The 57,671-nt window shown below is 71.4% G+C and carries 42 protein-coding genes and 7 pseudogenes (1 of these 49 running past the window's edge); 30 read left to right on the top strand and 19 right to left on the bottom strand.

Annotated features, from left to right (window positions below):
• Positions 1 to 31, top strand: partial view of a Gfo/Idh/MocA family protein gene (locus ACZ5FU_RS24605; protein ID WP_468642107.1) — the final stretch only. It extends 917 nt beyond the left edge of the window; 31 of the gene's 948 nt are visible here — the last part of the coding sequence; its start codon lies off the left edge, out of view; its stop codon occupies positions 29 to 31.
• Here ACZ5FU_RS24605 and ACZ5FU_RS24600 read toward each other — a convergent pair.
• Entirely contained in the window at positions 13 to 1,110 is a 1,098-nt protein-coding gene (locus ACZ5FU_RS24600; RefSeq protein ID WP_451525781.1) for a radical SAM protein, read from the bottom strand. The two genes, ACZ5FU_RS24605 and ACZ5FU_RS24600, sit on opposite strands and share 19 nt — an antisense overlap.
• Positions 1,111 to 1,414: 304 nt before the next feature.
• Between ACZ5FU_RS24600 and ACZ5FU_RS24595 the strand changes: the two genes are divergently transcribed.
• From ACZ5FU_RS24595 to ACZ5FU_RS24520, 16 genes are all read left to right on the top strand, one after another.
• Positions 1,415 to 2,503, top strand: a complete 1,089-nt coding sequence (locus ACZ5FU_RS24595; protein WP_451779327.1) for a 3-dehydroquinate synthase family protein — start codon at positions 1,415 to 1,417, stop codon at positions 2,501 to 2,503.
• A gap of 8 nt (positions 2,504 to 2,511) precedes the next feature.
• On the top strand, positions 2,512 to 3,363 hold the full coding sequence (locus ACZ5FU_RS24590) for a shikimate dehydrogenase family protein (protein WP_451779325.1): 852 nt from the start codon (positions 2,512 to 2,514) through the stop codon (positions 3,361 to 3,363).
• Positions 3,360 to 4,511 (top strand): aromatic ring-hydroxylating oxygenase subunit alpha, encoded by a 1,152-nt coding sequence (locus ACZ5FU_RS24585; RefSeq protein WP_451779322.1) that lies wholly within the window; start codon positions 3,360 to 3,362, stop codon positions 4,509 to 4,511. The genes ACZ5FU_RS24590 and ACZ5FU_RS24585 overlap by 4 nt, the downstream gene beginning before the upstream one ends.
• Before the next feature lie 94 nt (positions 4,512 to 4,605).
• Complete coding sequence (locus ACZ5FU_RS24580) at positions 4,606 to 4,857, top strand: phosphopantetheine-binding protein (protein WP_020129798.1); 252 nt, start codon at positions 4,606 to 4,608, stop codon at positions 4,855 to 4,857.
• Positions 4,858 to 4,876: 19 nt separating this feature from the next.
• Positions 4,877 to 5,623 carry an FkbM family methyltransferase gene (locus tag ACZ5FU_RS24575; RefSeq protein WP_451525785.1) on the top strand — a complete coding sequence of 249 codons (747 nt, stop codon included), beginning with the start codon at positions 4,877 to 4,879 and terminating at the stop codon, positions 5,621 to 5,623.
• 38 nt (positions 5,624 to 5,661) lie between these two features.
• Positions 5,662 to 7,389 carry a carbamoyltransferase family protein gene (locus tag ACZ5FU_RS24570; protein WP_469046626.1) on the top strand — a complete coding sequence of 576 codons (1,728 nt, stop codon included), beginning with the start codon at positions 5,662 to 5,664 and terminating at the stop codon, positions 7,387 to 7,389.
• A gap of 30 nt (positions 7,390 to 7,419) precedes the next feature.
• The gene (locus ACZ5FU_RS24565; protein ID WP_468835063.1) at positions 7,420 to 8,631 is read left to right on the top strand and encodes a DegT/DnrJ/EryC1/StrS family aminotransferase; all 1,212 of its coding nucleotides are present in this window, start codon (positions 7,420 to 7,422) and stop codon (positions 8,629 to 8,631) included.
• The gene (locus ACZ5FU_RS24560; protein WP_451525788.1) at positions 8,628 to 9,698 is read left to right on the top strand and encodes a Gfo/Idh/MocA family protein; all 1,071 of its coding nucleotides are present in this window, start codon (positions 8,628 to 8,630) and stop codon (positions 9,696 to 9,698) included. Before ACZ5FU_RS24565 ends, ACZ5FU_RS24560 begins: the two co-directional genes overlap by 4 nt.
• Positions 9,695 to 10,912, top strand: a complete 1,218-nt coding sequence (locus tag ACZ5FU_RS24555; protein ID WP_451525789.1) for a DegT/DnrJ/EryC1/StrS family aminotransferase — start codon at positions 9,695 to 9,697, stop codon at positions 10,910 to 10,912. The genes ACZ5FU_RS24560 and ACZ5FU_RS24555 overlap by 4 nt, the downstream gene beginning before the upstream one ends.
• Entirely contained in the window at positions 10,905 to 11,564 is a 660-nt protein-coding gene (locus ACZ5FU_RS24550) for an HAD-IA family hydrolase (RefSeq protein ID WP_451779314.1), read from the top strand. Before ACZ5FU_RS24555 ends, ACZ5FU_RS24550 begins: the two co-directional genes overlap by 8 nt.
• Complete coding sequence (locus tag ACZ5FU_RS24545) at positions 11,561 to 12,031, top strand: type II 3-dehydroquinate dehydratase (RefSeq protein WP_451525791.1); 471 nt, start codon at positions 11,561 to 11,563, stop codon at positions 12,029 to 12,031. The genes ACZ5FU_RS24550 and ACZ5FU_RS24545 overlap by 4 nt, the downstream gene beginning before the upstream one ends.
• Positions 12,028 to 14,187, top strand: coding sequence for a class I adenylate-forming enzyme family protein (locus tag ACZ5FU_RS24540; protein WP_468642115.1), 2,160 nt, complete (start codon positions 12,028 to 12,030; stop codon positions 14,185 to 14,187). Before ACZ5FU_RS24545 ends, ACZ5FU_RS24540 begins: the two co-directional genes overlap by 4 nt.
• Positions 14,184 to 15,149: an ROK family protein gene (locus tag ACZ5FU_RS24535; RefSeq protein WP_451525793.1), complete on the top strand. Its 966-nt coding sequence runs from the start codon at positions 14,184 to 14,186 to the stop codon at positions 15,147 to 15,149. The genes ACZ5FU_RS24540 and ACZ5FU_RS24535 overlap by 4 nt, the downstream gene beginning before the upstream one ends.
• Positions 15,146 to 16,018 carry a glycosyltransferase family 2 protein gene (locus tag ACZ5FU_RS24530; protein WP_451525794.1) on the top strand — a complete coding sequence of 291 codons (873 nt, stop codon included), beginning with the start codon at positions 15,146 to 15,148 and terminating at the stop codon, positions 16,016 to 16,018. Before ACZ5FU_RS24535 ends, ACZ5FU_RS24530 begins: the two co-directional genes overlap by 4 nt.
• On the top strand, positions 16,015 to 17,421 hold the full coding sequence (locus tag ACZ5FU_RS24525) for a condensation domain-containing protein (RefSeq protein WP_451525795.1): 1,407 nt from the start codon (positions 16,015 to 16,017) through the stop codon (positions 17,419 to 17,421). Before ACZ5FU_RS24530 ends, ACZ5FU_RS24525 begins: the two co-directional genes overlap by 4 nt.
• 321 nt (positions 17,422 to 17,742) lie before the next feature.
• Complete coding sequence (locus tag ACZ5FU_RS24520) at positions 17,743 to 19,071, top strand: condensation domain-containing protein (protein WP_451525796.1); 1,329 nt, start codon at positions 17,743 to 17,745, stop codon at positions 19,069 to 19,071.
• A 42-nt stretch (positions 19,072 to 19,113) separates the two neighbouring features.
• Here the strand turns inward: ACZ5FU_RS24520 and ACZ5FU_RS24515 are convergent, their stop codons facing one another.
• Complete coding sequence (locus tag ACZ5FU_RS24515; protein ID WP_451525797.1) at positions 19,114 to 19,419, bottom strand: phosphopantetheine-binding protein; 306 nt, start codon at positions 19,417 to 19,419, stop codon at positions 19,114 to 19,116.
• 134 nt (positions 19,420 to 19,553) lie between these two features.
• Here ACZ5FU_RS24515 and ACZ5FU_RS24510 point away from each other — a divergent pair, with 134 nt between their 5' ends.
• From ACZ5FU_RS24510 to ACZ5FU_RS24500, 3 genes are all read left to right on the top strand, one after another.
• Positions 19,554 to 20,966: a condensation domain-containing protein gene (locus tag ACZ5FU_RS24510; RefSeq protein ID WP_451779299.1), complete on the top strand. Its 1,413-nt coding sequence runs from the start codon at positions 19,554 to 19,556 to the stop codon at positions 20,964 to 20,966.
• Positions 20,967 to 21,264: 298 nt separating this feature from the next.
• On the top strand, positions 21,265 to 22,557 hold the full coding sequence (locus tag ACZ5FU_RS24505; protein ID WP_451525799.1) for an MFS transporter: 1,293 nt from the start codon (positions 21,265 to 21,267) through the stop codon (positions 22,555 to 22,557).
• 188 nt (positions 22,558 to 22,745) lie between these two features.
• Positions 22,746 to 25,844, top strand: coding sequence for an AMP-binding protein (locus tag ACZ5FU_RS24500; protein WP_469046624.1), 3,099 nt, complete (start codon positions 22,746 to 22,748; stop codon positions 25,842 to 25,844).
• A gap of 165 nt (positions 25,845 to 26,009) precedes the next feature.
• On the opposite strand, the gene ACZ5FU_RS24495 is transcribed toward ACZ5FU_RS24500, so the two are convergent.
• Positions 26,010 to 26,294 (bottom strand): SHOCT domain-containing protein, encoded by a 285-nt coding sequence (locus ACZ5FU_RS24495; protein ID WP_451525801.1) that lies wholly within the window; start codon positions 26,292 to 26,294, stop codon positions 26,010 to 26,012.
• A gap of 77 nt (positions 26,295 to 26,371) precedes the next feature.
• Positions 26,372 to 26,794: a DUF6325 family protein gene (locus tag ACZ5FU_RS24490; RefSeq protein WP_451525893.1), complete on the bottom strand. Its 423-nt coding sequence runs from the start codon at positions 26,792 to 26,794 to the stop codon at positions 26,372 to 26,374.
• A gap of 181 nt (positions 26,795 to 26,975) precedes the next feature.
• On the opposite strand from ACZ5FU_RS24490, the gene ACZ5FU_RS24485 reads away from it, so the two are divergent.
• The 3 genes from ACZ5FU_RS24485 (at position 26,976) to ACZ5FU_RS24475 (ending at position 31,124) form a co-directional block, all read left to right on the top strand.
• Positions 26,976 to 28,316 (top strand): hypothetical protein, encoded by a 1,341-nt coding sequence (locus tag ACZ5FU_RS24485; protein ID WP_451525802.1) that lies wholly within the window; start codon positions 26,976 to 26,978, stop codon positions 28,314 to 28,316.
• A gap of 215 nt (positions 28,317 to 28,531) precedes the next feature.
• Positions 28,532 to 29,950 carry a DUF2252 domain-containing protein gene (locus ACZ5FU_RS24480; protein WP_451525803.1) on the top strand — a complete coding sequence of 473 codons (1,419 nt, stop codon included), beginning with the start codon at positions 28,532 to 28,534 and terminating at the stop codon, positions 29,948 to 29,950.
• A gap of 235 nt (positions 29,951 to 30,185) precedes the next feature.
• A complete protein-coding gene (locus ACZ5FU_RS24475) occupies positions 30,186 to 31,124 on the top strand; it encodes a hypothetical protein (RefSeq protein WP_468642126.1) in 939 nt (312 codons plus the stop codon).
• Between the two features lie 203 nt (positions 31,125 to 31,327).
• On the opposite strand, the gene ACZ5FU_RS24470 is transcribed toward ACZ5FU_RS24475, so the two are convergent.
• The 3 genes from ACZ5FU_RS24470 to ACZ5FU_RS24460 all read right to left on the bottom strand — a co-directional run bounded on the left by ACZ5FU_RS24470 (position 31,328) and on the right by ACZ5FU_RS24460 (position 36,478).
• The gene (locus ACZ5FU_RS24470; protein ID WP_451525805.1) at positions 31,328 to 32,557 is read right to left on the bottom strand and encodes a hypothetical protein; all 1,230 of its coding nucleotides are present in this window, start codon (positions 32,555 to 32,557) and stop codon (positions 31,328 to 31,330) included.
• Positions 32,558 to 32,926: 369 nt separating this feature from the next.
• Positions 32,927 to 33,412 carry a DUF427 domain-containing protein gene (locus ACZ5FU_RS24465; protein ID WP_451525806.1) on the bottom strand — a complete coding sequence of 162 codons (486 nt, stop codon included), beginning with the start codon at positions 33,410 to 33,412 and terminating at the stop codon, positions 32,927 to 32,929.
• Between the two features lie 348 nt (positions 33,413 to 33,760).
• The gene (locus ACZ5FU_RS24460; protein ID WP_469046622.1) at positions 33,761 to 36,478 is read right to left on the bottom strand and encodes an FAD/NAD(P)-binding protein; all 2,718 of its coding nucleotides are present in this window, start codon (positions 36,476 to 36,478) and stop codon (positions 33,761 to 33,763) included.
• Between the two features lie 313 nt (positions 36,479 to 36,791).
• Here ACZ5FU_RS24460 and ACZ5FU_RS24455 point away from each other — a divergent pair, with 313 nt between their 5' ends.
• Both ACZ5FU_RS24455 and ACZ5FU_RS24450 read left to right on the top strand, forming a co-directional pair.
• Positions 36,792 to 37,256 carry an RrF2 family transcriptional regulator gene (locus ACZ5FU_RS24455; protein ID WP_451525808.1) on the top strand — a complete coding sequence of 155 codons (465 nt, stop codon included), beginning with the start codon at positions 36,792 to 36,794 and terminating at the stop codon, positions 37,254 to 37,256.
• 253 nt (positions 37,257 to 37,509) lie between these two features.
• Entirely contained in the window at positions 37,510 to 37,944 is a 435-nt protein-coding gene (locus ACZ5FU_RS24450) for a VOC family protein (RefSeq protein WP_451779290.1), read from the top strand.
• A 63-nt stretch (positions 37,945 to 38,007) separates the two neighbouring features.
• Here ACZ5FU_RS24450 and ACZ5FU_RS24445 read toward each other — a convergent pair whose 3' ends face one another.
• From ACZ5FU_RS24445 to ACZ5FU_RS24395, 11 genes and pseudogenes are all read right to left on the bottom strand, one after another.
• Positions 38,008 to 38,991, bottom strand: a complete 984-nt coding sequence (locus ACZ5FU_RS24445) for an NmrA family NAD(P)-binding protein (RefSeq protein ID WP_451525810.1) — start codon at positions 38,989 to 38,991, stop codon at positions 38,008 to 38,010.
• Between the two features lie 300 nt (positions 38,992 to 39,291).
• Positions 39,292 to 39,578 (bottom strand): annotated as a pseudogene (locus ACZ5FU_RS24440) (alpha/beta fold hydrolase); the annotation flags it as partial.
• Between the two features lie 30 nt (positions 39,579 to 39,608).
• On the bottom strand, positions 39,609 to 40,310 hold the full coding sequence (locus ACZ5FU_RS24435; protein WP_451525811.1) for an SDR family oxidoreductase: 702 nt from the start codon (positions 40,308 to 40,310) through the stop codon (positions 39,609 to 39,611).
• Positions 40,311 to 40,771: 461 nt separating this feature from the next.
• A complete protein-coding gene (locus tag ACZ5FU_RS24430; protein ID WP_451779377.1) occupies positions 40,772 to 41,428 on the bottom strand; it encodes a CocE/NonD family hydrolase in 657 nt (218 codons plus the stop codon).
• A 3-nt stretch (positions 41,429 to 41,431) separates the two neighbouring features.
• Complete coding sequence (locus ACZ5FU_RS24425) at positions 41,432 to 42,247, bottom strand: oxidoreductase (RefSeq protein WP_468835048.1); 816 nt, start codon at positions 42,245 to 42,247, stop codon at positions 41,432 to 41,434.
• A 472-nt stretch (positions 42,248 to 42,719) separates the two neighbouring features.
• A complete protein-coding gene (locus tag ACZ5FU_RS24420) occupies positions 42,720 to 43,289 on the bottom strand; it encodes a TetR/AcrR family transcriptional regulator (protein ID WP_451525813.1) in 570 nt (189 codons plus the stop codon).
• 724 nt (positions 43,290 to 44,013) lie between these two features.
• On the bottom strand, positions 44,014 to 45,513 hold the full coding sequence (locus tag ACZ5FU_RS24415) for an MFS transporter (RefSeq protein WP_468835043.1): 1,500 nt from the start codon (positions 45,511 to 45,513) through the stop codon (positions 44,014 to 44,016).
• 373 nt (positions 45,514 to 45,886) lie between these two features.
• Positions 45,887 to 46,223 (bottom strand): annotated as a pseudogene (locus ACZ5FU_RS24410) (transposase); the annotation flags it as partial.
• A 119-nt stretch (positions 46,224 to 46,342) separates the two neighbouring features.
• Positions 46,343 to 46,603, bottom strand: a pseudogene (locus tag ACZ5FU_RS24405) (hydroxymethylglutaryl-CoA synthase); the annotation flags it as partial.
• 322 nt (positions 46,604 to 46,925) lie between these two features.
• A pseudogene (locus tag ACZ5FU_RS24400) lies at positions 46,926 to 47,084 on the bottom strand (IS5/IS1182 family transposase); the annotation flags it as partial.
• Between the two features lie 99 nt (positions 47,085 to 47,183).
• On the bottom strand, positions 47,184 to 49,829 hold the full coding sequence (locus ACZ5FU_RS24395) for a LuxR C-terminal-related transcriptional regulator (protein WP_468835039.1): 2,646 nt from the start codon (positions 49,827 to 49,829) through the stop codon (positions 47,184 to 47,186).
• Positions 49,830 to 50,132: 303 nt separating this feature from the next.
• On the opposite strand from ACZ5FU_RS24395, the pseudogene ACZ5FU_RS24390 reads away from it, so the two are divergent.
• Positions 50,133 to 51,216, top strand: a pseudogene (locus tag ACZ5FU_RS24390) (IS701 family transposase); the annotation flags it as partial.
• A 375-nt stretch (positions 51,217 to 51,591) separates the two neighbouring features.
• Positions 51,592 to 54,252: a helix-turn-helix transcriptional regulator gene (locus tag ACZ5FU_RS24385; RefSeq protein ID WP_451525818.1), complete on the top strand. Its 2,661-nt coding sequence runs from the start codon at positions 51,592 to 51,594 to the stop codon at positions 54,250 to 54,252.
• Positions 54,253 to 54,622: 370 nt separating this feature from the next.
• Here the strand turns inward: ACZ5FU_RS24385 and ACZ5FU_RS24380 are convergent.
• Positions 54,623 to 55,203, bottom strand: a pseudogene (locus tag ACZ5FU_RS24380) (transposase family protein); the annotation flags it as partial.
• Positions 55,204 to 55,436: 233 nt separating this feature from the next.
• Here ACZ5FU_RS24380 and ACZ5FU_RS24375 point away from each other — a divergent pair.
• From ACZ5FU_RS24375 to ACZ5FU_RS24365, 3 genes and pseudogenes are all read left to right on the top strand, one after another.
• Entirely contained in the window at positions 55,437 to 55,955 is a 519-nt protein-coding gene (locus ACZ5FU_RS24375) for a hypothetical protein (protein ID WP_468835033.1), read from the top strand.
• 125 nt (positions 55,956 to 56,080) lie between these two features.
• A pseudogene (locus ACZ5FU_RS24370) lies at positions 56,081 to 56,397 on the top strand (helix-turn-helix domain-containing protein); the annotation flags it as partial.
• A 312-nt stretch (positions 56,398 to 56,709) separates the two neighbouring features.
• Positions 56,710 to 57,474, top strand: coding sequence for a GNAT family N-acetyltransferase (locus ACZ5FU_RS24365; RefSeq protein ID WP_469046717.1), 765 nt, complete (start codon positions 56,710 to 56,712; stop codon positions 57,472 to 57,474).
• The last annotated feature ends 197 nt before the right edge of the window (positions 57,475 to 57,671 follow it).

Here is a 57,671-nt window from a genome sequence, read left to right as displayed (position 1 = left end):
CGCCGAGTGCGATCAGGAGCTGACGCTCTGAGCGACGTCCTGCCCGGTTGCGGGAGCGGGGGAGACGACCGGCCGGAACGTCTCCTTCAGCTCCCTCAGCCGGGCGCGTGAACGCTCCCCCGAGTACAGGTGCGTCGCGCCGATCTCCTCCTCCGTGATCCGGTCCAGGAAGAAGAGGTTGATGACGTCCGACGGCGTGGCGCAGGTCTTGCAGAAGCCGAACCGCGGCCGGTCGTGCATGAACAGGTCGTAGTGCTGGTGCGAGCCGTACTGGTCGAGCAGCAGCTTCCGGTCCTGCGCCAGGTTGCCCATCGGCTTGACCCAGGCGTGCGGGCACGCGGAGACGTCGCCCTGGCCGAAGAGCTGGGCCATCGTCGCCGTGACGAAACAGCCCAGGGTGCGCACGTTCGTCTGGAGCTGCTCGGCCATGTGCTCGACGTAGGCGCGCGGCGGCAGCACGTCCGCGAACTCGTCGTAGCGCTCCACCAGCGGCATCAGGTGCTTTCCGGGCGGCGGTCCCATGCGCTCGGCGGTGTCGCCGCGCACGGGGAAGAAGTACAGGGTGGTGCTGCCCGCCACCTCGTCGCGCAGGTACCGGGCGAACTCCAGCTGGCCCGCGTAGTTGGCGTCGGTGAGCACCGACTGGATGTCGATGCGCAGCCCGGCTTCGGCCGCCGCGTGCAGAGCGCGCATGATGACGTCGTGCAGCTTCGCCTGCTTCGGGGGCAGCCGGTGCCGGTTCAGCTCCAGCGTGTGCCCGTCCAGGGAGATGTTCAGCTGGACGTTGCCCATCGCGGCGAGGGCCTCGATGCGCCGCTCGTTGAGGAACACGCCGTTGGTGATCACCTGGACGGTCTCGTAGCGGCGGCTCGCCTCCTGGACGAACTCGGTGGAGCCCTTCAGCCAGAAGAACTCACCGCCGGAGAGCCGGAGAATGGGCGCGTCCACGTGCTCGTGGTACATGTCCAGTATCTCGTGCCAGTCCTGCCGGCGGTCGGTGGTGAGCCGCAGCCGTGCGTCGGGCACGTTCATGAGGAGGTTGTACTCCTCGGTGAGGCAGTAGGAACAACGCATTTGGCAAAGCTGTTCCTCGATCACCATGTCGTTCATCAGGAACGGGAGTCGACCGCCTTCCGCCGCCGAAGCGGTAAGAGCGGCACGAAACTTTTCCTTAAGGCGCATGAAAGTCCCCGTTGTGCTGTCGGCTTGAGATCGGCGGCCAGGTCGCTCCGGTTGTCAACCCTAACCGCTCGTCAACCGTAGGACCATAGATGCCAGTTGAAACAAGAGGGGCGTAAAACACCCTGAACGGACGGGGAACCGCCGATCCCCACAGGTGAGGGGTGGACCTTGATCCCCACGTTAACTAGCATGCCGTCGGTGAGGGCCGGACAGTCACGGGGGCACTGAGGGCATGGGCGCAATCCGTTCGCAGACGCGGAGCGGGGACACGGAGTTCCGTACCCACCGCATCGACGTCACGCTGAAGGACCACGGCTACGCCGTCCACGTGGGGCCGGGCGTACGCCGGCTGCTCCCCGCCGTCCTGGAGGAACTGGGCGTCGGCCGCGTCGCCGTCGTGAGCGCCGTACCGCAAGAGGAACTCCCCGATCCCGGTGTGCCGTTCACCGTCGTGCCGGTGACCGACGGCGAACGGCACAAGACGCTGGCGTCGGTCGAGTCGTACTGCCGCGCCTTCGTGGACGCGGGGCTGACCCGGTCCGACGCCGTGGTCGCCTGCGGCGGTGGCACGACGACGGACACCGTCGGCCTGGCCGCCGCCCTCTACCACCGCGGCATCAAGGTCGTGCACCTGCCCACCACCCTGCTCGCCCAGGTCGACGCGAGCGTCGGGGGCAAGACCGCGGTGAACCTGCCCGAGGGCAAGAACCTGGTCGGCGCCTACTGGCAGCCCAGCGCCGTGCTGTGCGACACGGACTTCCTCAAGACCCTGCCCGAGCGGGAGATGCTCAGCGGTTACGGGGAGATAGCCCGCTGCGCGTTCATCGGCGCGGGCGATCTGCGCGGACTCGACCTGACCCGGCAGATCGTGGCGAGCGTCACGCTGAAGGCGTCGGTCGTCGCCCGCGACGAACGGGACCAGGGACCGCGCCACGTCCTCAACTACGGCCACACGCTCGGGCACGCCATCGAGCAGGCCACCGGATACGCCTGGCGGCACGGCGAGGCGGTCGCGGTCGGCACCGTGTTCGCGGGCCTGCTCGCGGGCCGGCTGGGCCGCATCGACCGGGACCGGGTCGCCGAGCACAGGGAGATGGTGGAGAGCTTCGGACTGCCCACCTGGCTGCCGTCCGGCGTGTCCGCGGCGACCCTGGTGGAGCTGATGCGGCGTGACAAGAAGAAGGGGCAGGACCCCGACGCCGGACTGACGTTCGTGCTGGACGGCCCGCGGGGAGTCGAGCTGGTGACCGGGGTCGACGAACGCCTGGTCTCCTCCGTCCTGGCGGACCTGCCCTCGGGCCCCGCCCCCACCGCGGCCTGAGGAGCGCCATGCCCGACGCCCCGCCCGGCCCGAGCGCCATATCGGGCACGACCCGGCTCTACGTGGTGCTGGGCGACCCGGTCGCCCAGGTGCGCGCCCCCGGCCTGCTGAACGACCTGTTCGCGCGCACCGCGCGGGACGCGGTGCTGGTCCCCGTGCACGTCCGCCCCGACGACCTCGGCGAGGTGATGCGCGGACTGCGCCGCACGCGCAACCTCGACGGCATCCTCGTCACCGTGCCGCACAAGATCGCGGTGTGCCGGTACGCCGACCTGCTGGGCCCGGCCGCCGAGGTGGCGGGCAGCGCCAACGCGCTGCGCAGGAACCCCGACGGGACCTGGCTGGCCGACAACTTCGACGGTGCCGGCTTCGTCCACGGCCTGCGCGGGAACGGCCACGACCCCGCCGGCGCGACCGTCGCCCTGGCCGGGGCCGGCGGCGCCGGACGGGCCGTCGCCGCGGCCCTGCTCACCGCCGGCGTCGCCCGGCTGCGGCTGTACGACCCCGACGCGGCCCGCCGGCAGGACCTGCTCGCCCGGCTGGACGCCCGCTGGCCGGGCCGCACCACGGCCGGCGACGGCGCCGACTTCGACGGCGACGGCGTGGACATCGCGGTCAACGCGACTCCGCTGGGGATGCGCCCCGGCGACCCGCTGCCCTTCGACCCCGCGCGGCTGCCGCGGACCTGCACGGTCGCCGACATCATCATGAAGCCGGCCGAGACCGCCCTGCTCGCGGCCGCCCGGGACAGCGGGCGGCCCGTCGTGCCCGGCCGCCACATGCTCGACAGCCAGGTGCTCCTGTACGAGCGGTTCTTCGCACTGCACCCACCGGAACGAAACGGGAGGTTGGAGCCGTGATCGACCACGCCCAGGCCGTGGCCCTCGCGCAGCGGGCCCTGGCGCACCTGGAAGCCGGCACGACGGACCAGGCCGAGGACGTGATGAGGGTCCCCGTCACGGAGTACCTCGACCCCGACAGATGGCGACGGGAGATCGACACCGTCTTCACCAAGGTCCCGCTCGCCCTCGCGCTCTCCGTCGAACTTCCCGGCGCCGGCTCCTACAAGGCCCTGGACGCCCTGGGCACCCCCGTCCTGCTCACCCGTGGACAGGACGGCGCGGTACGGGCGTTCCTGAACGTCTGCCGCCACCGCGGAGCCCAGCTGTGCCCGGCCGGAACCGGCACCCGGCACCGCTTCCGCTGTCCCTACCACGCCTGGGTGTACGACGACCGGGGCGGCCTCGTCGCCGTGCACAAGCCCGGCACCTTCGGTGACGTCGACACCGCCGAACTGGGACTGCGCCCCCTGCCCGTCGTGGAGGGCCTCGGCTTCGTGTGGGTGTGCCTCACCCCGGGTGCCACGATCGACCTGGACGCCTGGCTCGGGGACTACGCGGGCGAGCTGGAACGCCTCGAACTCGACAAGTGGCACCTCTACGAACAGCGCGAACTGGCCGGTCCCGGATGGAAGGTGGCCTTCGACGGCTACCTGGAGAGCTACCACATCCAGGCGCTGCACCGCACGACGTTCGCCCCGACGTCCACCTCCAACCTGATGGTGGTGGACTCCTTCGGGCCGCACCAGCGGATCCTGTACCCGGTCAAGTCGCTCAGGACGCTGCGGGACGTCCCGGTCGAGGACTGGGACCCCGCCCCGCACTGCGGCACCGTCTACACCGTCTTCCCCAACGTGTCGATCGCCGGGTCCTGGGAGGGGCACGGCGTGGTCTCCCAGATCATGCCCGGCCCGGGTGTGGACCGCAGCCGCACCGTGCAGACCGTCCTGACGCGCGTGCCCCCGGTCACGGAGGAGGACCGGCGCTACACGGCGGAGTTCAGCGAACTCGTCGAAAGGGGGGTGGCGGACGAGGACTATCGCACGGGATTCGACGTGCAGGCGGCTTTGTCCTCCGGTGCGAATACACACTTCACGTTCGGCCGCAACGAGTTGGCACTGCAGCATCACCATCGCTGGCTGAACCGCCTGCTTGCAGAGGCCAACTAGACAATTGGGCACATGTTTTGAGGCGGGGTCAGGATGGACACCGTCTGGCCCACCAGCTAGATTGTCACTCGTCCGAACGAATGAAAGGCTGTCTGTGAACCGCGACGAAGTGCTCCAGGAGATCCATCAAATCGCCAAGGAGTTCGCCGCCTCCAGTGGCCGTACGGTGAATGAGAACAGCAGCAACTTTCTCGAAGCCTACGGATTCACCTCGCTGGACGCGCTGGAGTTCCTGCTTCTCCTCGAGGAGCGTTTCGGCGTGACGTTCGAGGACGAGGATCTCACCGAGGACACCCTCACGTCCGAGGACCGCCTGGCCGACTACGTCGTCGAACGCCTCGGCTGAGCGCCGGGGGCCTCGGTACATGACACCCCCCAAGCTGACGGAAGTCGCCGAGGGATTCTCCGTGCACGCCGTCAGCGCCCTGGACGCGCGCTTTCTGTACCGCGAGATGTTCGAAGGCGGGACCTACGCCGGTATCCCCCTTCCCGACGAGCCCTTCGTCATCGACGTCGGAGCCAACATCGGGCTCTTCACGCTCTTCGTGAAGCAGCGGCGGCCCAAGGCGTCCGTCGTGGCCTTCGAACCGCTCCCCGAACTCGTCGCCGCCCTGCGCGCCAACGTGGCGGAGTTCGGGCTCGAGGACGTGTCCGTGCACGAGACGGCCCTGGGGAGCGAGGACGCGACGGACGTGTCCTTCCGCTACTACCCGCTGCTCCCCAGCAGTTCGACGCTGTACCCGCAGGACCAGGGACAACTCAGGGAGATCCTGGGCAGGAGCTTCCCGCCGCGGGTGGTGGAGCGGATGTTCCAGGGCCGCGAGATCACCGTCACCGTCGACCGGCTCTCCCGCCACATCGGTACCGACCGACCCGTCGATCTGCTGAAGATCGACGCGGTCGGCTCCGAACTGGAGATCCTGCGAGGTGTCGACGCGGGTCTGCGCCCCCTGCTGCGCAACGTCGTCATCGACGTCCAGGACGTGCACGGCCGGGTGGCCGAACTGTGCGACCACCTGCGGGAGATGGGCCTTAAGCCCAGTGTCCTCAAGCCGCCCATGGCGGACGCGGAGGACACACTGAACCACCTGATCCACGCCGTGCGGCCGTGACACGGGATCTCGCCGGCTCGAAGAGGGGAAACACGGGGATGCTGACGCTCGGCCTGGGCGGGTCCAACCACGACTTCGCCGCGTGCCTCGTCTCGGACGGCGTCATCGCCGCCGGGATCGAGGAGGAGCGGGTACGCCGGGTCAAGTACTCGGTCGGAGTCAACTCGCTGCTCAACCAGTCGTGGCGGTACTGCCTCGACATGGCGCAGGCGCGCCTCGCGGACGTCGACGTCATCGTCGCCGACGACACGCTGCTGGCGCCCGCCTACTTCCCCTTCCGCAAGCGCATCCACCTGATACGCCATCACATGGCGCACGCGGCCAGCGCCTTCTTCCCCTCGCCCTTCGAACGGGCCGCCATCCTGGTGGTCGACGGGGCCGGCAGCCTGATCGACGACCGCGGCGTGGAGACCCTCACCACCGCCGTCGGCGAGGGCACCACCATCACCGAGCTGTCCAAGGTGCTCGGCACCGACTGGTCCACCGACGGCCTCAGCGCCCTGCGGGTCTACCAGGCCGGTGACAGCGACCACTCCCTCGGCTACATGTACAAGGCCGTCAGCAGGGCCATCGGCTTCGTCCTGTACGAGAACGAGTACCAGGGCCGCCACTGGTACCTGTCCGAGGACGGCAAGACGATGGGCCTGGCGCCCTACGGAACCCCGCGCTACCGCAAGGAGTTCCGCGAGTACCTCACCCTGCTGCCCGACGGCCGCTACGAACTGCACCTCAAGAACGGCGGACTGCTCGACTTCATCGAGCACGCCCTCGACGGCTACGAGGGCGACGAACGCTTCGCCCGCGCCGCCGACCTGGCCTACGCCGCCCAGGACACGCTGGAGGAGACCCTCCTGCACGTGGCCCGGCAACTCCACGCGGACACCGGCCTCACCGACCTGTGCCTGGCCGGCGGTGTCGCGCTGAACTGCGTGGCCAACGGCCGGCTGCTGCGCGAGACCCCCTTCGAGAACGTCTTCGTGCAGCCCGCCGCGGGCGACGGCGGATGCGCGGTCGGCAACGCCTACTACGGCTACCACGTCATCGCCGGACAGCCCCGCCGGGAACCCGCCCGCACCGCCCAGCGCCACGCCTACCTCGGCCGCACCTACGACGACTCCGAGGTGCGGGCCGCGCTCGACGCCTCGGGCCTGCCCTACCGCAAGGTGGACGAGCCGTCGGAGCTCGGGGCCGAACTGCTCGCGCAGGGAAAGCTGCTGGGCTGGTTCACCGGCGGGTCGGAGTTCGGCCCGCGCGCGCTGGGCCACCGCAGCATCCTCGCCGACCCCCGGCGCGCCGAGATGAAGGACATCATCAACGCCCGCGTCAAGCACCGCGAGGCCTTCCGGCCCTTCGCCCCGGCGGTGCTGCGCGAACACGCGGCCGACTACTTCGACCTGGACATCGAGTCGCCGTACATGCTCATCGTGGCCCCGGTCCGGCCCGAGAAGCAGGACGAGGTCCCGGCCGTCGTGCACGTCGACGGCACCGCGCGGGTGCAGACCGTCACGGCCGAGGACAACGGCGCGTACCGCCGGCTGATCGCGCACTTCCACCGGTTGACCGGAGTCCCGGTGGTGCTCAACACGTCGTTCAACGACAACGGTCAGCCGATCGTCGAGACCCCGCAGCAGGCCCTGGAGTTCTACGGCGGCAGCCGGCTGGACTGGATGATCATGGAAGACTACGTGGTGGCACACTCGGCCGAGGACCTGGACGCCCTGGTGTCCTCCCGGTCGCCGGCGACCGGTCTCCCCGTCACCGACTGACACCGACCGAACGACTGAGAGGGACGCACTGTGGCTCTGGCACTCGACGGTGGGAATCCGGTCCGCCGCCACGACTTTCCGGCCTGGCCGTACCACGACGACACCGAGCGCGCGGCACTGATCCGCGCGGTCGACCAGGGTCAGTGGTGGCGAGTCGGCGGTTCCGAGGTCACCTCGTTCGAGGCGGAGTTCGGCGAACACCACGGCGGCACGACGCTCGCCGTCACCAACGGCACGCACGCCCTGGAACTCGGCCTGGAACTGCTGGGCCTGAAGCCGGGCGACGAGGTGATCGTGCCCGCCTTCACCTTCATCTCCACCTCCATCGCCGTGCAGCGCGCGGGCGGCGTCCCGGTCCCGGTCGACGTGGACCCGGTGACGTACTGCCTGGACCCGCGGGCCCTGGAGGCCGTCCGCACCCCGCGCACCCGCGTCGTCATACCCGTCCACATGGCCGGCCACGTCGCCGACATGGACGCCATCGGCGCCTGGGCGGACCGGCACGACGTCGTCGTCTTCCAGGACGCCGCACACGCGCACGGCGCCGTCTGGTCCGGCCGGCGCATCGGCGACTTCGGCACGCTCGCCGCGTTCAGCTTCCAGAACGGCAAGCTCATGACGGCGGGCGAGGGCGGGGCACTGCTCCTGCCGTCGGGGGAGCGGTACGACGAGGCGTTCGCCCGGCACAGCTGCGGCCGGCCCATCGGCGACACGCGCTACGAACACCGCACCCCGTCGTCCAACTACCGCATGACGGAGTTCGCCGGCGCGGTCCTGCGCGCCCAGCTCGGGCGGCTCGACGAGCAGAACGCACGCCGTGAGAGCCGCTGGAAGACGCTCTGCGCGGCGCTGCGCGAGATACCCGGCGTGGTCCCGCAGGGCCGCGACCCGCGCTGCGACCTCAACCCGCACTACATGGCGATGGCCGCGCTCGACCCCGCGGTGCACCCCGGAACCGATCGCGACCTGGTGGTCAGGGCGCTGGTCGCCGAGGGCATCCCCGCCTTCGTCAACTACCCGCCGGTCTACCGGACACAGGCCCACGAGGCGCTGCGCGGCAACGGACTGCCCGACACGGCCGAGCTCGCCGCGCGCAACCCCGTCAGCGAACACCTGGGCGCGCACGGCTTCTGGCTGCACCACCGGGTGCTGCTCGGCACGGACGCCGACTGCGCCGACGTCGCCGAGGCCGTGGCCAAGGTGCTGTCCGAGCTGGCGGGGAAGAAGCGTTCGGCTCGATGAGGGTCGCCGTCGTCGGGCTCGGCTGGGTGGCCCGAGAGGTATGGCTCCCGCGGCTGGTCGAGCACCCGGACTTCGACGTCGTCGCCGTGGTCGAGCCGCGCCCCGAGGCCGTCGGGCGGACCGCCGCCCTGGTGGCCGGGGCGCGGGTGTACGGCAGCCATGAGGAGCTCGGCCCGCACGAGGCCGACCTCGTCTTCGTCCTCACCCCGAACCACACCCACGGCGCCGTCGCGGGCCACTTCCTGCGCCGGGGGCTCGCCGTCTTCCTGGAGAAACCCACCGGGACCGAACACGGCCACCTGCGGCTCCTGGAGGACGCGGCCCGCGACGGCGGGGGGCGGCTGCTGCTGTCCACCGCCGCCCGCCACCGCGCGGACGTGGGCGAGCTGGCCCGCCTCGTCGCCGACGGGGCGCTCGGCGCGCCCCGCCTCGCCGAGCTGAGCTGGATCCGCTCCCGGGGCATTCCCGGCAGCGACTGGTTCGCCCGCCGGGAGACGTCCGGCGGCGGTGTCCTGGTCGACCTGGGCTGGCACGTCGTCGACGTCCTGCACCACCTGTGGGGCGCCTCCGCCGTGCGCCACGCCACCGCCCTCGCCTCCTGCGACTTCCTCACCCGCGAGGGCTGGGGCGCCGACTGGCACGCCGGCCCGGCCGCCCTGAGGAACGCCGACGTCGAGGACCAGCTCACCGCGCTGCTCGCCACCGAGCGGTACGGCCTGCACCTGCGCTTCGCCTGGGCGTCGCACGAGACGGTCGACCGCACCCGGCTGGTGCTGCACGGCACCGCCGGCACCGCCGAGCTGACCACCACGTTCGGCTTCAGCCCCCGCCGCGTGACCGCACCCACGCTCCGGCTCCGCCAGGAGGGCGAAGAGCGCCACGTGCCGCTCCCGCCGGCCGGCGTCGGGGACGAGTACGACCGGCAGCTCGACGCGCTGACCGCCGAACTGGCCCGGGCCGACGCCACGGACCGGGCCCTGCGCGAGGCCCGCGAGGCCCTGGCCGTCGTCGAGGCCTGCTACCGCGCCACGTCCGCCCCCTGGACAGCACCGGAGACGAACTCATGACTGCATCCCCGTCCGCGCCCACGGCGCTGCGCTACGAGCCGCTGCGCGGCCTGGCCCTGTGGGGCGAGGAGGAGAAGGCCGCCGCGCTCGACGTCCTGGAGAGCCGCTCCCTCTTCCGCTACTACGGTCCCGCGCTCCAGCGCCGCGTCGAGCGTTTCGAGGAGCGGTTCGCCGCCCTGCACCAGGCCCCCCACGCCGTCGGCGTCTCCTCCGGCACCGCCGCCCTGACCTGCGCGCTGATCGGCCTGGGCATACCCGAGGGCGGCGAGGTCATCGTGCCGTCGGCCACCTTCATCGGCTGCGTCAACGCCGTCGTGGCCGCGCGCGGCGTCCCCGTCTTCGCCGACATCGACGACTCGCTCACCCTCGACCCCACGGCGTGGGAGCACCTCGTCACCGAGCGGACCTTCGCGGTCATGCCCGTCCACCTCAACAACGCCGCCGCCGACATGGACCCCATCCTGGCCGTCGCCCGCAAGCACGGCGTCCGCGTCCTGGAGGACGCGGCCCAGGCCTGCGGCGTCGGCTACCGGGGCCGTCCGGTGGGGTCGATCGGCGACGCGGGCGCCTTCAGCTTCCAGCTGGAGAAGAACATCACCGCGGGCGAGGGCGGCGCCGTGGTCACCACGGACCCCGACGTCCACGACCGCGTGGTCCGCTACCAGGACCAGGGCGGGCAGTTCACCACCTCGCGCAGCGGCGAGCGCGGCGCCGCCGGCGAGGCCTTCCTCGGCGCCAACCTGCGGATGACCGAGATCGCCGGCGCCCTGCTCTCCGTCCAGCTGGAACGGCTCACGCCGATGCTGCGACGGCTGCGCGACGTCGCCCGGACCGTCCGCGCGGACCTCGCCGACCTCGGCCTCGAATGGCGGCGTCTCCCGGACGAGGAGGGCAGCGGCGGCGACCTCACGGTGCTGCTGGCCGACCGCATGGCCGCACGCCGGTTCGTCACGCAGCTCACCGCGGCGGGCATCCCCGCGGCCACGCTCTACTCGGGCCGGCTGGTCCAGCAGAACCCCTCCGTCCGCGCCGGCCGTACCGCCTGGGGAACCTCCTGGGACGCCACCGCGCGCCTGCGCGCCAGCGAGGCGGTGCTGGGCCGGTCCGTCACCGTCGGACTCGGCGCGACCATGACGGACGACGACGTCGCCCATCTGACGGCGAGCCTGCGGACGGCGGCCGAATCCGTCCGGAAGGGAGCCGGCGGTGAGTGATCTCCGGCCGCGGGCCGTCGTCCTGGACCTGGACGGCGTTCTCATCGACAGCATCCACGTGATGCGCAGGGCCTTCCAGCGCGCGTACGCCCTCGTGGTCGGCGACGGCGAGGCACCCTTCGAGGAGTACCTGACCCACCTCGGGCGGCACATGCCCGACACCCTGGTGATCATGGGCCTGCCCGTCGGGATGTACGAGCCGTTCGTCGTCGAGAGCCGCAAGCTGGTCCACGAGATCGAGCCGTGCCCCGGCGCCGCGGAACTGCTCACCGGACTGCGCACGGCGGGCGTCCCGACCGCCGTGGCCACCGGCAAGACCCATGACCGCGCCGTCGAGGCCCTGGCGGCGACCGGCCTGCTGGACCTGGTGGACGCGGTGTGCGGCAGCGACGAGGTGACCCGCGGCAAACCGGCCCCGGACATCGTCCTGCTCGCCCTGGAGAAGATCGGAGCCGGTACGGAGGGCGCCGTCATGGTCGGCGACTCCGCGCTGGACCTGCGGGCCGGCCGCGCGGCGGGCACCCGTACGGCCGCCTGCCTGTGGGGCCAGGGCGACCGGGAGGAACTGCTCGCCCACCGGCCCGACCTGGTGGCCGCCTCGTGCGCCGAACTGGCCGCCCTGCTGCACCACCGTGAAGGGACCCCCGCGTGACCGTCGACCCGTCCTCCCGTGACCTGCTGCTGCTCAACGGCCCCAACCTGGGCACGCTCGGCACCCGCGAACCCGGCATCTACGGCACCACCACCCTCGCGCAGGTGGAGGAGGCGGTGGCCGCACTGCTGGCCCGCTCCGGGTACGGCCTGCGCAGCGAACAGCACGACGGCGAGGGCGAGATGATCCGCGCGCTGCACAGGCACCGCGACACCGTCGCCGCGATCGTCAATCCCGGCGCGCTGATGATCGCCGGCTGGAGCCTGCGCGACGCCCTCGCCGACTACCCGGCGCCCTGGGCCGAGGTGCACATCTCCAACGTCTGGGCCCGTGAGTCCTTCCGGCACAACTCCGTCGTCTCCCCGCTCGCCGTCGGCGTCGTCGCGGGCTTCGGCACGCACGGGTACGAGCTCGCCGCACAGGCGCTGGTGCGCCGGCTGGAGACGACGGAGGGCACGGCGAGGTGACCGCCGCCGACCTGTGGGAGGCCTTCTCCCGGGCGGACCTGGACCCGGATGCACGCGCGCTGGGCGACCTGACCCGCCGTGCGGCCGTCGTGCGGGTGACCGAGCTGGCCGAGCGGCTGCGCGCCCGGGGTGTACGGCCCGCGGAGACCGTCGGACTGCAGGGACCCAACCGGCCGGAATGGGTGCTGGGCCTGCTCGCGCTCACGGCGGTGGGCGCCCGCCCCCTGCTGCTGCCGGCGGACTCGCCGCCGGCGGAGACCCGCAGACTGCTGAGGACCGCCGGAGCCCGCCGCACACTGGTGACGGACCACGACCAGGCGGAACAAGCCGACCGGGCCGACCGGGTGGTCCTGCGGGCGGAGGACGAGGGGACCGGAGGGAGGCTCGTCCCCGACGGGACCGGTGCCGCCGGCGCGGCCCCCGAAGCCCACGCCCCGGGCACGGTCCTGCTCGTCTCCTCCGGGTCGACCGGTACGCCCAAGGTCGTCGCGCGCTCGCCGCGTTCCGTGCTCGACGAGGGCGTGCGCTACCACCGCGCCGGTCTGGCGGGGCCCGACGACCGCGTCCTGCTGCCGTTGCCGCTGAGCCACGCCTACGCGCTCGGCTGGCTGGCCGGGGCGCTGGTGGCCGGGGCGCACGTGGACCCGGTGCCGCCGAGCGCGGTCGGCGCGGTGCACGCCCGGCTGCGCGAGCGGGCGACGGTCCTGGTCACCGTGCCCGGCCTGGCCCGTGTCCTGGCACGCCGCCGGGCCCTGACCGACGACGCGCCCTTCCCCGCCCTGCGCCGGGTGATGGCCGGCGCCGGATACGTGGACGCCGAACTGGACGCGCTGTGGACCCGCGCCCTGGGCGTGGGCGTCTCGCGCAACTTCGGCTCCAGCGAGACGGGCGCCGTGCTGTGGGGGGAGCCGGGACTGCCGTCGGGAGCCGTCGGCCGTCCGATGCCCGGCGTCCGCGTCGACCTGCTGGACCCCGACGGCACGCCGCTGCCCCCCGACGGCGCGGCGCAGGGAGAACTCGCGGTCGTCCTGGAGGACGGCTCGGCCCACCGCCTGCACGACCTCGCCGAACGCGACGAGGACGGAATCCACCGCATCCTGGGCAGGGCCCGGCGCGGAGTGGTGCGCCGCGGGGCGCGCTGGGTGTCCACGATGGAGGTGGAGTCGGTGCTGCGGGCGGCCCCGGGCGTCGCCGACGTCTCGGTCACGGTGACCGGCCCGGACGACTCGGACGACTCGGGACTCACCGTCGAGTACGTGCCCGCCGACACCGAACTGGCCGACCCGTCACGGGTACGGGCGTACGCCCGGGCCGAACTGGCCGCGTACAAGGTGCCCGACGGCTTCCACCCGCGCTTCCGGCTGCGCCGGTCCGCCGTCGGCAAGGCACAGGCGGCCCCCGTGTACCGCCCCGCCCGCGGCGCCCGCCCCGGGACCGCGGCCGAGCACGTCCTGGCGGCGGCCCTCACCGAACTCGGCCTGCCCGCCCTCCTGGCCGACGGCGCCACCGCCGCCGGCCTGGCCCGCACCGCGGGGCTGCGCGCGGACGTCCTGTCGTCCGTCCTGGACACCGCCTGCGCGCTGGGGCTGCTGGTCACGGACGCCGCTTCGGCGGGTGCGCCGGGGGACTGGGCGGCCGCCCCGGACCTGACGTCCGCCGGCCGGGTGCTGGCGGCCCGGGTGCGCGGCGGGACGCCGGCCGCGGGGACGCCGTCGCCGGCCGCTCCGGCCGGGCCCCCGCCGCCGGGCACGGCCCTGCGCGAGGCCGTCGGGGAGCTGCTCGCCGAGGCCGGCGTCGACGGCGCGGTCCTGGAGATCGGTGACGGCGGTGCCCCGCCGTCACCCGGCACGGAGTACGACGCCTGCGTGGTCCTCGGCGGCATCCACGGCCCGGCCGCCCGGCTCGGCTCGCTCGCCGCGCTGCTGAGGCCGAAGGGACTGCTCGTGGTGGCCGACGCCTTCGTGCCCGACCCCCTCGCCCTCACCGACGCGACGAGCCGTGCGACGGTCACCCGCTGGCTCGTCGACGGACACCTCCACTGGTGGACGACGCAGGAACTGCGGGCGGGCCTGGAGGCGGTGGGGCTGCGGACGGAGTCCGGCGACGGTGCCGGGCCCGCGCCGTACGCGATCCTCACCGCCCGGAAGCCGTCGTGACCGGCACGCCCCCGCGCACGGACTCCGGTACGCCCGGCGGCGTCCTCGCCGTGGACCTCGGAGGCACCAAGCTCGCCCTGCGCGCGGTCGCCTCCGGGGTGAGCGTGTACGAGAAGACGGTGCCGTGGCCCGCCGGTCAGGACGCCGAGGGCGAGCTGGAGCTGCTGGAGGCCGCGGTGGCCGAGGCGGCCGGCGCGCTGGGAGAGGCGCCCGTGCGCACGGGCGTGGCGTCGGCGCCCAACGTGGGCACCGACGGGCGCGTCGTGAGCTGGCCCAATCGGCCCGGCTGGGTGGGGCGTTCCCTGCGCGCGTCCTTCACGGGCACGGGCTCCGAGGTCCTGTTCGGCGACGACGCGACGCTCGCCGCCCTGGCCGAGGCCCGCTCCACCGGCAGTCGTGACCTGGTCTACCTGGGCATCGGCACGGGCGTCGGCGGCGGGCTGGTCAGCGGCGGCCGGCTGCTGACCGGTGCCTGGGGCACGGCGGGCGAACTTGGCCACCTGGTGGTCGACCCGCGGGGCCCGCGCTGCCGGTGCGGTGCGCGCGGCTGCCTCCAGGCCGTGGTCTCGGCCGAGGCACTGGCCGCTCACGCCGCCGCGGGGCGCGGACGTCCCACGACCACCTCCGAGCTGGTGGCGGGCGTGGACCGCGCCGAACCCTGGGCGCAGCGCACCCTCGACCACGCGGCCGACTGCGTCGCCCGCGCGCTGCGGGCCCTCGTGGAACTCGTCCAGCCCGCGCACGTGCGCATCGGCGGCGGTCTCGGGGCCGCGCTCGCGCCCCTGCCGCGCCGCGTCGCCGCGCGCCTGTCCGCGACGGCCCGCCCGGGCCGGCCGCTCCCCGAGGTCGGACCGGCCGTCCACGGCCCGCACTCCTCCCTCGCCGGTGCCGCCCTGCTCGCCACCCACGGCGCGAGCCTGCTCCGCGGGGCCCACCTGTTCGGCGAGGGGGGTCCGACGTGAACCGGCCGACCGCCAGCGTGGTCGTCCCCACCCGCGACAAGGCGGACAGCCTGCGGCTCGTCCTGGCCTGCCTGGCCCGGCAGGTGTGCCCCGAACCCTACGAGGTCGTGGTGGTCGACGACGGCTGCACGGACGGCACCGCCGACGTCCTGGCGGCCGCCGCCGCCCGGCTGCCCCTGCGCACCGTGCCGGGCCCGCGGGCGGGCCGCGCCGCCGCGCGCAACGCGGGGGCGGACGCGGCCCGCGGCGGCCTGCTGGTCTTCCTGGACGACGACATCCTGCTCCCGCCGCGGGCCCTGGCGGCCCACCTCCGCGAACACGCCGGCGGAGCGTCCGACTGCGTCCACGGCCCGGTCCGCGAACTGCCCTCCGCGCGCCGCCTGCTGGCCACCGATCCCGGCGAACTCCTGCCCGACCCGCACGCGGTGGCGACCGGAGGCCGGTTCGGGCGCACCGTGGCGAACGCCCTGGAGACCCTGGTCGCCGGCATGGCCGGAGGCGAACTGGAGCCCGTGGCACCGTGGTTGACCTGTATCGGAGCCAACACCTCCATGGCCCAACGGCTGTGGCAGCGATCCGGGGGCTACGACGAGACGTTCGGCACGACATGGGGGTGCGAGGACCTCGAACTCGGCCTGCGGCTGTGGTCGTCGGGGGCCGGGATGCGCCTGGCTCCCGACGCACCGGGCGTGCACCTCACGCACGAGCGCCCCGACCGCTGGGAACAGCACACGGTGAACCTCACCCGGTTCGTCGAGAAGCACCCGGTGCCCGCCGTACGCGCCCTGCCGGAGCTGCTCGGCCCCTCGGGGAGCGGCCGCCGCTACGTCACGACCGTACGCGACCTGGAAGAGAACGACCGCCCATGACCCACCAGCAGGTTCGGACCCACCCCCCTTCGGCCGGCCCCGCCCCACTGCCCCTGCTCTCCCGGCAGGACTGGTGCTGGGAGTGGACGCGGAGCTACACCGGCGACTCCACTGCGATCGAGTCGTCGGAGACCCTGCTGCTGCGGGGACCGCTCGACACGGGAGCACTGCGGGACACGCTGGCCGAGATCGCCACCCGGCACGAGGCGCTGCGCCTGCACCTGGTGGCCGCCCCCGGACCGGACCCGTCCGCGCTCTGGCCCGGACAGGCACTGCGGCCCGAACCGGGGCCGCTCCACACCGTGCGGGCCGCGTCGGGGGAGCGCGCCGCGGAGGTGACGCGGGTCCTCTCCCGGCCGCTGGACCTGACGGACCGCATGACGCGCACCACCCTGGTGCGCACGGCGGAGGAGGAGCACGTCCTCGTCGCGCAGTTCCACCACCTGATCTTCGACGGCAACTCCCACGTCGTCTTCCGTGACCTCCTCGCCCACGGCTACCGCGAGCGCGTCGCACCGGACCGGGGCACCGCCGGGCGCCGTCGTGACCCGGAGCGCTACACCGGGCTGATCGAAGGGGAGCACACGCCCGGGGCGCGCTCCGCGGTGCGGGCGCGGGCGGCCGCCCTGGCCGGCGAGCTGCGGGCGTACGGCGCGGGGGACCCGTTGCCGGGCGACGCCGGGGCGGTCGTCCCCGAGGCGGAGTTCGGCTCCGTACCGCTGACGCTGACGGCCGAGGCGACCCGGTCGTCGCTGCGGCGCTCGCGCGCCGAGCGCGTCACGCTCCACACCGTCCTGCTGGCGGCCCTCGCCCACGCCGTCGCCACGGAGTACGGGCGCGAACGCCTGGTGTGCTCCGTGTACACGCACGGGCGCACCTCCGCGCGCGCCCGCGAGACGCTCGGGCTGTTCAGCACGGTGGTCCCGGTGCCCGTGGACACGGGGTTCCGGTCCCTGACCGCATTCGTCAAGGACGTCCACGGCAGGGTCCAGCGGGCCACGGAGCACGCCGACGTGCCGTTCAGCGAGGTCGCCTCCCACGTCGTGGACCGCCCGCCCGCCGACGGGGCCTACTACCGCAGCGCGCTGGCCCACCTGGAACTGCGGCTGAGCGGGGTGACGGGCTGGCTGCCGGAGGAGCCGAACCGGACGCTGACGTTGCCGCACGGCCTCACCGCCACCCCGCAGGACCTGCACCCCGACCACCCGCTGCCGGTCTTCGCCGGCCCCGAACAGGCCCTGGCGTGCGCCACCACCCTCTTCGCCGACCTGGAGATGAGGGACGGGGCCCTCACCGGTTCGCTGTGGTACGAGAAGCACTACCACGATGCCGGAAAGGCGGCACGGGTGGGCGACGCATTCCTGCACTTCATGGCGCGGCCGAGCGAGAACGATTTTTTGTGATGGCCCGTCAGGAAAAACAAGTCGGGCGGCCACCGGCGGGGCATGGAGATTCCGCGAAAAACAAACTCCCGACGGTCTGGCCTTATTGACGAGAGATCACTTCGGCTGGAAGCATTCCCCTGCCACCGACCGATGGTGGAGGAACCCCCGAGAGAAGGGAAGTTGCCATGATGAAGGTCAACTCCGTGAGCCTCGCGCTCATCAACCTCGAGCAGCTCCGCCGTCAGGCCGCCGCCGAGGCGAAGTAGGACCACCGACAAGTGCCGCACGGGGGTACGGTTTCCCGTGCGGCGCTCGTCGCACCTTCGGGCGAGGGAACGCATGGACCAGGGGAGTGGAAGTACGCACGCCACGGAATTGAGCCGACAGCAGCGACGGCTCTGGGAAGTGGAATGCGTAGTTCGAGGAAGTGCGCTGCTGCACACCGGCATTGCGCTGCGCCTCGACGGAATGCTCGACGAGAAAAGGCTTTCCCGTGCCGTCGAGGCCGTATTCCGGCGGCACGAACTGCTCGACACGGGCTTCCGTGCGGACGGCGACACGCTGATCCTCGGCCCCGCTCCCCGGCACGAGTTGCGCGTCCGGCGCCGTCCGGACCTGTGGGCGGACCGGACCGGGCACCTCGCCGAAGTGCGCCGGACGGCGGCCGGGGCCCACGCGGAGGCCTTCCCCTTCCAGGGGGAGTCCCTGGCCCGCGCCGACCTGACACTGCTCGGTGACGGCGGCGGCGTCCTGCTCCTGACCTTCCACCGGCTCGTGATGGACCTCTTCTCCCTGCACCAGGTGGTGACGGACCTCCAGGACGCCTACCTGCGCGGGCCGGAGGAGCCGCTCGCACCGGCGGACCGGTACTCCGCACTCCTGGCGGCGCGCGAACACCGCAGGAGCGCCGACTGGGACTTCTGGCGCACGGAGCTGTCCGGCTTCCCCACGCCGTGGATCGGCGAGGGACGGCCCGAGCCGGGCTGGCTTCCCGACGGCGCCGAACTGCGCGTTCCCCTCGACCCCGCCCTGCCCGGCCTCCTCAGGGCGAACGCCCGCGCCGCGCGCTGCACCCCCACGGTGTACGTCATCGCCGCCGCGGCCGGCCGGGTGCTGGAGCGGTCCGGGGCCGACGACCTGGTCCTGGGCACCATGTCCGCGAACCGCATGGACTCCGACGCGGTGGGCCCGCTCGCGCAGGCGGTGCTCGTACGCGTCGGCCCTTCGGCACCGCACGGTGACCGAGGGGTGCTCACCCAGGTGCGGCGCGGGCTGCGCGAGGGAATGGCCCACCAGGGAGTGCAGTTCGAGGAGATCGTCGATCTGCTCACCGACGGTACGGGCGTGGCGCGCGACGACCTGGCCCCGCTGAGCGTGAGCGTGACCGAGGACTCCTGGGAGGCCTCCGTGGCGGGACTCTCCTTCGCCCCCTTCGACCTGGACGACGACCGGGGCGAGGACGACGACCGGGGCGAAAGCGAGGGCGAAGAGGGGGGCGAAGGCGCCGCCGGCCCCGTGGTCCGCCCCTCCCAGCTCGACCTGGAGCTCGATCTGTCCGGTGGAGAGCCGCAGCTCGTGCTGACCTACGACCGCCGCTGTTTCGGTGCGCGGTGGTGCGAACGGTTCGCGGCCGACCTGCTGGCCGACCTGGCGGCCGGCCGCGGCTGACCGGACGGGCCGGCCGGCCGCGGCAGCGCCGCCGTCGCTCGGTCAGGCGGATCCGGCGCGTGCGCCGGCGATCGACTCGAGTCCCAGCCGCCGGACGTCCCCGAAGCGTGCCTCGTCGAGGAGCGCGGTCATCAGCGTGACGTCCAGGTCCTCGACGTCCGGTGCGCAGACGGCGGCCTGCGCGGCGATCCGGGCCGCGTCGATCGACGTGCCGCCGGCCTCGTAGAAGTCCGAGTCCTCCTGCGGGAGGGAGCCGAGCACGTCCTGCCATGCCTGCGCGAGTGCCGCCGTGAGACCGTCGGGTCCGTCCGGGCCCCGCCGCGTCGCCGAGGTGTCCACATCTGTCATGGCAGGAACATAACGCACCCCGCCGCCTCCCCCCGGAGTTTTACAGTCGTGTGGCACGACCGCCGTGACGAGGGGATACGCCCCGCGCCGCGGGTAGCTTCGGTGACGTTCCGACGTCTTCCCCGAGGCAGGTCATGCCCCCCACACCTCATGATCCGGATCAGGGGCTTCCCCTCTCCTCGCGCCAGGAGTGGTGCTGGGAGTGGGAGAGGTGCCACGACGAGCCCTACCCCAAGGCCGTCTCCCTCGACTGCTCGACCACCCTCCGCCTGCGAGGCCCCCTGGACACCGGCGCGTTGCGCGACGCCCTCGCCGACGTCGCCCTGCGGCACGACGCGTTACGACTGCGGCTGCTCGACACCGGGACGCCGATCGAGCGGGTGGTCCGGCCACGGCAGGCCCTGCGCCCGGAGCCGTTCCCCCTGGAGACGGCGGACCTCGGCGACGCCCTGCGCCGACGGGAACTGTCCGAGATCCTCGTCGACCTGACCACACGGCCCTTCGAGCTCACCGACCGGCTCTCCCGGGCCACCCTGCTGCGGCTCGCCGACGACGACCACGTCCTGCTGACCAGCTTCCACCACATGGTGTTCGACGAGCCGAGCCATCAGGTCTACCTGCGCGACCTCGCCGACTCCTACAACCGCCGCGTCGCCGCCCCCGCTCCCTCCCCCGACGCGGGCCGACCGCCCCTGTCCTACGTGGACTTCGTCCGCGCCGAGAACACCCCTCAGGCCCGCCACGACACCGCGTCCCGCCTGGCGGGCTGGGCGGACCGGCTGCGCGCCCACGGATCCGGGGACCTCCTGCCCGGCCGCACCACGGACCTCCTCCCGCTCCAGCACCACTACGACACCGTCGCGCTGGACCTGCCGGCCGAGGAGTCCCGGCGCCTGCTGCGCGCGGCCCGCGGCGCGCGGGTCTCCCTGTACGCCCTGCTCGCGGCGGCGCTGGCCCGCACGCTCGGCGACTTCTACGCCCGCGAGCGGTTGATCCTCTCCACGCCCTCGCACGGCCGGGTGCGCCCCGAGACCCGCTCCGCCCTGGGCCTGTTCTCCAACATGATCCAGGTGCCGGTGGACCTGGGCCGGACCTCGCCGGGCGGACTGCTCCGGCAGGTCGACGGCGCCCTCAGGGACGCCTCGGCGGAGGTCGGCCTGCCGTTCGGCCGGCTCGCCGAGACCGTTCTGGGCCGTCAGGGGGACGCGGCCTTCTTCCGCCACGCCCTCGCACACGCGGAGCTGCGCCTGTACGGGGTGACCGGCTGGATCGTCGACCGGCCGAGGCCCGGGTTCCCGATGCACGGACTGCGTACCGGCCTGGAGCCCTACCGGCAGGACTTCTCCCGGCTCGCCTACGCGGCACCGCAGTCCTCCCTGGCCGGCGCGGCCACCTTCTCGGTCGGCCTGACCATGGAGACGGGCCGGCTGACCGGCGGGCTGCGCTACGAGACGACGTATCACGGACACCGCACGGCCGAGGCGGTGGCGAACGGCTTCCGGCGGCGTCTGACGGACCTGGCGCGGGACGGGGCCGGAAAGCGATGAGTCCGCGCCCGGCCGACCATGCCGGTCCGGTGCCGGGCAGGACGGCGGGGGAGCGCTCACGAGCCTTGCCGGGATTTGGCCGCATTGCGCGAACTGCCTTGTCAGAGCGGGTCGGAGGGAGCGTTGTGAAGATTGCCGAGGACCGCTGACCTCCTGATCGAACTCACATATTCTGTCCGGCGTCGTATTCGGCATGTACAGGGCATCGCGTGGCGCGTTCGCGCCGGGCAGGCCGAGAGAGGGGCGTACGGGTGAGTCACGCACGCGGTCCGGAGACGGACCCGACGGGGGACCTGCGATGACCGACGGTCGGGCGGCCCGGCTGCCCCTGGACCTGCTGCGCGAGCGGAACCTGCGCCGGCTGTTCTGCGCGCAGGCCGCATCGGTCCTGGGCAGCAGCATGATGCCCATCGCCCTGTCCTTCGCCGTGCTGGAGCACGGCGGCGGGGCGAGCGGGGTCGGCCTGGTGCTGGGCGCGCAGACCGCGCCCCTCATGATCTTCCTGCTGGCGGGCGGTGTGCTCGCGGACCGGTGGGGCCGCCGGATCACCATGATCGGGAGCGACCTCGTCCGCGCCGCCGTCGAGATCGCCGTCGTGGTCGTCCTGTTGACCGTCGGCATGCCCCTGGGCGGTTTCGTCGCCTTCGCCGCGGTGCTCTCCGTCGCCGCCGCGTTCTTCCACCCCGCCTTCCACGGGTTCGTCCCGGAGGTCGTCTCCGGCAAGCGCCTCCAGGAGGCCAACGCCCTGGGGTCCACGCTCAATTCGATCGGCTCGCTGGTGGGGCCCGCCGTCGCCGGCGCGCTCGTGGCCTGGACCGAGCCGGTCTGGGTCATCGCCATCGACGCGGCCACCTTCCTGGTCAGCGCGCTGTTCCTGGCCGGGGTCCGCACCTCGTCGTCCCCCAGGGACCCCGCCCGCGAGGACGAGAGCTTCTGGCAGCAACTGCGGCACGGATGGCGCGAGTTCAGCTCCCGCACCTGGCTGTGGTCCCTCCTCGCCTACACGTCGCTGGCGTCCACCTTCGTCCTGGGGCCCGTGATGGTGCTGGGCATCGCCTTCGTCGGCGGCAAGGAGAACGGCGCCGCCCAGTGGGGCACCGTCATGGCCGCGCAAGGGGTCGGTTCCCTCCTCGGCGGCTTCGCGGGCATGCGGCTGCGCTTCCGGAGGCCGCTGCTCGCTTCCGTCTTCTGCACGTTCGGCCTGGGCGCGTTCGCCGGCGTCCTCGCCCTGAGCGCTCCCGTGTACGTACTGGTCGCGGGCTCGCTGCTGTCCGGCGCGGGATTCGCGCTGCTGCACATCCTGTGGACGAGCAGCCTCCAGGCCGATGTGCCCGCCGACGCGATGTCCCGCGTCAGCGCCTACGACGGCGTCGCGACCGTGCTCTCCATGACCGTCGGCTACTGGTGGGCGGCCCCGGCCGCGGACCTGGTCGGGGCGGCGTCACTGCTGTGGTTCGGCGTGGTGTGGACCGTGGTGAGCGCCGCCGTGATGGTCATGCTGCCGCAGATCCGCCGGTCCGCGCCGGGATCGGGGAAGGACGAGGGCGGCGGCGTCGCCCCGGAGACGCGGGAGCCCTCCGCCGCGGTCTGAGAGACGCTGCCGAGCGGGACGGGACGCACGCGGGCCCTCGCCGTCACGGAGGAGCCGGCCCCGGCCGCCCTCCCGGACGGCAGGCCTCGCCCCGGACGCGGTCCCGGCCGCCTCGACGGGCTCTTTCGCAGCGGGGACCCCCCTGGCCGGACCGTGCACCACCACGAGGAAGAAACGAGGGGAACCCGATGCCGGAGCGTGGCCTGTCGATCATCGCCGGAGCCGTGAGACCCGTCCCGGACGTGTACGCGGCGTTCCGTGCGCAGGCCGACAGCCGTCCCGGGCGGACGGCGGTCCGGCACGGTGCCGAGGCCCGCACCTACGGCGAACTGCGTTCGGCGGTGGAGAACCTGGCCGCCCGCCTGCATCGCCGAGGAGTACGCCCCGGCACACCGGTCGCCGTGTACGCGGAGCGCGGCGTCCACGCCGTCGATGCCCTGCTCGCCGTCCTGCGCCTGGGCGCCACGTACGTGCCGATCGACGTGCACCACCCGCCGGAGCGCTCCCGGGCCGCCCTGCACGCCGTCGGAGCGGCCCTCCTGCTCTCCTGCGGGGACGTGCCCTTCGACGGGATCGAGACCGTCGACCTGCGCAGCCCCGAGCCGGGCGGGACGGTTCCCGCCGACGCGCCGGCACCCGCTCCCGACGATCCCGCCTACGTCCTGTTCACGTCGGGCTCCACCGGTGTCCCCAAGGGGGCCCGGCTGCCCTACCGCACCCTGGCGAACCTGGTCTCCTGGCTGCGCCGGGTGGCGAGCGTGGGCGCGGGGGCCCGCACGGTCCAGTTCTCCCGGGTCAGCTTCGACGTCTTCCTCACGGAGGTGCTCGGCACGCTGACCACCGGTGGTGAGCTGCTGGTGCTCGACGAGTCCCGCCGGGCGGACGTCGAGTACCTCCTGCGGTTCTGCGAGGAGCAGCACGTCCAGCGCCTCCACCTGCCGTTCGCGGCCCTCCGCCCCTTCGCCGAGTGGGCGCAGTACCGCAAGGCCGTGCTGCCGGGTCTCGTCGAGATCTCCACGGCCGGCGAACAGCCGTACGTGACAGCGGCGTTGGAACGCCTCCTGAGCGGTGGCACCCGGCCGGTCCGGCTCACCAACCAGTACGGCCCCACGGAGACCCACGTGGTCACCGAGGCCGTCCTCACCGGTGATCCGGCCGGCTGGCCGCGCACGCCGTCGGCCGGGACCGCCCTAGACAACACCGTGGTCGCCCTGCTGGACGCCACGGGCGCCGTCGTACCGTCGGGCGAGGAGGGCGAGGTGAGCGTCGTCGGCGCGCCGGTGGGGCTCGGCTATGTGGGGGCGGCGTCCACGGAGCCCCGGCCGGGCTTCGGCCCCCTCGACGCGCTGGGCGGGCGGTGGGGGTACCGCACCGGCGATCTGGGCCGGATCGAGGGCCGCGAGCTGGTCCTGCGCGGCCGGATCGACGACCAGGTGAAGATCAGTGGGCACCGGGTGGAGCCCGGCGAGATCGAGGTCCTCGCCGACCGTGCCGCGAGCCTCGCCGAAGTCGCCGCCGTGGCCGTGGACGCGCCGGGCGGGGTGCGGACCATGGTGCTGTTCGCGGTACCGGCGCCCGGGGCCGTCGTGGACCCGGACGCCCTGCGCCGCGCACTCGCCGGCCACCTGCCGGAGGCCGTGGTGCCCAGCCGCGTCGTCCTGTGCGACGCGTTGCCCCGCACCGGCACGGGCAAGATCGACCGCAGAGCCCTCGCCGGGAGCCTCGCCGTCCGGGCCGTCCCACCGGTGCCCGGCCCCGCGCTGTCGGCGGACGAGGCGCGGATCGCCGCACGCCTCGCCGCGGTGCTCGGCCGTGGGCCGGTCCGTGCCGCGGACTCCTTCCTCTCCCTGGGCGGCAGCTCGTTGCAGGTGATGACCCTGATGACCGGGCTGGCGGCCGAGTTCGGCAGCGCGCCCGGCATCGACCGGCTGCTGGGCGGGGCCACCGTGTCCGAACTGGCCGGGCAGTTACGGGCGGGCCGGTGGCGGGAGCCCCGCGCGGACGGCTCGCCTCACGAGGCGGGTCCCCCCGCCTTCCCGGGCGGCCCGGCGGAGGGGACGACGCGCCCGCTTCCCGCGTCGACCGTCCAGTCCGAGATCTGGCTGGCCGGCCGGCTCGGAGACCCGGCGGCGTACAACGTCACGGTCGCCCTCGACGTCGCCGGCACGCTGGACCGGACACGACTGCGGCACGCCCTGCGGCGCACCGTCGCCGGGCACCCGGCGCTGCGCTCACTGCTGAGACGCAGGCGTGACCGGATCCTCGTCCATCACCCGCAGGAGTGGTCCACCCCGTTCGTGTACGAGGAGGCCGGTGCGCAGGAGGGGCCGGCCGGGGCGGACGCGAGGGAACGGGCCTTCGCGGACCGGCCGTTCGACGTGGGAACGGACCTGCCGGTCCGGCTGATGCTACTGCGCGGCCCGGACCGGGACCGGCTGGTGATCTCCTTCCACCAGCACGCGGTGGACGCCGCGGGCGTCCAGACGGTCGTCGACGACCTGGCCCACTGGTACCGCACCCCGGACCGGGCCCCTCGGGAGGCGGCGGACGCGCAGGCCGGCCCACACGCCGGTCCGGGACCGGCGGACGCCGCCACCCTGGCCTACTGGAGGTCGGCTCTCGATGGGGTCGCCCCGGCGCGGACGGCCTGGCTCCGGCGCGAGGGCGCGTCCCCGTCCGGACGGGCGGTCCACCGACGTCTCGCCCTCCCCTACGACGTGCTGCGCCCGGACCGGACCCCGGCGAGCGGGACGGTCACCCGCTTCGCGAGGATCCTCGGTGCCTTCGCCCACGCCGCGCACGCCGTGGGAGCCCCGGGGGAGTTCCTCACCGGCGTCGTCTCGACCCGCCGCGTCCCGGGGGTCTCCGCCCCCGTCGGCTGCCACCTGGGACTCCTGCCGATCCTGCTGAGGCCGCGGGCCGAGCTCTCCGACACGGTGAGCGCCGTGCACGCCACCATGGCGACGGCACTGTCCCACCGGCAGATCTCCCTCGGCGAGCTGGCCCCCCTCCTGCCCGAGGGCTCGGCCCTGACCACGACGTTCGGACTCGACGACGCGGAGACGCGAGAGATCGACTTCGCCGGCACCCGCGCCACGACCCGCTACGTCCACGCGCGCACGCTCCAGTTCCCCCTCGCCCTCACCCCGTGGACGAGCCCGCTGGGCGCCGCGGGCCTGGACGCGGTCTTCGACGACGGCCTCCACCTCCCGCACACCGTCGACACCCTGCTCCGCGAGTGGGCCCGCCACCTGCGCGACCTGGCAGCTGCCCCCGGCCGGCCCTGAACGGCCCCGGAGCGGGCCAGGCCCGGGAGACCGGCCCGGACCGGGGCTGCTCCGTGCCGGTGAGTCCCGGCTTCCGCACCTGGTGCACCGTCCGGCCGGAGAGTCCGTGGACACGCCTCACGCCTCACGCTTACGCGCGTTGTCGCGCGGGTGGGCGGGCGCGGCTCACGCCGCCAGGAGCCTGCGCTTCTGCTCCTCGAACTCGGCCTCCGTGAGCACCCCTTGGGCCTTGAGGTCGCCGAGCTGCTTCAGCTGTTCGATCTTGCTCGCCATGTCCGTCGCCGGCGGTGGGGGAGGCGGTTCGGCGTGGGCCTGCGGTGGGGGCGTCGCCCCGTACCCCTGCTGCGCCGCCCAGCGTCCCTGCTGACGCAGCGTGACGCGGTTCGACACGGCGGTCGCCGTTCCGGCGACGACGGCGGTGCGGGCGACCCCGCGGATGAGTCCTGGCACGACCGGCTCCTCTCAGCCCGTCAGGCACCTCGGGTCTTGTCGTTCGGCGGGCGGCCCCGTTCGGTCGGCGGCCCCGTTCAGCGGGCGGCCTCGGTCTCGTCGAGGGCGGCGAGGAGGGCCTGGACGGGCACGCGTCCGGAGGCGACCAGCCTGGCTCCGCCGCGGCGCAGGGCGGTGGCGAAGGGCGCGGCCCACACGTTCTCGTAGATCAGGATGCCGGCGGAACAGCCGGGCTCCAGCGCGGTGGCCGCCTCCTCGACGTCGTCCTGACCCAGCAGCCCCGAGGAGGCGCCCTCGAAGACGGAGAGGTCGAGCCGGCCGTCGCCGGTGAGGTCGGCGATCTCCATCCCGGTGACCGACCCGTCGTCGTCCTTCCTGACGAAGGTCAGGTCCAGGACCCGGATGATGCCGCGGTCCACCAGGTCGACCAGGAGGGGGAGACCCTCCCCGGTCATGCGGTTCCCGGGGAACTCGACGACCAGGTAGTCGATGGGGCCCATCTCTTCGAATTCTCCGACGTCCTCGCTCACGGCGTCACCTCCGAGGCTCACGGCCGACCCCCCGGCGCCCCCGCCTCCCTCATTGCAGCATCGCCCGTCCGGCCCCGCACCTCGGTACGCCGTTCACCCGCCCGGTGCTCCCGGGTCGCACGCCGCGGGCCGGACGGTTCTGCTGGTGGCCATGAGCGACAGCGGCGACGGAGAGCTCTCGGCGGGGGAGCGCGGCGAGCTGGGTGAACTGCGCCGCCGCGTCAGGGCCCTGGAAGCCGCCGGGCCCGCCAGGACGCACCGGCACCATCCGCTGCGCTCGCTCGGCTCGGCCCTGCTGATCCTCCTCGCGGCCCTGCTGTCGCTGCTGTCCGTCGTGGCGGTGTGGGCGAACAGCATCGTGCAGGACACCGACCGCTACGTCGCCACCGTCGGCCCGCTGGCGAGCGACCCCGACGTGCAGAAGGCGGTCACGAACCGGGTCACCGACGCCGTACTGGCGCAGGTCGACGTGGACGCGCTGGTCCGGCAGCTCACGGACGCGGCCGGGCAGCAGGGGGTCCCGCCGCGGGTGGCCCGGTTGCTCGGCGATCTCGACGGCCCGATCGAGAACGGGCTCAAGCAGCTGGTCGGCAGCACCGTGGAGCGGGTGGTCACCAGCAGCGCCTTCGAGACCGTCTGGGTCGACGCCAACCGCAGGGCGCACTCGGCTCTGGACAAGGCCCTGACCGGGCAGGCCGACGGACCGGTCGAGCTGAAGAACGACCAGGTCGTCGTCGATGTGGGGCCGATCGTCGCCCAGGTCAAGGAAAGACTGGTCGACGCCGGCTTCTCGCCCGCCGCCAGGATCCCGGACGTGCACACCGACTTCGTGGTGTTCTCCTCGCAGGACATCGGCCAGGTCAGGACCTACGTGCGCGTGCTGGAGATCCTCGGCGGCTGGCTGCCCCTCATCGCCCTGCTGGTCGCCGCCGCCGGGGTGTACGTGGCGTTCGACCGCCGGCACGCGCTGATCGGGGCCGCGCTGGCCGTGTTCGTGGCCATGCTGGTCCTGGGCATCGCCCTCACCGTGACCCGGGACGTCTACCTCGACCGTCTGCCGGCCGGGGTGTCCCAGGCGGCCGCGGGATCCGTCTACGACGCGCTGATCAGGTTCCTGCGGGCCGGCGTGCGGGCGCTCGCCGCGGTCGCCCTCTTCACCGCCGCGGGCGCCTTCCTGGCCGGACCGTCCCGGATCGCCGTCCTCACCCGGACCGGCTGCCGCCGGAGCATCGGCGCCCTGCGCGGCACGGCGACCTCGGCGGGGCTGCGTCTCGGCGCGGTCGGGCGGTTCGTCCACCGTTTCAAGCGCTGGATCGGGGTGGCCGTCCTGGTGGTCGCGGCGGTCGTCCTGTTCACCTGGTCCTACCCGACCACGGCGGTCGTGGTGTGGACGGCGGTGCTCACGCTGGTGGCCCTCGCGATCCGCGAGTTCCTGGACGACGACCGGGCGGACCCGGCCACCGGGCGCGGGGACCGGGCCGCCGTCCCGTGACCGGCTCGCCGGGTGCCCCCCGCGGGGATACGTTGAGTGCAGGAGCCCTGTGAGCCGGCCGCGCCGGGCGGCGCCGGTCCTTCGACACGGCGGGCGAGGAGTCCGCCGCGAGAACCCTCGCGGGGCTCGCGCCGCGCGGCGGAAGGGCCGGTTCCCGCCGACGGGCCTTCCGCGATCGCCGTACGCGAAGGCGACCTCCCCCTGGAGCCACTGCCATGACCGACAGCCACCCGGACGGACACGGGGTACGGCACCGCACCCCCCAGGAACGAGCCGCGCTCGGCAGGGCGGCGCGGGCCACCGTACCCCGCTCCGGACACGCGGAGTTCGCGCCGGAGCGCGAACGGCCGGACCCGCTGGAGATCATCGAACGGCAGTCGGCCACACGGCTGCCCGACCTCGTGCCCGTCCGCTACGGAAGGATGTCCGAGTCGCCGTTCCGGTTCTACCGGGGGGCCGCCGCCATCATGGCCTCGGACCTCGCGGGCACGCCGACGACGGGGTTCCGGACCCAACTGTGCGGCGACGCCCACATGCTGAACTTCCGGCTGCTGGCCTCGCCCGAGCGCCGCCTGATGTTCGACATCAACGACTTCGACGAGACGCTGCCGGGCCCCTGGGAGTGGGACGTCAAGCGCCTGGCCGCCAGCCTCGTCATCGCCGGCCGCGCCAACGGCTTCAGCACCAAGGAGCGGGCCGCGATCGTCCGGGCCACCGTGCGGTCCTACCGCGAGAGCATGCGTGCCTTCGCCGGCACCGGCAACCTGGCCGTGTGGTACGCCCAGTTCGACGAGGAATGGGTACGGGCCCGGTTCGGCGCCGACCTGTCCGCGCGGGGCCGCGAACGCTGGGGGCAGGCCGCGGCCAAGGCCCGTTCGCACGACACCCTGCAGGCTTTCGCCAAGCTCACCGGTGTCGTCGACGGCAGGCGCCGCATCGTTCCCGACCCCCCGCTCGTCACCCCGCTCGAGGACCTGCTGCCGGACGACCGCCGCGGCCGGCTGGAGGAGCAGATCAGCGGTCTGATCGAGGGCTACGGCAGGACCCTGCCGTCGGACCGGCGGTTCCTGCTGGAGCAGTACCGGGTGGCGGACATGGCGCGCAAGGTCGTCGGGGTCGGCAGTGTGGGCACCCGGTGCTGGATCGTGCTGCTGCTGGGGCGCGACGACGAGGACCCGCTGTTCCTCCAGGCCAAGGAGGCCGGCGCATCGGTGCTGGCACCCCACGTCGGGGACACCGGCTGCCCGACGCAGGGGGAGCGGGTCGTCTCCGGACAGCGGCTGATGCAGGCCACCAGCGACATCTTCCTCGGCTGGGAGCGGGTCGAGGGGATCGACGGCCACCGACGGGACTTCTACGTCAGGCAGTTGCGGGACTGGAAGGGCGTCGCCGTGGCCGAGGACATGGTGCCGCGGGGCATGCGGACGTTCGGCGCCCTGTGCGGGGCGACGCTCGCCCGCGCGCACGCCAGGTCCGGTGACCGCATCGCCATCGCCGCCTACCTGGGCGCCGGCGACTCCTTCGACCGGGCCCTGGTGACGTTCGCCGAGTGCTACGCCGACCAGAACGAACGCGACCACCGGGCACTCGTCGACGCCGTCGGCGCCGGCCGGCTGCCCGCCGCCGCGGCCTGAGGAGGCGGCGGTGCCGCCGCGCGGGCCGCGGACGGCTCCCGCTTCCGGCGCGGCCCGGCGCCTCGCGCGGGTGGGCACGATCCGCCGGAGCTCTTCGACGGGCCCGGCCGGGCCGTGGTGAGGTCCGCATCCGCCGGGCCGTCCGGGTGCGAAGTACGGGTGGCACCCGCCCGGTGCCGACCGTTCGACGACGCCGGCGGCGGCGCCCCGCCCCGTTCCGGCCGAGGAGGCGCCGATGCGTGGCACGGGGACGACGCGACCGACCACCACGCCGGATCCGCCGAACGGGAGAGCGGGCCCCGGCGCCGCGCCGCAACCGCCGCCCGGCGACCCGCCGACGTACGCCGAGGCCGGCGCGGACTCCCTGTCCGCGCTGCTGGTCGCGTCACTGCGCAGGGGCGGCAGCCGCTTCTTCGAGGCGCGCTGTCAGTGGCCGCGGTGGCACCCGCTCAACGAGCGCCGGCTCGCCGTGACGCACCACCCGGTCGTCATGGCCGAGTCGACCCGCCAGCTCGCCGCCGTCCTGCAACCGCGGCACCTGCCCGAGGCCGCCGTTCCCCTCCACCCCCTCGCGGTGTGCCTCGGGCTGGATCCGCGGACCCGGCCGGTCGAGCGCGGCGGTGCGACCGACGTGGCCGTACGCCTCACCGTCAGCGATCTCCTGCTGCGGGGCGGCGACCTCACCGGATACCGCCTGACGGCCGAGTTCTTCCATGCGCGGACACGGTTCGGGACCTGCGCCATGGACCTGGGCCGCCCGCCGCACCCCGGCCCGTCACCGGGCGACCCGCTGCCGGCGGGACTGCTGCACCCCCCGGCGGCCGCGGTGGGGGCGGCGGTCGAGGCGGACGTCCTGCTCGCCCGTGCTCCGCAGGGCCGCCTGGTGACCTCCCCCCGCGACCCCGGTCACCCCGTGCTGCTTCCCGGGCGTCCCGACGTACTGCCGCCGCTGGCGGTGCTGGAGGCCGGACGGCAGGCGACGCTGCTGCACCGGGGGGCGACGGCCGAGGCCGTGGTCGGTCTCGCCGTCCGGCTGCACGGCCCCGTACCGAGCCGGGGAACGGCCGTCGACGTGGCGGCGGCGGCCCGGGGCCCCGCGCAGTTCGTCATGACGGCGGACGGACAGTGCGTCGCCACGGGGACGGTCACCCTGCTGATGACGGGGGGCCGCTGATCGCGGCGGTGCCTCCCGCGCGGCGACCTCGATCCGCACGGTGTGCGGCAAGTCCGGCAGGTCGAGTTCCTGCGACGGATGTCCGGCCCGGGCGTCGATCCGATCCCGTCGGCCCTACGGCGTCCGGCAGGCCGGTGCGGTGCGGGGCCGGTGCCCTCCGGTCCCGCACCGTGGGACCGCTCGGGTGAACCCGTGCGGTCCGGTCAGCCGACGAACTCGACCATGACGGTCGCCGTGCCGGTCACATGCCGGTCGTCGCCCGCGTAGGTGACCGTGTACTGGGAATACCTGTTCCATTCCGGTGGAGTGTCGCTGAAGCGGAAAGTGCCGTCCCGCCCGACCTTCACATCCGGCAGCTCCACGCCGTTGCGCGTCACCGTGACCGCTTTGCGCCGGGGGAAGGGGGCCAGCGAGGTCAGTTTCCCCGTCACGGTGACCGGCGTGCCGACGGGGTTCGTCGCAGGGGCGGACAGGGTGATCGTGCTGGACGCCTTGGCGACGTCGGTGACGATGCCGAGCACGACCTCGCCCGAGTAGGGGAAGCGGGTGGTGAACAGCCTGTTGCCGTCGGGTGCCCAGGCCGCCCCCCGGGCGAGCAGATCCGTGTACCCCGGCGACAACGCGACCGTGCGGTATGCGGCGGTCTCTCCCGAGCGGTAGATGTAGACGTCCCACTCCCCTCCCGCCACGATCCCCGCGGCGATCGTGCCGTGGGAGTCGACGGCGACGGAGTTGGGATAGGGGCCGGTGTCGTAGCGGGTCTCCTCCGTCAGGTCCGACAGGTGCCACCGCTGGTGGTAGTAGTCGGAGCCGTTCGCGGTGATCACGCTGCTGCCGTCCGGTGTCACGGCGATGTCCTCGACGCTGCCGACGGCCTCGCTGTGGACGGTCTCCCGAAGAGTGCCGGAGCTCACGTCGTACACGCGCATCCCGAGCGCGCCCTGGCTCTCCGCGGCGACGAGCCGGTCAGGCGCGCCCGGCGACGAGGCGAGCCGCGGCTTGCCGTACCAGACGGGGTTGTCGTCGAGGCTGACGGTGGGGGTCGTCCCGGCGACGGTGACCGATCCGATGCCGCCGTCGAAGACGGTGGCCTGATAGCCGAAGAACAGTCGGTCACCGGCGAGGGCGAGGTTCTCCGGTCCGGTGTCGGCCCCGGTCGGGACGCGTCGCGTCTCGGTCAGGGTCGCGGTGTCGATGACGGAGATCGCGTCGGCCTCCGGGAGCGCCACGTACAGGGTGGACTCGTCGGCCGACTCGGCCATGCCCCGCGCCCCGTCGAGGCCCTCCACCTTCTTCACGACCTGCCCGTCGTGGTCGGTGACCAGCACGGCGTCGTCGCCGGGGGCGCTGACGTACACGTGACGGCTGTCGGCGAGGGTCTGCCAGTGGGACCGTACGGGCAGGACGATGCCGTCCCGGGGTTCGGCCGCCACCGCGCCGGGGGCACCGGACAGAGGTAACGACGCGATCGCCAGTACCAGCGTGAGGATTGCAGCAGGTCTTCGGGCACGCACTGGGGAACTCCTTCGAGAGCGGATCCGATCGCACGGGCGCGGCCGGCGGAGCAACTGTAGTGATCCGCGCGGACACCGGGCCCGCAGGTGATCGAGTGCGGAGTGCGTATCAGGCCACGGACTCGCCGCGGCCCTCGTCGTCGGGGTCCGCACCCGAACGACCGGGCCGGTACCGGACGGCGACTGCCGACCGGCCGGCCGGACCGGCGAGGGGTCCGCCCTGAAGGCCTGAGTCGACCGGGACCGTCTCGCCGGTCCCGGCGAGGCGGTCCCGGGGGAGCCTGCTCCTCACCACCTGAGCGTTCCGGGCGCTCCCTTGAAGGGACCGCGCACGTCGCGGGTGATCCAGCCGCCGTAGAAGTCGCCGTCCTGCGCCCGCACCTCCTCCCCGTCGACCGTGCAGCGGTCGACCCGGCCCGGGTAGAAGGCGAAGCAGTCGGTGATCAGACGGTAGGCGGGAGCGGGCCGCGGGTAGCTCCAGGCGGCCCGCTCGCGCACGTCGTCACCCACCACCAGATCCCAGTACCGTGCCTCGCCCTTCCACTCGCACCAGGTGCCGCCGGAGGCGGGACGCAAAAGGTCGAGACTCACGTCCGCGGGAGGGACGTAGAACACCGGCGGGTGGCTGGTCTCCAGGACGCGCACCGCCCTCCCGGTGTCCACCACGAGCCGGCCGCCGCACTCGACGCGGACGTGACGGGTGTCCTCCCGTACGGCGGGCGGCCGGGGGTAGTCCCACACGGACTCGGGCGGCGGAGGCGGGGAAGCGGACATGGGGTCCTCGTGGTGGGCGGGACGGTGCGGTGCCGGTAGGAGATGTTCGGCGCGGCGGGCCCCGCCGGATGCACCCGGCCCGCACCCGCACCCGCGCGACGCGAAGGCCGGCGGCCGGGACGCGTCCGGGGGCCGGTCCTCGGACGCACGTACTTTTTGTGGCTGTGGCTGTGGCTGTCGCTGCGGCGGCGAGGCCGAGGGCGTCGCGGCCGACGCGAGGTCGGACCGTGCCGGCGAGGGGCCCCTCCCGTCGCCCGCCGCGCGGCGGCGGGCCGCCGCCACCGGCATCCCCGGAGTGCCGGCCGGGGACACCGGAGCCGTTCGTCGCCGTCGCGCGGTCCGCTCCCCTCAGACGGGGAGCGCCGCCAGCCGGTGCCGGTCGTGCGGCGAGGAACGGCGGTCCAGACGTTCCTGCAGGCGTACCCGGGCGGCGGTGCACAGGCCCGCCGAGACCTGCGCGTACAGCAGGGTCTCCTCCACGACCTCGCGCTGCGCGGCACTGCCGCCCACCATGCGGAGCATCGGCAGGATCCGCTCCAGCCGCCGCGCCGCCTCGGCCCAGTCCTCCTCCACGAGGTGGGTGAACGCCTCGCACAGCGGGGCGATGACCTCGCGCTGCACCCGGTCGGCGTCCAGCGCGTGTGTCTGCAGCCGCCGCAGTCCCGGCAGGTCTCCCGCGGCGGTGAGGGTGATGGCGGAGTGCAGTGCGGTGAAGGCGGTGGTCGGGCGCTCCAGGATGTCGGCGGAGACCGATTCCAGTACGTCGTCGATCGGCAGGGGGCCCGGCCAGCTGTCGGACATCCGAGCCCGCCACAACAGGGAACCGGAGTCGACCAGGGCCCGGATGCCGTTGACCTTCCCGGGCGACAGCTGCCCCGCCCACCTGCGCCGGACCGCCGCCGCGTCCGCGACGGCCAGCTCGTGCAGGGCGGCGTGCCAGGCGAAGTGGGCGCGGTGCGTGCCGCCGCGGCCCTGACCGCTCAGCCACGCGTCGAGCCGTTCGCGGCCCTTGTCGTGGTCGCCGCGCTCGTAGTGCACGTGCGCCAGGGCGTGCATGGCGTGCCCCGACCCGGGCTCCACCGCGAGGGCCCGCTCCGCCAGGGTCTCGGCCTCGTCGTAGCGGCTCTCCTCCTGGCGTACGAAGGCGAGCAGGGACGTGTGGAACCAGTGCCCCTCGTGGACCGGCGCGGTCTTCTCCAGCAGCCGCAGCGCGGCGCCGCCGTCGAGGTCGTACAGGCCGGAGAAGGCGATGGTCGGCACCGCGGTGGCGAGCGCCAGACGGTCGCCCGGGTGGTCCTCCAGGTGGCGCAGGAGGGCCGCGTCGCCCTCGGCGACCGTGCCCCGGACGCGCCGGGTCACCACGTCGACGAAGGAGCGCTCGCGGTCGTCGGCCCGCTCACGCGCGCTGCGCTGGGCCTCGGCCAAGGAGCGGAAGACGTCCACGTCGGCCCCGCACTCGTGTCCGATCAGGGCGAGCGCGGCGTGGGCGGCCGCGAAGCCCGGGTCGAGTGCCGTGGCCCGCCGGAACGCCTCCGGGGCCCCGGCCCGTACCTTCAGCAGCCGGTCCACCCCCGACCGGTAGGCGGCCGCGGCGGCGGAGTGGGTGCTCAGGGCGAGGCCGCCGCCGTCGGTGGGGCGCCGGGTCGCGCGGCGGGCGGACGCGGCACGGACGAGGGGAACGGCGAGCCGGTCGAGCACCGCTTCCGCCGCGGCCGCGGCCTGACCGCGGATCTCCGGGATCGCGGTGGTCTCCCACAGCTCGCCGCGGCGGAGCGAACCGAGTGTCCACCACGCGCGGCCCGCCCGGCCGTCCCGGTCGCGCAGCCGTCCGTCCTCGGTGGACACGCCCATGCCCAGCGGGCCGGGCAGCGCGTCGCCGCGCCGCAGCAGGTTCCGCCACAGCGGATCGGCCGTGTCCGCCAGCCGCAGGCCCGGCCCGGTGCAGTCCACCACCCAGCCCACGGAAAACTCCCGGCCGTCGGTGAGGGAGACGCGCAGCGAGCGGTCCGGGAGCGTCCGGACGTCGGTGATCCGCCCCCGCAGCGCCCGCAGTCCTCGCGTACGGCGCATCCGGGCCACGTTCTCCGCGGTGGCCGGGGGCATCCGGTGCCGGTGCACGTTCCACAGGGAGCCGTCCCGCTCGAGGAACTCGGCGCGCTCGTCGGCGGGCAGCGACGCCCACAACTCCGCCGTGAGCGGGCGCAGTCCGTCCAGCGCGGGGCGCCAGTCGCCCTGGGCGCGCATGACCCGGCCGACGTGCCGGTAGACCGCGGTGCGCACGTCCGGCAGCGGCCGCCCCGTGAGCGGCTCGGCGCAGGCCACCGCGGGCAGGGGGGTCACGGCGTGCGCCTGGGGCAGTCGCCCGCCGCGGGACACCGCGTGCACCGTCCGGCCGGGCCGGTGCAGCCGCAGGGCCACGTCCACGGCGGTCAGCCCGGTGCCGATCAGCAGCACGTCGTCCGTGCACCGCTCGTCGGCCGGGGCGTCCAGGGCGTCCGGTGCCCAGGGGTCGGCGACGAAACGGTCGCTGTCGCGCAGGGCGGACGGCAGCCACGCGGACGAGGAGGGATTGGGGCCGGTGGCCAGCACCACGCTGTCGGCGTCGACGGCCGTGCCGTCGGCCAGGTCGAGCCGGGCGGTCCCGCCGGGTCCCTCGCTCCAGCGGCAGTCGACGACCCGGGTGCGCAGCCGGCGGACGGTGACCGTGCCGTGGGCCGCGATGACGGCCCGGCCGAGGGTGTCCGCGAGATAGGCGCCGTAGCGGTAGCGCGAGACGAAGTCGGCCGCGGTGACCGTGGGTTCGCCGTGGCGACACAGCCACCGTACGAAGTGTCCAGGGTCATCGGGGTAGCAACTCATGTTCCCGGCAGGCACGTTGAGAAGATGCCGCGGGTCGCGGGTGGAGTAGGCGGTGCCGCGGCCTGCCTCCCCCGCCGGGTCGATCAGCAGGAGTTCCAGGGGGATCCGGCGGCGGACGGCGGTTTCGCAGAGCTGTACGGCGACCAGGGCACCGGCCGCCCCCACCCCCACGACGGCCACGGATCCCCGCGGTGTTAATGACGTCATGTCGTGCCTCCTGCCTGCCGGGCCGCTTGGCCGGATGGGCGCCCGTGCGCGCTGTCGCTCGCGCCGTGCGTGGTGTGGACGGCTGCGCTGGTGTCGCGTGGAGCTGCTCATGGACCGAGGGCCCGGGAGTGAGTGCGCTGTAGTTCACCATTTTTGTGAACTACGGGCAAGGGTGCCGTTCTCCGCCGCCCGGCATCCGTTCCGACTCCGGCATGATCACCGGTGGTCGCCCTTCACGCTCCGTGCCGGCGCGGACCGCCGTCGAGCCCGTGCGATGGCGTCAAAGTCCTTGCGGATGTGAGAAATTGGCCGGATGCGGATCACGGCGAGGACGGACTATGCGGTGCGGGCGATGGCGGAGCTGGCGGCGGCCGGCGAGACGCCCCTGACGGCCGAGCAGCTGTCGGACCGTCAGGACATTCCGGTCCGGTTCCTCTTCGGCATCCTGAGAGAGCTGAGGCTGGCCCATCTGGTGCGCAGCGTACGGGGCCCGCAGGGCGGATACCTGCTGGCCGAGGCGGCCGAGGAGATCAGCCTCGCGGCGGTGATCCGCGCCGTGGACGGCCCCCTGGCCAAGGTGCGGGACCTGAGCCTGACCGACCTGGAGCACCCGGGGGCGGCGGCCGTGCTCCCGGACGTGTGGCGGGCGGTGCGCACCAGTCTGCGCCAGGTGCTGGAGGCCACCACGCTCGCCGACCTCGCCCGCGGTGAGCTGCCGGACGTCGTGCGCGAGCGGGCGCGGCAGTACACCACCGACGTCCGCCACTACGGAAAGTGACATCCCTCGCGCCTTCACGTGTTCCGTGATCCCGGGGTGCACGCGTGGCCGAGAGGGGGTCGTGCGTGGCCGAGAAGGGTCGCCGGCAGGGTGCCTCCGACGGGACCCGGACGGTGACACCCGCATGGTCCGGACGGCGGCACCCGCACGGCCGGGACGGCGCGGCAGCCGGTCCGGCACGGGATTTCTCCCGTCAACCTGCCCATGAAAAAAGGTGAGTTGGCCGACCGGGTCCCCCTGCTACGGTGACCGGATGGCAACGATCAAGAAGTTCCAGGTCACCTTCGACTGCGCGGAACCCGAGCGCGTCGCCCGCTTCTGGTGCGAGGTGCTCGGGTACGCCGTCCCGTCGCCGCCGGAGGGTTTCGCCACGTGGGAGGACCACGATCGCTCGCTGCCGCCCGCGGAGCGGGGGGCGTGGTTCGCGTGCGCCGATCCCTCCGGAGTCGGCCCGCGACTGTTCTTCCAGCGCGTCCCCGAGGGCAAGACCGTCAAGAACCGCGTGCACCTCGACGTGCGGGTCGGCACGGGGCTCGTGGGCGAGGAGCGCCTGGCCGTCCTCGAGGCCGAGTGCGCGCGGCTGGTCGCGCTCGGCGCGGTGCACCTGCGGACCCTGCTCGCCGACGAGGACAACGAGTCGTGCATCGTGATGCAGGACGTCGAGGGCAACGAGTTCTGTCTCGACTGAGCACCCGGCACGCGTGACGCCGACGTCCCGGGACAGCACGCCTAGGGCTCCGACCAGGACCGCTCAGTGGCTCAGAGCGGCCGCGAGCTCTTGGATGCGCGGATGGTTCTCCAGCGCCCACCGCACGGTCTTCGGCGGACGCCCGAGCAGCGTCTCCAGCTGGTCGGTCACACCGCGGTACCCTCCGCCGCCGATCAGTCGGGTCAGGGCCTTCATGTGCGCCGCGGTGTGCGGATACTGGGAGAGGTTGCTGTCCACGAAGGTCTCGTTCCAGGTTTCGATATCTTCGGGAACGTAGGTGACCGGGCGTCCCAGCACGGCCGCGAAGTCCTCCGCGAACCCGTGCATGTCCTTCAGGTCCGGACCGTTGAGCTCGTAGGACTTGGAGATGTGCGGCGTCGGGTCGGCCAGGATCTTCGCGGTCACCTCCGCCACGTCATAACCCGCGACGGGCGCGAGCCGGTGAGGGCCGAAGGGGAGGCGCAGTTCGCCCCTGCTCAGTGGCTCCAGCGCCAGCCAGGTCATCAGGGGGTTCTCGACGAACATGGCTCCTCGGATGTTGACGGTCGGAAGGCCGGACCACTCCAGCACCCGCTCGGCGATCCAGTGGGCCCGCTGCTGCGGCGACCACTCCGTGAGGTTCCCGCCGAGCCATGCCCGCCGCTCCTCCTTCGGCGCGGTCATCTTCTCGACCGTCATGAAGGACTGCTCGAACTCGGAGATGTTGACGAAGACCTCGATGTCGCCCTTGGCCCGCGCCGCCGCGGCCATCAGGCTGACGGCATCGGTGTAGTACGGCGACAGGCTCATGCTGAAGTAGATGCGCCGGACGCCCTTCAGCGAGGCGGTCACGTCGGCCATGTTGAGCAGGTCACCGACGAACACCTCGGCCCCGGTCTGCCGGAGCGCGTGCGCGCGTTCGTCGTCCCGCCGCACGAACGCCCGCACCGGGTGCCCTTGTTCGAGCAGCATGTCGACCATCGTTCGGCTCACGCCGCCGATGTGGCCGGCGGCTCCGGTGATCAGGATGGGATTGCGCTTCGGCATCAATGTGTCCTCTGTTCAGTGGGGGTGAAACAGCTGTTGGCAAGGGCGCGGGAGGCGGGCACCGAAGGCGGGATCGTCGAGTTCTGCGGCCGCTGCCACGCGGGCCTTGGGCTCGGCTCCGGTCGAACGGTGCCGCCCAGGCGGATTCTGCGGAGTGTCATCGGCGCGATGAGATGTCGACGCGACCGAGGAAGTCCAGGAGTGCGGCGTCGACCTTCGCGGGACGCTCCTGCCGAGTCCAGTGTCCGCAACCGGACAGCACGACCATGTCGTGCAGTTGAGGATTCCGGGATATTCTTGCTGCTCCTCACCGAGCTCCTCGATCAGGCCGATCACATCACCGACGAGGTGGAGCAGGGTGTACGCGTCGACGTCCGGCGGCTGCTCGCTGCGGGCGTAGCCGCGCTGACCGGGGGCGACGACCCGATGTCCGGCCGCTGCCGGCGCCCTGGAACTGGTGACGCCAGGAGGACCAGCTCTCCGGCCGGCCGTGCAGCAGCAGGACCAGCGGCCCCCTGCCCCTGCTCGGCGATGTGCGGTCCGAGTCCGTTCACGTCGACGAAGCGGTGGGTGAGCGAACCTTCCACGGAGCTTTCCTTTTGCGTATGCGTGTGCGCTTAGTTCTTCAGCTGTGCGTAAAGGGCTTCGAGGTCGGCGGACAGCTGCGACTTGACCCAGCGGGTGGTGTCGTCGGCCAGCACCTCATGGGCCCCGGTCTCGATGCCGTCGAGCGCGGCCCCGGCGACGTCGCGGGGGTCGGCCTTGGGCGCGTCGAGTCCCGACGTCATGTCGGTGTCCACGTACGCCACGTGCAGACCGGTCACCGCGATGCCGCGCGGCTGCAACTCCAGGCGCAGGGAGTTGCTCTGCGACCACAGGGCGGCCTTCGAGGCGCTGTAGGGCGTGCCGTCGGCCAGCCAGGACAGCGCGGAGTGAACGTTGAGGATGTGGCCACCGCCGTTGCGCTCGATGATCGGCGCGAAGGCCCGGGTGACCAGCAGCGGCCCGTAGAAGTTGGTCTCCAGATCCCTGCGCACGTCGTCCATCGGGGAGTCGAGGTACGAGGCACCGACCGAGGCGCCGGCGTTGTTGATCAGGACAGTCACGTCCTGGGCCTGCTCGGCGGCGGCCGCGACAGACGCCGGATCGGTGACCTCGAGAGCCAGCGGAACGGCACGGGGGTGCGTCACCGTGCGCGGGTCGCGGGCCGTGGCGTAGACCTTGCCCGCCCCCCGCCGGTAGAGCTCATCGACCAGCATCTTGCCGATGCCCCGGCCGCCTCCGGTGACGAGGACGGTAGCGCCCTTGATTTCTGTCACGACAACCTCCGAGAAGTAGGAAACCGATCGGTTTCATTCACTGTAAACCGATCGGTTTCCTCGTGCAAGTCGGGCCGGCGCTGTGCGGCTCGGCGTCGTACGGGGCCCGGTCGACGCGTTACGGGCCGCCCAGGGGCGGCGGCCGGAGCCCGCCGCCATCCGGCACGTGGCGCAAGGACCGCTCAAGTACTGCCGGCGGGCGAGGCGGGCCTCGGGCGGCGAAGGACCCGCGTGCCTGGGGGATCGTCCGGGCAGGATGCCGCCCGCCATGTCACCCGGACGGTCTCCGGCGCTTCCTGCCGGGCCGGAACCACCGGCAGGCCGATGCGGGACGCGCGGGCGGTGTCATGGAGTCCGCTGCCGGGCCATTGGGGGCAGTGGCTGCGTCCCGCCTACGGCACTCCACCGTCGCCGATCAAGCTCTGGAGCCGGCCGGGCACCCGCCGCCGGCCGGCATGGGTTCATGAACCCGTGATCAGCGTGGCCGACCTGTCGGCCCGGCATACGGCAGTGAAGTTCGCGGAGCGTGCCCCGGCTGAAGATGTCGTAGCAGCCGTCGGCCTGGAAGACGGGCAGGTCGACCTGTCGCGCGGCCCGGAGAGGCGGCAGGACCACGCCCGGTCGGGCTCGCGCCGGGAACGCTCGTGGCCGATCTCGGGGAGGTCGTGCCGGGCGAACGCGGGAAACGGCTCAGCGGACAGCTCCCCGTGACCGTCGCTCGTCAGACCGGCGAGATCCGGTAGGAACCCGGCGGTGCCGCTCACGAACCCGTCGGGGTCGGTGCGGTGGCGTCGCGTCAGGGTGCCGACGCCCTGCGTGAGAGACCAGGGCGCGGTGATGCTGAGCTCGATCGCGCCACCGCGCGTCCCGCAGCCGTCGTCCGGATCGGACCACGTGATCTGCGGCGCGCTCACCTTCGGCTCCGGCGGCGCCGCCCTCCACCGGGCGTTGCCGAATCGACTGCCGTCGATCAGGCCGACGGAGCCGTTCGAGGCAGGAAGGGCGGCGGCCCACCATGCGGTGTCGTAACCGTGGCGCTCTTCATGTGTCCACGGCCCCCCTTCGCCCTCGGAGGCGAACCGGCCCCGGACGTCTTGAACGACCCTCGGGGCGGGCAGGCGTCAGTCGGCCAGGCGGTTGAGCTTGCGGATCTGCTTGTCGAAGACCCCGGCGGGAGCGAGGCGGTGCAGCATGCTCGCGCGGCCGGCCACGGGACCGGCGGTGTAACGCAGCTTCGGCTTCGGGTCGGTCGCCGCTGCGACGATCACCTTGGCGACGACGGCGGGGTCGTCGCCGCCCTTGATCGAGTCCACCATCAGGCGGTCGAAGGCGTGCCGCTGCTTGTCATAGACCGGCAGGGGCGTGTCGGGCCGGGGGCTGCCGGCCTCGAATCCGGTGCTGGTGTAGGCGGGTTCGACGAGAAGCGCCCGGACACCCTGCTCGCGGACCTCGTGGTCCAGGGACTCGGAGTACCCCTCGATCGCGTGCTTGGACGCGGCGTAGACCGCCATGTACGGCGAGGGGAGGAAGCCGACCACGGAGGACACGTTGATGATGCGCCCGCACCCCCGGGCGCGCATGTGCGGCAGGACCGCCTTCACCATACGCATCACGCCGAAGACGTTGACGTCGAAGACGGCCTGGGCCTGCGTGACGGAGTTCTCCTCGGCCGCACCCATCAAGCCCATGCCGGCGTTGTTGACCAGGACGTCGATCCGTCCGAACCGGTCGACCACCTGCCGGACCACGGCGGTGGCCGACGCGTCGCCGGTCACGTCGAGGTCGAGGAGGGTCACGCCGTCGAGCGGGGGGACGCGGGAGGCGTCGCGGCTCGTGCCGACCACCTTGAACCCCGCTTCGACCAGCGCGAGAGCGGCTGCCTTCCCGATACCGGATGACGAACCCGTCACGAGGGCCACTGGCCGGTTCGTCGCCATGATGAACTCCTGAACTCGAGGGGAAACTGATCGGTTTCTCCACGGTAAACCGATCGGTTTCGACATGCAAGCGCAGCATCGACCCGCCCGCCGCGCCCCTTGGGCGGCTCGCCGCGTGATGCGGAGCGGCCGGTACGCGGCAGAAGGCTTCAGCCGGACAAGAAGGTGACCTTCGCCCCCGCACCTATGAGCGGCTGGCGTTGAAGCGCGGGACGGCCCGCCGGATCGGTGAGGTTGTCCAGGCCGGCTGGATGGGGCTCCGGAGAATGGGGCCCCTGCCGCCGGAGTCGGGCCGAGGCCGCCGAGACCACGGTCCTTCTCGCGCATGCCCTGCTCGCCGGCACCCTTGCGGCCACCGGCCCGTCCTGCGGTCACCGGGAAGCGCGGGCGGCACGGGGCCGCTCCGCCCCCGGAGACGGACATCGGCCCCGGATGGCGCCTCGGCTCGCGAGGTCGCCCGAAGAGAGGGGCGTCAGCGCACGCCTGCCGCATCGAGCAGGGTGGCCACGGTGGGCGCGATGAGCCCGATCAGGTTGTCGGCCTGGATCCCCGCGCGAGCACTGGCGCCGTCGAAGACCAGGCTGAGCTGCCGGGCCAGCAGGTCGGGGTCGCCCGCATCGCCCTTCTCGGCCTCCGCGCGGAAGAACGCCGTCAGGTTCGCCTTGATCCGGTGGGCCACCCGGCTGGCGGGGTGACTCTGATCCTTGAGCTCGATCTGCACGGCCAGGTACCGGCAGCCCCGGAACTCGGGCGCGCCCGCCTGTCGTTCCACCTGCTCGAAGACGTGCAGGATTCGCTCGCGGGGTGAACGGTCATCATCCACTGCGGGCAGGAGTCCGGCCACGAAGGCGGAGGCGCGCTCCTCCAGGCTTGCCGCCAGCAGCTCGTCCTTGCTCTCGAACAGCTGGTACATGGAGCGCTTCGACACCCCCGCCGCCTTGCACAGCGCCTCGATGCCGACACCGACACCGTCTCGATAGATGAGCGTGGCCGCCGCCTCCAGCAGCCGCTCTCGGGAACTATGCTTCTCCTTGGTGGTCATGCTGCGAGGTTAACTCGCTTCCGGCAAATTAGAAACCGATCGGTTTACGCGCTTGGCCGGGGCGCTCTTGGTGCCGCCCGGGTCCGCGTGGGCGTGCGAGTACGGTTCCACTGCGCTCGGGGGCGGCGCTCTTCGCGGGCTGCGTCTCGGTGAGTGTGGCCGCGATCAGGCCGACGGCAGTCATGAACCCGGGCCCGGGTCAGGGCCGCGTCGGCCGGGGCGTCGCGGCAGAGGATCGAGCGGACGCCGCCGGTGATCCGCCGCAGCGGCTCGAACTCCGCAAATGGGCGGTGGAAGCCGGGCAGTGCCTCGCCGGTGGCAGCACCGACCGCCGGCACCGGCATCGCGTCCCGGAGCGACGCGACCAGCAGTATCCCGGGTGTGTCGAACACGGCAAGGAAGTGAGCGCAACCATCCCGGAGGCGGCGATGGCGTACAGCACGCACAGCGCGTACAGCCACGACAGCGGCAGGCGGGAGGCGCCCAGAGGCCTCCGAATTCCGGCTCCTGTAGCGGATCTGACGCTGGGTTGACGGACGGCGCCCGCTACCTGCGGTGATCGGTTCTCGAAGACGGATCGTGCGGGGAGGAAGGTGGGCACCGTCCAGGAGATGCCCTGGCTTCCTTCGCTGATGTGTGCCTTGAGGACACCGCTCATCGCAGGCAGCAGGGCATTTCACACCATCCATCCGATGCGATGGAATGCGCCACTGATGATTCCGGCTCAGTGGGCGATGACGGGCTCTCCCTCCGACGGCGCCAGAGTCTGGTTCGGAACCAGGAACGCCGAAAGCGCTGCGCCGATCACGAAGATCCCGGCGCCCCATGCCAGGGTGGCTGTGTAGCCCTCGACCCCGGCCTGCGCCGCGGTCAGCGCGCCGGGCTTGTGCGAAGACAGGTGGTCGGCCGTGGCCGATGAGGCGATGGTGGTCAGCAGCGCCGTGCTGATCGAGCCTCCCACCTGTTGGCTGGTGTTGATCAGCGCTGAGGCGACCCCCGCGTCCTCGTGGTGCACGCCTGCGGTCGCCCCCTGGAACGCGGTGGTCATCACTGCCCCGATGCCGAGACCCAGCAGAATCATCCCGGGCATGATGTGGGCGACGTAGGTGCTGTCCAGGGCGAGCCGGGCCAGCAGGGCCATGCCGGAAGCGGAGACCAGGAACCCGGCGGTGATCACGACCTTCGGTCCGACCCTGGGCAGCAGCAGCGACGGCGCCGTGGTCGACGAAGCGACAATACCCGCGACCATCGGCAGGAACGCCAGACCGGCCTCGATCGGCGAGTAGCCGATGCTGGCTTCCAGGTAGAAGGTCAGGAACAGGAAGATCGAGAACATCCCCATGCCCAGGACGAACACCGCCAGGAACGCACCACCGCGGGTCCGGTCCAATATCACTCGAAGCGGCAGCAGCGGATGCGCTACCCGGGACTCCAACCACACGAACACCGCGAGCAGCACCACGCCGCCCGCCAGGGAACCGAGACTGACCGGGTCGGTCCAGCTGGTGGATTCGACGTGCGCGAAACCGTAGACGATGCCGAACAGCGCGGCGCTGACCGTGAGGGTGCCCGGGACGTCGATGCGGGGCCGCTCGGTGACCGCGGGCTTGGCCAGCAGCAGCACCGCACCGAGGAGCGCGACGCCCGCGAAGACGACGTTCACGTACATCACCCAGCGCCACGACGTCCATTCGGTCAGCATGCCGCCGAGCAGCAGCCCGACCGCGGCACCCGCACCGGCCAGCGCGCTGAAGATGCCGAACGCCTTCGGCCTCTCGGACGGCTGGGTGAAAGTCACGCTGAGCAGGGAGAGGGCCGCGGGTGCCAGCAGCGCGGCGAAGAGGCCCTGTGCCACACGCGCCCCCACGAGGACTTCGAAGCTGCTGGCCGCGCCGCCGATCACGGACGCGCCCGCGAAACCGACCAGACCGGTCACGAAGGTGGTGCGCCGACCGAACAGGTCACCGAGTCGGCCGCCGAGCAACAGCAGGCTGCCGAACGCCAGGGCGTACCCCGTGATCACCCACTGCCGGCTGCCGTCACTGAAACCAAGGTCATGCTGGGCTGCGGGCAGCGCGATGTTCACGACGGTCGCATCGAGCGTGACCATGAGCTGTGCCGTGCCCAGCACGACAAGCACCCACCAGCGCATGGCATGCGAGCCGCGGCGGCCCGAGTCTGTCTTTTCGGAGGCGGGCGCCCCGCGATCGATGGTGGTACTCATTTTTTCCCCTTGGTTGCTGATCACGGACCGAACACCGATCGGAAACCGATCGGTTTCCCATGAGGAAAACAGATCGGTTTCCGCAGTGCAAGTCGGCCTGTGAGCGACCCGGCATCCGACGAGTCGGATTGCCCTGCAGCAGAAGGGCAGGCCGACCGCGCTCCTATCGCCTTCGTGGCCACGACAGGCTGCACCGGGTGGCAGCTGCCACCGGCCTCCGGACCGGACGGCCCAGGCTCGCGCGGCTCACCGACCATCACGGCCAGCCGTACGAGGCTGCCATCCCCGCGAGTGCCTGGCGGACGGCCAACAGCTCCAGCTCACGGACCTGCTTGCGCAGCCCGCGCAGGCCCAAGACCTGTTTCATCTCGCGGGCGACGACGAGGGGCACCTCGATACCCCACGACCTCGTCTCGTCGGTCATGTCCAGGGCCGGCTGCCGCTTCTCGACATGAACGACCTCTTCGGGGATGCCGCACTTCGTGCGGCGGGCCACCTTGACCGGATCAGCCTTCGGCGAGGCGAGCGCGGACATGCGCCGCGTCCCACGGGCTGGTGGTGATGAAGTTCGCCAGGGCCTGCCGGTTGCCGTCCTCGCCCAGCCGGGCGGCCGTCGGCTCCACCGACTTGCGCCGGCCCTCCAGCAGCAGGCCCCGCAGATAAACCTGGCCCCACCGGCGTTGATCCGCCCGCGAGAACGGCTCGGACATCTCTGCCGCGAAGCCCTCCAGATCACACCGGACCGCGGCCGACTCCCCACCCAGCGCACCCGGTCAACGACACACCCGATCAGACGGACACGCCACCGGCGAATCAACCTGACCACGCACTACTGGCGCCTCTCGTAGACGCGCTTGTGGCCGTGCAGCCCCGCCAGGCGGAAGGGTCCGGTGGTCTGCGACGGGGTGGGGTGGTCGCCGCCGTCGACCGGGAAGGACCGTCCGTGCAGCTCGCGGTAGGCGGCGTGGTCGAGCGGCCGGCGCCGGTCGATCGCCCAGCGGGAACCGGCGATGCGGGCCAGCTCGGCGATCTCGACACCCACAGGGGCGTAGGCCAGGTAGGAGGCGAGTTCGCCGGGGTCGGAGATGGTGCAACCACCAGCTCAGGACACGAACCGTTGCTGGAGTATTAAGCGTTGTCCGGTAACCCGGGGCAGAGGTAGGTGGTCACCACAGTCGGATCGATTTGCCCGGTTTTGCATCGGATCGCGGCCTCAATGGGATCCTGGCAAATCCGATTGCATCAGACATTGGTAAGCGGACTCCAGGGTTTCGGGACGGACTTTAAAGAAGGTTTATGGTTGCGGGGGGCGCAAAGGCAGCCACTGTGGTGTCGCCTCACGCATACGGAATGCAATTAGTCCGCCGAGGCGACTGTTCGATGTGAGTAGTATTGAGTTTTTTCTGTCCTCGCTCTGAGTCGGCCAGATGCGGGGTGAGGACGGCCTGAAGGAGGTCGGTGATACGAGTGGTCGAGCACCGGAGCCTGCGGAGGAGTCGCCGGGCTTTGAGGGTGGCCATGGCCTGCTCGACGAGTGTGCGGATCTTGACGCGGGGCCAGTTGACGGCCTTGGGGTGATATTTTGCCGGCGCCAGCAGGTGCGTGACGGTTTTGAGATCTGTCGATGTGCTGTCGCGCAGTCAGGAGCCGCTGACAGGCAGGCGAGAGCATCACTGCTCGGCTTCGAACACCTCTGCCAAGCTCCGTCGGTCGGAGACGCCGAGTTTGACGTAAGCTCGGTGCAGGTGATTGTTCACTGTCCGTACGGACAGATGGAGTTTGGCGGCAATCGATTTGCTCGACGCTCCGGATGCCGCTGCGGCAGCGATCTCCCGTTCACGCTCGGTTAAGGGCGCAGGGGCAATGCTTCTCGCAGTCAGCGGGGTTTGGACGTCACCGCAGCGCGCCAAACAGGCAGCCGCGCGATTTTCGGCATCTGTGGCTGCTCTTGGCTCCCCGGCGCGGCGTAATGCTTCGGCGCTGGCCGAGTACGCCTCCGCAGCCAGAAGGTCGGCTCCTATCTCTTCGCACTGCAGAGCCACGGTCCTCAGCCTTTGGGTGTCCGAAGTCGCCAAGGCCGTTGCGAGCTCGGCTCTTGCGGGAAGGAAAGCACCGTCTCCCTCTTCGGCCAGTTCTGTCAGGCGCTGTACCACGTCTTGGGGTGCGCCCAGGCGTGCGATGTCCGCGAGGAGCATGGACTCAGCCGTGACGTGTCCGGTGGCCCGAGCAGAGGCTGCTCCGCCGGCGAGCAATTCTCGTGCCTCGGTGAGGTTCCCACGCGCGACTTCCAGCCAAGCTTGCCCTGCCTGAAATTCTCCTTCCGAGAGAAACCCGGCTATTTCGGGCAGTGCGTAGAATTCGTCCAGAGCGCTTTCGGCCGCTGCGATGTCGCCCTGGACCGCAGCACACGCCGCCAGGCCACTCAGCGCCGGTCTGAGAATGATGGTGTTCTCGACCTTTCGGGCGAGAGCGATGGCCTCCGCGTACCAGTGCCGAGCAGGGGGAATATGTCCAGCCAGCCACTGTGTCCGTGCCAGGAGAACGGACATCCACATCCGGGCTACGGAGCTGAATTCAGAGAGTTGATCGTATGCGTCCTCTCCCTTGCGTGCCGCCCGCGCCATCATCCCACCTTCACAAAGGGCGAGCACCCAAGGAAGCTTCTGGGCGGCCGCGTCAGGGGCGAGGACCTCCTGAGTCAGATCGACGTAGGCGTCATAGCCCCTCTGGGCCCAGACGGCGGAAAGCTGCGTATGTCCGGCGAGGCTCAGCCCGAGTGCTTTGGTCAGCACCCCTCGAAGCCAGGGGGTGACGTACCGAGCCCGTTGGACATCCTCCTCGAGGATGTCCAGCCGCTGTAGGCCTTCGGTGACGTTGCCCTTGGAGATGAGTATGTAGCCCTCGTTGACGGTCAGTGTGTACCGGCCGACGGGACTCGTCACCGCCGATAGCGCTTCCACGTTGGCTTCAAGCGCTGCCGAGAGGGGCGCCCGACCCAGGAGATTTTCGACGCGGGTCATGGTCACAGCGAGGACTTCTTCGTCTCCCTGCGCGGCGGCGCTGGCTGCCGAGAGCATGCCTTCTGCGGCCGTCCAGTGGCCCATCTGGAACAGCGCATCGCCCATAAGTACCTGTGCGTCGACGCTGAGGTGGTCGTCAGGCAAAGCCTTCAGGAGGGCGAGCACTCGCGGGTGGTCATTGCTGTGCGAGGCGAGGCGGGCGGCGTCGAGGAGGAGCCGTGGGTCGGCCGTCCCGGTCGCTGCCAGCCGGTAGCGCGCGATGCGCAGGGCGTCGTCACGTCGACGTGCTCCCTGGCTTTCGATGCGATCGGCCTCTTTTGCCATTAAAGCGTTCCGCTCGGCGGTCGGCAGCGCCTCTCGCAGCGTTTCACCGTAGAGAGGGTGCGCAAGCCGGACAGTCACTCTCCGACCTTCTTCGGCTACTTCAATCAGGGCGGCGCTTTCCAACCTGTCGATCACTTCCGGGGAAACGTTTTGGCAAAGTTCGGAGACTGATTGCGCTCCACAGACGGCGATCCGATTGAGGACGTGACGCTCATCATCCTTCACATGGGAAAGCCTGGCAGTGATGACTTCGGCGAGGCGCCTGGTGGTGGGAAGCCGCCCATCGGCGAGTTCCCACAGTTCGCCCTGCTTGCGAAGGGCTCCGGTCTCGATGGCCCCATACACGATTTCCCTGAGATACAGCGGGTTGCCGCCCGATGCATTGAAAAGGTCCTGAGTTGTGCGACGTCCTACAGATGCGCCGAGTGCGCCGCGGAGAACTCGTTCGGTACCGTTGAAGTCGAAGGCGTCGATTTCTATTCGTTGCGCCGAGTCGCCTCGCAGAAGAGAGTGGAGAGTCTCGCAGAGTGGCTCGCCCGTACGCAAGGTTCCCAGAACCTTGACGATGCCTGCATCCATGAGCTGACGAAGGAGCACGATCGAGGTTGCGTCGATGAGATGCAGATCATCTACCATGATTATCCAGCGGCTTCCACCGCTCCGCAGTGACGCTGCTGCGGCTGCGAAGCCCCGCACCGGATTCGAGAAGTCCATACCGGAAGGTAGAAGGTGGGCAACGGCACCAAGCGGGACTGCTTTCGCGGCCGCATTAGCCGTGGCCTGTCTGACCGAGAAACCCTGCCTCGCAGCGAGGGCAAGACATTCTTCTGCCAGACGGGTTTTTCCCGCACCGGCCGGCCCTGCCAGGATGAGTGCTTTCGTTGAGCGGTCGGTCAGAGCAGACAGGGATGCGGCGAGTTCGTCGTCCCTGCCGATCAGAGGCCATCTGATCGAGTGGGTGTCTGCGCCCATGAGGTCTGTGGATCCGTTTCTGCTGTCTCGGTCAGTCAGCCGATCCAGGTTCCTCATCGATACGCTTGGATTCAGTCGGTTGGCTGAGAAGGGGAGTGTCTACGCTGTGATGCGACCGGGTGTACAGGTCGCGACTGTGACGGTGGTTGACAGCTCCATAAGTGCTGATGGCCGACTTGACGGAAGGTCGGCACCTGGCGCGGGTCCACTGACGAAGACACAGTGCCGTGGTGGAGCCGCGGCATGTTCCCCACGTGTCCATGGGGCGTCAATGTAGCTCAGAACGTCGAGGGAGACGCGTCAATTTTATGTTCGCTCGCGGTGCTGACGCATGAGGGCATGTACCGGTTGCTCTTCACCCGCCGCATGCGGGACTACGTACGCGGACTGCTCGCCCGGTGGCCCGCAAGAACAGCTGGCAGCTGGCCGAACAGGCCGGCCACCCCACGCCTGACGGCCTGCAGCACCTCCTCGCCGGATCGAAGTGGGAGCCCGATGACATCCGCGACGACCTGCAGGAACACGTCGCCGACAAGCTCGGTGAGGCCGGCGGCGTCCTGATCATCGACGACACCGGGTTCATCAAGAAGGGCACCACCTTCGCCGGGGTCCAGCGCCAGTACTCCGGAACCGCAGGCCGGACCGAGAACTGCCAGATCGGCGTCTTCGCCGCCTACGCCACCGCCCGCAGCCGGGCTCTGGTCGACCGCGAGCTCTACCTCCCGAAGTCCTGGACCGAGGACCGGGAACGCTGCCGCACCGCAAAGGTCCCCGACGAGCGGGGGAGTTCGCCACCAAGGGCGAACCAGCCCGGCACATGGTGCTGTGGGCCCTCGCCTCGCCGCTGCCCATCGCATGGGTCACCGCGGATTCCGCCTACGGGCAGGGCGACCTCTTCCGCCGACTGCTGGAACAGTCGGGTGTCGGCTACGTGCTGGCCGTCCCCAAGTACCAGCTCAGCGTGGGTTGTTCACGGATCGAGGTTCTGTTCGCGCAGGCCCCGGACGAAGCATGGGAGAAGATCTCGTGCGGCGACGGCGCGAAGGGGCCACGCGTCTACCACTGGGTAGCGGTGCGGCTGCCGGCCGTCGCCGAGTTCGACTACCAGGGCGAGGTCCCTCACCGGATGCGGTGGGCACTGGCCCGGTGCAGCATCAGCAGACCCGACGAGGTCGCCTGTTACCTCGCCTACACGCTCCTTCAGGTCACCGCCCAGGAGCTGGTGAGAGTCGCCGGGACGCGCTGGGCGATCGAGAAGTGCTTCCAGGCCGCGAAGAACGAGTGCGGCCTGGACCAGTACGAAGTCCGCCACCACCCGGGCTGGTATCAGCACATCACGCCGGCCATGCTCGCGCACGCCTTCCTGGCCGCCACGGCAGACCAGTCGTGGGAAAAAGGGGCGGGACAGGTGGGACGGCCGGGGTCATCGGGCTCACAGTGGCGGAGGTTCGGTGACTCCTGACAGCTTGTCGTGCCCGGCCCCCGCACCTGAGCGGACACCGAGGACGACACCACGCGCTGAGCTGCTGGATCAGGGTTCCTGCGACTGGCCGCTCTCACGGGGCGCCGTACGTTCCGCTGCGCGTCGCCTGCAACCGCCGCCTCAGCTTGGACTCTTGAGGCCTCGTCGATCGCTGCGGCGATACCTGCTTAGGGTACTCACATGGTCATTCCCGGAGTGTGAAGTGTGCAATGACAACGATGTCTTTCAGGATGACCTTGAACCAGAGTGTTACCGAATGAGACAGAATGGGGACTCACCGTGAAGGGTGCGGTCGGTAAATCAGGTAGGTGGCCGCTGACGGGGCGGGATGGTGAGCTGGCGGAGGCGCTGGCTGCTCTTGTCGACCATTCGGTTCGGGGAGTGGTGCTAAGTGGTGCGGCGGGTGCGGGTAAGACGCGGCTCGCCGAGGAGTGTTTGGCGTTGATGGCGGGGCGGGGCTTCGTGGTGGCGCAGGCGACTGCGAGTGCGGCTGCCGGTTCAGTGCCGTTGGGGGCGGTGGCCCACTTGCTGTCTGCGGGGGTGGATCTGTCCGACCCGGTGGCTGGTTTCGCGGCGGTGGCGGCATCGCTGCGACGGGCGGGCAGTAGGCGGGTGGTACTGCTGGACGATCTTCATCTGCTGGATGGGACGTCGGCGGTTCTGCTGCGGCAGTTGATGGATACAGGTGTGGTCCGGCTGCTGGCGACGGTGCGTACGGGTGAGCCGATCCGTGACGCGGTGCATGCCTTGATGTACGGGGATGCGGTGCGGCGGATCGATATGGCTGCGTTCGATCTGGCGACCACTGATGAAGTGTTGCAGGCGGCGTTGGGTGCTTCGCTGAGCCGGCGGGCGGTGTTCGAGCTGTTCCGGGCGTCAGGTGGTAACGCCCTCTACCTGCGTGAACTGGTACTGGAGGCGGTGAATCGCGGTGCGTTGCGGGTGGTGGGTGAGGTATGGGAGCTGGTAGGTGAGCTGCCGACGTCGCGGCGTCTAGCGGAGGTGATTCACACCAGGCTGGAGCATTTGGGTGAGCACGAACGTTCGGTGCTGGACCGGATTGCGATGGGCGGGTCCCAGTCGGTGGCGGAGTTATGCCGCCTGGCGCCGGCTGGGACGGTGGACCGACTGAAGAGCGCGGGCCTGGTCGAGATCGGTGAGGAGCGGCGACGTACGAGCGTGCGTCTGGCTCACCCGCTGTACGGGGAGGTGCTTCGGGGGGCGCTGCCCACGGTCAGGCGCCGGGCGTTGCTGGCGGCGGAGGCGGACCGGATCGTCGAGCATGGTGCCCGTCGGCGTGGTGACGCGTTGAAAATCGCCAGCTACCGGCTTTCGGCAACGGGTACGGCTGATCCTGCGTTGTTGTTGCAGGCGGCGGGTCTGGCGCGTCACAGTCATGACTATCCGCAAGTGGTCACGCTGCTCCAGGCGTTGTCGACGCAGGAGATGACGGTGGTTACTCGTGTGCTGCTGGGTGACGCCTATTTTCAAATGGGGTGTTGGGAGGATGCGGAGCGGACTCTGGCCGAGGCCGGCCCCCTGGCCCGGGGTGATGGGGAGGTGCTCGGGGTCGTCATGACCCGGGTGGACAACCTCCTGTGGAGCAAAGCTGATCTGTCGGCCGCACTGGCTGCGAACACGCAGGCCTTGCAACGTGTCACGAGCGAGGCCGCATCGCACCTGCTGCGGATCAACGAGGGCTACATCTATGTCGCCAAGGGACGCTTCACAGAAGGCCTCGCCCGCCTCAAGGTACTCGAGGAGGACATCGAGCACGTCCAAGGGGACATCAACCCCTGGCTGCGGGGAGCCCTGATGAAGGCGCTGGGTTTGAGTCTGGTCGCCCAAACGCAGCAGGCGGCCATGTGGGCACTTCGTGCGTACGAGGCCCACATGGCAGTGGACGAGGAGGCACTGGTGTCCCACCCTGCCGTCCAGAAACTCCCGTGGGTGCTTGCTCTGTGCGAAGGCGGCCAGCTCGCCGCAGCCACCCGTGAGGCTGAGGACACCTATTACCAGCTCGCAGCGTTCAGTTCGGTGGTGCGGGTGTGGCTTCTCGTCCTGAGCGCACGAGCGCAGTGGCTCGCCGGGCACACCGTCACAGCCCGCCGCTGGTACGCCGAAGCGATCGCCCTGGGCCGTAAGGTCAACAACACCATGGTCCTCAGGGCCGGCCTCAACGGTCTGGCTGCCTGCGCTGCGGTCCAGGGCGACATCAAGGCAGCCACGGAAGCAGTTTTCGAGCTCAACGGTCTTCCGAACGCCCTCGGCTTCCTGTCAGAGGGGGAGTTGCAGTTGGGTCCTGCCTGGCTCGCCGCTGCGCAGGGAGATCAGGCATTGGCTCGTGACCTGCTACGAGAAGGTGCCGCATCCGCCAGGCGCACGGGGCACCTCACCGGTGAATCACTTCTGCTGACCGACATCGCCCGCCTCGGCGCCCCGGGCGAAGTCGCTGAACGCCTCCACGAGATAGCCGCCCAGGATGATGGCGGAACCCTCCTGCCGGCACGAGCCGCATTCGCGACAGCCCTAGCCTGCGGAGACCCCCACCGACTGCGCGACGCCGCCTTGCAACTGGAAGAAACCGGCTCCGACCTCATCGCCGCAGAAGCCTTCGCGGCCACCGCCCATGCCCTGCGCCGCACCGGCTCTTCCCAGGCTGCCGCCAACGCCGACGACCGCTCCGCTGCCGCACTCAGACGCTGCCAGGGAGCACGAACCCCGCTCCTTGCCACCAGTGCGGCACCTGTCCCCCTCACCGAACGCGAACGAGAAATCGCCGTCGCCGCCGCCATCGGTACCCCCAGTAGAACCATCGCGGCCTCCCTCACCCTGTCCGTCCGCACCATCAACAACCACCTCCAGCGCATCTACGCCAAACTCGGCGTGACCAGCAGGCGCGAACTCGCCGACGCTCTCGGACTCAAACGAAACCCTTAGACGTCTCTCAAGGTGACCACTCCGGCTGTGTCTGCGGGAGCTGGGTCCTTGTAGGCGGGTTCGTCGGGCGGTCCGGTTCTCCAGCCTTCCTGCGATCTCGTGGAAGCGGCAGTAGGCAGTGGAGTCGGAACCCGTACGACGAGCCCGCCGGTCCGCCAGGACAGGGGACGTGTTGATCGCACACCGCAACCAGTCCAACTCGCCCTGGGCACCGAGTTCGTCCAGGACCAGGCGGTGCAGCTTGGCCCACACTCTGGTTCCCATCCGCTCGGTGAACCGGTGGAAGGCGATTACTCCAGACAGGCCCAACCCTGTCGGCAGCTGGTTCCAGGTGCGACCCGAGGCGGCCACGAAGATGATCACAGCCAGTACCTCGCGGGCCCCTTACCGACAGTGCCCTCCACCCTGAGGGCAAACCGGCGCCGATGCAGGCGTGGTTGGCGAGGACGGGTACGCCCTGGCGTTCGCAGATCCGGATGATGCGGTGGGTGCGGGCCGCGGTCAGGTCGTGGGTGCGGCCGGGCAGGGTGGGCGAGATCCACAGCAGGTTGTCCGCGGGGTCGGTGACGGCCTGCATGTTCACGCCGTGGCGGCGGTGCTTCTGGGAGAAGTCGGCCCGGCTGTCGCCGACCCGGTCGCACTCGGCGAGCGTTCCGTCGAGCAGGACGTGATCGGGACCGGCTTCCCGCAGGACCCGCAGCAGGTCGGGCGCTCGCCGGGCGAGGTGACCGACGACGGCGGTGACGTAGGCGTGGGCGGAGCCGACGGATATGCCGAAGCCGGCGGCGATCTGCGTGAGCGGGTCGTGTCGGCGGAGGTGGACGAGGGCGACGAGAGCACGCTGGTGGGCCGGAGCTTGCAGCGGCGGTCACCCTCACGGGTGACGATGAGGATGGTCACCCACTCGACCAGGGCGTGAGGCAGGTCGAGTGCGGCAGGATGGGGAACCAACGAGGCTCCTGCGCTGATGAGTTGAGACGTCGAACACCTCTCTCAACGGCACAGGAGCCTCGTGCGTTGCGGGACACCGGCCCGTCACCCGATCAGTGGCCACCCTGAAAGAGCTCAGTCATCCCCCGGACCGCCGCAAGATCAAGTCAACTGAAGTGGCGTCTGAGCAGCCCCTCCTCCAGGCTTGCTGGTTCCGCTCTTGAGCACGCTTTGCTCAAGCCCTGCGATCCACAGTGAACAACACTGACAACACCTGGCACGCGCTGTCGGCCAGCCGTCCCGGCATCAGCGAGTCGTCACAACAGTGCATCCAAGGGAGTATCACGATGCGAAAAACTCTGAAGAATTCAGCAATAGCGATCCTGCTCGCATCGATGGCCGTAACGGCCGGATCATCCACTGCGGCTTTCGCTTCGGAAGGGCACCGAAAGGTGCAGGCCATGGAAAACGCATCGTCTGCTTCAGAACGCCCCCAAACCCTCGCAGACCCGCGAAGCGGCACACTGTATGCGAACGAGCCGAAAAAGGTGGCATGGGGGGCCGGGTTCTTCCAGGCCAACTACAGCGTGCGTCTCATCACGGTGGACGGGAAGCGGCCTACCGGCCAATACGCATGTTATACGGCCGGCATACCTACGTCCTCCGGCGAGATCCATAACGGATTCGGGCAGTTCACCCTCATGGCTTACCCCTATGCCGAATGTTGGCTCACCTCTCCGTACGACACTTACTACGAACTGGTCGCCAACTGAGCGTTTTCAACGGGACCACTGATCGGGTGACGCCGGTCAGGCCGAGGTGAGGGCCGCAACGCACAAGGCTCCCGTGCCGTTGGTGGAGGTGTTCGACGTCTCAACCCATCGGCACAGGAGCCCCGTTGGTTCCCTGTCCTGCCGCACTCGACCTCCCGCATGCCCTGGTCGAGTGGGTCACGATGCTCCTCGTCACCTGTGAGGGGGACCGCAGGTGCACACTCCCGCCGCACCAGCGGGCGCTCACCGCTCTGGTGCACCTGCGCCGCCACGAGACACCTTCCCCCGGATCGCGGTCGGCTTCGGGATGTCCGTCGGCACCGCCCACGCGTACGTCACCGCCGTCACCGGCCTGCTTGCCGACCGCGCCCCGGGCCTGCTCAAGACGCTGCGCGAGCACGATCCGGAGTTCGTCCTGCCGGACGGGACCCTGACCGAGTGTGCCGTCGAGCAGGATGTGGTCGGGGTCGGTCTCCCGTAGGATCCGCAGCAGTCCGGGCACCCAGTGGGCTAGGTGGTCGATGACGGTGGTGGCACAGGCGTGAGCCGTGCCGACAGGTATGTCGAAGCCCGCGGCGATCTGTGTGGGCGAGTTCGTGTCGGCGCAGGTGGACGAAGCCGACCAGGGCGTGTATCGAAGATGCTGGTCGTCGGCGTGGCACCGCCTAAAATGACATGCAGTCTCCGCTCGGCCGTACGGGTATCTATCCCTGTGAATGATTACTTTCTCGATGAAGCCGACTTGATGGACAGGATGGAGCGGAACCTGGCGGAACACGCCTGCCATCTGCACCGGAGCATGTCCGGTGCGACCGTCGCAGAGACCGGTGACCTCCTGGTCGTGGACAGCGGCCTGGACGACGACACTTTCAACATCGTTGCCGCAGCCCGCTTCACCGCCGGCGACGCCGCGGCCCGCATCTCCGAGACCGTCGGGACGCTGGCCGGCACCGGCCGCGGTTTCTCCTGGTGGGTGGGACCTGCCTCGACACCGACAGAACTCACCGCACGCCTGACGGCGGCCGGTCTCCCGGTGTCCGAGCGTGAGACGGCGATGTGGGCAGAGTTGGGCGACACCCTGCCGATTCCCTCTGTCCCGGGTCTGGACATCCGAACGGTGACCACGCCCGAACAGCTCGCCGACTACGCCGCGGTCCTCGCCGCAAACTGGAATCCACCCGCCGAAACTGTCCGTGAATTCTTCGCCCAGGCTGCTTCCCCGGCGCTGGCCGCTACCTGCTCGGCCCGGTACCTGGTGGGCTATGTGGAGAACCGTCCGGTCTGCTCCGCCGAGGTGTTCCACCACGCCGGAGTCGCCGGCATCTACAACATCTCCACCCTGGCCGCCCACCGCCGGCGTGGCTACGGCGGAGCCATCACGCTCGCGGCCCTTCACGCTGCCCGCGAGCGAGACCACGGCATCGCGGTCCTGCAGGCGTCGGCCGACGGGGAACCCGTGTACCGCCGCCTAGGGTTCCGCTCCTGCGGTCAGTTCGTCGAACACGCCATCAACACCTGAACCTCCACAACTCCACGGGCATCCGTCCGCGAGCCTTGTGGTCCTCGGCGTTGAACCCGGACGGCCGGCCACCGAGGGAGCGGAGCTTCTTGCGGTTGCGCACCTAGGTTCTGTCTTCAAATGTCACGCCCACATCAGGAGCGATGCGAGGGTGACGGCTGCCTGGTAGGACTCGGCGGTCTTGTCGTAGCGGGTGG

It is taken from the genome of Streptomyces sp. NPDC031554 (assembly GCF_055580685.1).
The sequence above is the reverse complement of the archived record's forward strand: the minus strand, read 5'-3'. Positions and strand labels throughout refer to the sequence as shown.

What these genes read in the sequence shown, in the direction of transcription:
- ACZ5FU_RS24600 (WP_451525781.1), bottom strand. Translation starts at nt 1,110, where the DNA reads ATGAACGACATGGTGATCGAGGAACAGCTTTGCCAAATGCGTTGTTCC.
- ACZ5FU_RS24595 (WP_451779327.1), top strand. Translation starts at nt 1,415, where the DNA reads ATGGGCGCAATCCGTTCGCAGACGCGGAGCGGGGACACGGAGTTCCGT.
- ACZ5FU_RS24590 (WP_451779325.1), top strand. Translation starts at nt 2,512, where the DNA reads ATGCCCGACGCCCCGCCCGGCCCGAGCGCCATATCGGGCACGACCCGG.
- ACZ5FU_RS24575 (WP_451525785.1), top strand. Translation starts at nt 4,877, where the DNA reads ATGACACCCCCCAAGCTGACGGAAGTCGCCGAGGGATTCTCCGTGCAC.
- ACZ5FU_RS24570 (WP_469046626.1), top strand. Translation starts at nt 5,662, where the DNA reads ATGCTGACGCTCGGCCTGGGCGGGTCCAACCACGACTTCGCCGCGTGC.
- ACZ5FU_RS24560 (WP_451525788.1), top strand. Translation starts at nt 8,628, where the DNA reads ATGAGGGTCGCCGTCGTCGGGCTCGGCTGGGTGGCCCGAGAGGTATGG.
- ACZ5FU_RS24555 (WP_451525789.1), top strand. Translation starts at nt 9,695, where the DNA reads ATGACTGCATCCCCGTCCGCGCCCACGGCGCTGCGCTACGAGCCGCTG.
- ACZ5FU_RS24525 (WP_451525795.1), top strand. Translation starts at nt 16,015, where the DNA reads ATGACCCACCAGCAGGTTCGGACCCACCCCCCTTCGGCCGGCCCCGCC.
- ACZ5FU_RS24520 (WP_451525796.1), top strand. Translation starts at nt 17,743, where the DNA reads ATGGACCAGGGGAGTGGAAGTACGCACGCCACGGAATTGAGCCGACAG.
- ACZ5FU_RS24515 (WP_451525797.1), bottom strand. Translation starts at nt 19,419, where the DNA reads ATGACAGATGTGGACACCTCGGCGACGCGGCGGGGCCCGGACGGACCC.
- ACZ5FU_RS24510 (WP_451779299.1), top strand. Translation starts at nt 19,554, where the DNA reads ATGCCCCCCACACCTCATGATCCGGATCAGGGGCTTCCCCTCTCCTCG.
- ACZ5FU_RS24505 (WP_451525799.1), top strand. Translation starts at nt 21,265, where the DNA reads ATGACCGACGGTCGGGCGGCCCGGCTGCCCCTGGACCTGCTGCGCGAG.
- ACZ5FU_RS24500 (WP_469046624.1), top strand. Translation starts at nt 22,746, where the DNA reads ATGCCGGAGCGTGGCCTGTCGATCATCGCCGGAGCCGTGAGACCCGTC.
- ACZ5FU_RS24490 (WP_451525893.1), bottom strand. Translation starts at nt 26,794, where the DNA reads ATGGGCCCCATCGACTACCTGGTCGTCGAGTTCCCCGGGAACCGCATG.
- ACZ5FU_RS24485 (WP_451525802.1), top strand. Translation starts at nt 26,976, where the DNA reads ATGAGCGACAGCGGCGACGGAGAGCTCTCGGCGGGGGAGCGCGGCGAG.
- ACZ5FU_RS24480 (WP_451525803.1), top strand. Translation starts at nt 28,532, where the DNA reads ATGACCGACAGCCACCCGGACGGACACGGGGTACGGCACCGCACCCCC.
- ACZ5FU_RS24475 (WP_468642126.1), top strand. Translation starts at nt 30,186, where the DNA reads ATGCGTGGCACGGGGACGACGCGACCGACCACCACGCCGGATCCGCCG.
- ACZ5FU_RS24465 (WP_451525806.1), bottom strand. Translation starts at nt 33,412, where the DNA reads ATGTCCGCTTCCCCGCCTCCGCCGCCCGAGTCCGTGTGGGACTACCCC.
- ACZ5FU_RS24460 (WP_469046622.1), bottom strand. Translation starts at nt 36,478, where the DNA reads ATGACGTCATTAACACCGCGGGGATCCGTGGCCGTCGTGGGGGTGGGG.
- ACZ5FU_RS24455 (WP_451525808.1), top strand. Translation starts at nt 36,792, where the DNA reads ATGCGGATCACGGCGAGGACGGACTATGCGGTGCGGGCGATGGCGGAG.
- ACZ5FU_RS24450 (WP_451779290.1), top strand. Translation starts at nt 37,510, where the DNA reads ATGGCAACGATCAAGAAGTTCCAGGTCACCTTCGACTGCGCGGAACCC.
- ACZ5FU_RS24445 (WP_451525810.1), bottom strand. Translation starts at nt 38,991, where the DNA reads ATGCCGAAGCGCAATCCCATCCTGATCACCGGAGCCGCCGGCCACATC.
- ACZ5FU_RS24425 (WP_468835048.1), bottom strand. Translation starts at nt 42,247, where the DNA reads ATGGCGACGAACCGGCCAGTGGCCCTCGTGACGGGTTCGTCATCCGGT.
- ACZ5FU_RS24420 (WP_451525813.1), bottom strand. Translation starts at nt 43,289, where the DNA reads ATGACCACCAAGGAGAAGCATAGTTCCCGAGAGCGGCTGCTGGAGGCG.
- ACZ5FU_RS24415 (WP_468835043.1), bottom strand. Translation starts at nt 45,513, where the DNA reads ATGAGTACCACCATCGATCGCGGGGCGCCCGCCTCCGAAAAGACAGAC.
- ACZ5FU_RS24395 (WP_468835039.1), bottom strand. Translation starts at nt 49,829, where the DNA reads ATGGGCGCAGACACCCACTCGATCAGATGGCCTCTGATCGGCAGGGAC.
- ACZ5FU_RS24365 (WP_469046717.1), top strand. Translation starts at nt 56,710, where the DNA reads ATGGAGCGGAACCTGGCGGAACACGCCTGCCATCTGCACCGGAGCATG.